This is a genomic window from Sphaerimonospora thailandensis (assembly GCF_016863115.1).
GTDB classification, from domain to species: domain Bacteria; phylum Actinomycetota; class Actinomycetes; order Streptosporangiales; family Streptosporangiaceae; genus Sphaerimonospora; species Sphaerimonospora cavernae.
Genome location: NZ_BOOG01000021.1, coordinates 1 through 54,065, shown reverse-complemented (window position 1 = coordinate 54,065; position 54,065 = coordinate 1). Strand labels below are relative to the sequence as shown.

The 54,065-nt window shown below is 69.8% G+C and carries 60 protein-coding genes (1 of these 60 running past the window's edge); 29 read left to right on the top strand and 31 right to left on the bottom strand.

Features of this window, described 5'->3' with window-relative positions:
- The 5 genes from Mth01_RS12615 to Mth01_RS12595 form a co-directional block, all read right to left on the bottom strand.
- Window positions 1-256 carry the 5' portion of a hypothetical protein gene (locus tag Mth01_RS12615; protein ID WP_204016001.1) on the bottom strand. The gene continues 197 nt to the left of window position 1, outside the view, so only the first 256 of its 453 coding nucleotides appear in the window; it begins with the start codon at window positions 254-256; its stop codon lies beyond the left edge, outside the window.
- A complete protein-coding gene (locus Mth01_RS12610) occupies window positions 247-891 on the bottom strand; it encodes a hypothetical protein (protein ID WP_204016000.1) in 645 nt (214 codons plus the stop codon). The genes Mth01_RS12615 and Mth01_RS12610 overlap by 10 nt, the downstream gene beginning before the upstream one ends.
- Window positions 884-1,333, bottom strand: coding sequence for a hypothetical protein (locus Mth01_RS12605; protein WP_204015999.1), 450 nt, complete (start codon window positions 1,331-1,333; stop codon window positions 884-886). The genes Mth01_RS12610 and Mth01_RS12605 overlap by 8 nt, the downstream gene beginning before the upstream one ends.
- Window positions 1,334-1,516: 183 nt before the next feature.
- A complete protein-coding gene (locus tag Mth01_RS12600) occupies window positions 1,517-1,678 on the bottom strand; it encodes a hypothetical protein (RefSeq protein WP_204015998.1) in 162 nt (53 codons plus the stop codon).
- Entirely contained in the window at window positions 1,678-1,926 is a 249-nt protein-coding gene (locus Mth01_RS12595; RefSeq protein WP_204015997.1) for a helix-turn-helix domain-containing protein, read from the bottom strand. Before Mth01_RS12595 ends, Mth01_RS12600 begins: the two co-directional genes overlap by 1 nt.
- 271 nt (window positions 1,927-2,197) lie before the next feature.
- Between Mth01_RS12595 and Mth01_RS12590 the strand changes: the two genes are divergently transcribed.
- From Mth01_RS12590 to Mth01_RS12560, 7 genes are all read left to right on the top strand, one after another.
- Window positions 2,198-2,668 carry a hypothetical protein gene (locus Mth01_RS12590; protein ID WP_204015996.1) on the top strand — a complete coding sequence of 157 codons (471 nt, stop codon included), beginning with the start codon at window positions 2,198-2,200 and terminating at the stop codon, window positions 2,666-2,668.
- Window positions 2,669-2,866: 198 nt separating this feature from the next.
- Entirely contained in the window at window positions 2,867-3,028 is a 162-nt protein-coding gene (locus Mth01_RS12585; RefSeq protein ID WP_204015995.1) for a hypothetical protein, read from the top strand.
- An 82-nt stretch (window positions 3,029-3,110) separates the two neighbouring features.
- Window positions 3,111-3,269 (top strand): hypothetical protein, encoded by a 159-nt coding sequence (locus Mth01_RS12580; RefSeq protein WP_204015994.1) that lies wholly within the window; start codon window positions 3,111-3,113, stop codon window positions 3,267-3,269.
- A complete protein-coding gene (locus Mth01_RS12575) occupies window positions 3,269-3,421 on the top strand; it encodes a hypothetical protein (protein ID WP_204015993.1) in 153 nt (50 codons plus the stop codon). Before Mth01_RS12580 ends, Mth01_RS12575 begins: the two co-directional genes overlap by 1 nt.
- Window positions 3,418-3,885, top strand: a complete 468-nt coding sequence (locus tag Mth01_RS12570; protein WP_204015992.1) for a RidA family protein — start codon at window positions 3,418-3,420, stop codon at window positions 3,883-3,885. Before Mth01_RS12575 ends, Mth01_RS12570 begins: the two co-directional genes overlap by 4 nt.
- Before the next feature lie 119 nt (window positions 3,886-4,004).
- Window positions 4,005-4,868: an NUDIX hydrolase gene (locus Mth01_RS12565; RefSeq protein WP_204015991.1), complete on the top strand. Its 864-nt coding sequence runs from the start codon at window positions 4,005-4,007 to the stop codon at window positions 4,866-4,868.
- Window positions 4,865-5,656 (top strand): MBL fold metallo-hydrolase, encoded by a 792-nt coding sequence (locus tag Mth01_RS12560; RefSeq protein ID WP_204015990.1) that lies wholly within the window; start codon window positions 4,865-4,867, stop codon window positions 5,654-5,656. The genes Mth01_RS12565 and Mth01_RS12560 overlap by 4 nt, the downstream gene beginning before the upstream one ends.
- An 8-nt stretch (window positions 5,657-5,664) precedes the next feature.
- On the opposite strand, the gene Mth01_RS12555 is transcribed toward Mth01_RS12560, so the two are convergent.
- Window positions 5,665-6,366, bottom strand: a complete 702-nt coding sequence (locus tag Mth01_RS12555) for a Crp/Fnr family transcriptional regulator (protein ID WP_204015989.1) — start codon at window positions 6,364-6,366, stop codon at window positions 5,665-5,667.
- A gap of 33 nt (window positions 6,367-6,399) precedes the next feature.
- Here Mth01_RS12555 and nth point away from each other — a divergent pair, with 33 nt between their 5' ends.
- Both nth and Mth01_RS12545 read left to right on the top strand, forming a co-directional pair.
- Window positions 6,400-7,119 carry an endonuclease III gene (gene nth, locus Mth01_RS12550; protein WP_204015988.1) on the top strand — a complete coding sequence of 240 codons (720 nt, stop codon included), beginning with the start codon at window positions 6,400-6,402 and terminating at the stop codon, window positions 7,117-7,119.
- 70 nt (window positions 7,120-7,189) lie between these two features.
- Window positions 7,190-7,849 carry an NUDIX hydrolase gene (locus Mth01_RS12545; protein WP_407695938.1) on the top strand — a complete coding sequence of 220 codons (660 nt, stop codon included), beginning with the start codon at window positions 7,190-7,192 and terminating at the stop codon, window positions 7,847-7,849.
- Here the strand turns inward: Mth01_RS12545 and Mth01_RS12540 are convergent.
- Window positions 7,784-8,422, bottom strand: coding sequence for a HEAT repeat domain-containing protein (locus tag Mth01_RS12540; protein WP_204015986.1), 639 nt, complete (start codon window positions 8,420-8,422; stop codon window positions 7,784-7,786). The two genes, Mth01_RS12545 and Mth01_RS12540, sit on opposite strands and share 66 nt — an antisense overlap.
- 70 nt (window positions 8,423-8,492) lie before the next feature.
- Between Mth01_RS12540 and Mth01_RS12535 the strand changes: the two genes are divergently transcribed.
- Window positions 8,493-9,677: a MarP family serine protease gene (locus tag Mth01_RS12535; protein ID WP_204015985.1), complete on the top strand. Its 1,185-nt coding sequence runs from the start codon at window positions 8,493-8,495 to the stop codon at window positions 9,675-9,677.
- A 286-nt stretch (window positions 9,678-9,963) separates the two neighbouring features.
- On the opposite strand, the gene Mth01_RS12530 is transcribed toward Mth01_RS12535, so the two are convergent.
- The 4 genes from Mth01_RS12530 to acs form a co-directional block, all read right to left on the bottom strand.
- The gene (locus Mth01_RS12530) at window positions 9,964-10,470 is read right to left on the bottom strand and encodes a DUF309 domain-containing protein (protein WP_204015984.1); all 507 of its coding nucleotides are present in this window, start codon (window positions 10,468-10,470) and stop codon (window positions 9,964-9,966) included.
- 224 nt (window positions 10,471-10,694) lie between these two features.
- Window positions 10,695-11,615 carry an alpha/beta fold hydrolase gene (locus Mth01_RS12525; RefSeq protein WP_204015983.1) on the bottom strand — a complete coding sequence of 307 codons (921 nt, stop codon included), beginning with the start codon at window positions 11,613-11,615 and terminating at the stop codon, window positions 10,695-10,697.
- Complete coding sequence (locus tag Mth01_RS12520) at window positions 11,605-12,180, bottom strand: phage holin family protein (RefSeq protein ID WP_204015982.1); 576 nt, start codon at window positions 12,178-12,180, stop codon at window positions 11,605-11,607. Before Mth01_RS12520 ends, Mth01_RS12525 begins: the two co-directional genes overlap by 11 nt.
- Before the next feature lie 171 nt (window positions 12,181-12,351).
- The gene (gene acs / locus Mth01_RS12515; RefSeq protein WP_204015981.1) at window positions 12,352-14,352 is read right to left on the bottom strand and encodes an acetate--CoA ligase; all 2,001 of its coding nucleotides are present in this window, start codon (window positions 14,350-14,352) and stop codon (window positions 12,352-12,354) included.
- Between the two features lie 239 nt (window positions 14,353-14,591).
- On the opposite strand from acs, the gene Mth01_RS12510 reads away from it, so the two are divergent.
- The 9 genes from Mth01_RS12510 to Mth01_RS12470 all read left to right on the top strand — a co-directional run bounded on the left by Mth01_RS12510 (window position 14,592) and on the right by Mth01_RS12470 (window position 23,091).
- Window positions 14,592-15,368 carry a Fic family protein gene (locus Mth01_RS12510; protein ID WP_204015980.1) on the top strand — a complete coding sequence of 259 codons (777 nt, stop codon included), beginning with the start codon at window positions 14,592-14,594 and terminating at the stop codon, window positions 15,366-15,368.
- Between the two features lie 987 nt (window positions 15,369-16,355).
- A complete protein-coding gene (gene ssd / locus Mth01_RS12505) occupies window positions 16,356-17,399 on the top strand; it encodes a septum site-determining protein Ssd (RefSeq protein WP_204015979.1) in 1,044 nt (347 codons plus the stop codon).
- A 98-nt stretch (window positions 17,400-17,497) separates the two neighbouring features.
- Entirely contained in the window at window positions 17,498-18,634 is a 1,137-nt protein-coding gene (locus Mth01_RS12500; RefSeq protein WP_239089617.1) for a TadA family conjugal transfer-associated ATPase, read from the top strand.
- Window positions 18,625-19,380 carry a type II secretion system F family protein gene (locus tag Mth01_RS12495; RefSeq protein WP_204015978.1) on the top strand — a complete coding sequence of 252 codons (756 nt, stop codon included), beginning with the start codon at window positions 18,625-18,627 and terminating at the stop codon, window positions 19,378-19,380. Before Mth01_RS12500 ends, Mth01_RS12495 begins: the two co-directional genes overlap by 10 nt.
- A gap of 52 nt (window positions 19,381-19,432) precedes the next feature.
- Window positions 19,433-20,179 carry a type II secretion system F family protein gene (locus tag Mth01_RS12490; RefSeq protein WP_239089614.1) on the top strand — a complete coding sequence of 249 codons (747 nt, stop codon included), beginning with the start codon at window positions 19,433-19,435 and terminating at the stop codon, window positions 20,177-20,179.
- Between the two features lie 207 nt (window positions 20,180-20,386).
- Complete coding sequence (locus Mth01_RS12485) at window positions 20,387-20,680, top strand: DUF4244 domain-containing protein (RefSeq protein WP_204015977.1); 294 nt, start codon at window positions 20,387-20,389, stop codon at window positions 20,678-20,680.
- 53 nt (window positions 20,681-20,733) lie between these two features.
- Entirely contained in the window at window positions 20,734-21,066 is a 333-nt protein-coding gene (locus Mth01_RS12480) for a TadE family type IV pilus minor pilin (protein WP_239089613.1), read from the top strand.
- Entirely contained in the window at window positions 21,063-21,437 is a 375-nt protein-coding gene (locus Mth01_RS12475) for an Rv3654c family TadE-like protein (RefSeq protein ID WP_204015976.1), read from the top strand. Before Mth01_RS12480 ends, Mth01_RS12475 begins: the two co-directional genes overlap by 4 nt.
- 127 nt (window positions 21,438-21,564) lie before the next feature.
- The gene (locus Mth01_RS12470; protein WP_204015975.1) at window positions 21,565-23,091 is read left to right on the top strand and encodes a hypothetical protein; all 1,527 of its coding nucleotides are present in this window, start codon (window positions 21,565-21,567) and stop codon (window positions 23,089-23,091) included.
- 19 nt (window positions 23,092-23,110) lie between these two features.
- Here Mth01_RS12470 and Mth01_RS12465 read toward each other — a convergent pair whose 3' ends face one another.
- A complete protein-coding gene (locus Mth01_RS12465) occupies window positions 23,111-25,456 on the bottom strand; it encodes a DEAD/DEAH box helicase (protein ID WP_204015974.1) in 2,346 nt (781 codons plus the stop codon).
- A gap of 148 nt (window positions 25,457-25,604) precedes the next feature.
- Here Mth01_RS12465 and Mth01_RS12460 point away from each other — a divergent pair, with 148 nt between their 5' ends.
- The 4 genes from Mth01_RS12460 to Mth01_RS12445 all read left to right on the top strand — a co-directional run bounded on the left by Mth01_RS12460 (window position 25,605) and on the right by Mth01_RS12445 (window position 29,782).
- Window positions 25,605-25,955, top strand: coding sequence for an STAS domain-containing protein (locus Mth01_RS12460; RefSeq protein WP_055479003.1), 351 nt, complete (start codon window positions 25,605-25,607; stop codon window positions 25,953-25,955).
- A 19-nt stretch (window positions 25,956-25,974) separates the two neighbouring features.
- Entirely contained in the window at window positions 25,975-26,406 is a 432-nt protein-coding gene (locus tag Mth01_RS12455; protein ID WP_204015973.1) for an ATP-binding protein, read from the top strand.
- Window positions 26,407-26,779: 373 nt separating this feature from the next.
- The gene (locus tag Mth01_RS12450) at window positions 26,780-29,113 is read left to right on the top strand and encodes a sodium-translocating pyrophosphatase (RefSeq protein ID WP_204015972.1); all 2,334 of its coding nucleotides are present in this window, start codon (window positions 26,780-26,782) and stop codon (window positions 29,111-29,113) included.
- 189 nt (window positions 29,114-29,302) lie between these two features.
- Entirely contained in the window at window positions 29,303-29,782 is a 480-nt protein-coding gene (locus tag Mth01_RS12445) for a SixA phosphatase family protein (protein WP_239089612.1), read from the top strand.
- Window positions 29,783-29,788: 6 nt separating this feature from the next.
- On the opposite strand, the gene serB is transcribed toward Mth01_RS12445, so the two are convergent.
- From serB to Mth01_RS12420, 5 genes are all read right to left on the bottom strand, one after another.
- Window positions 29,789-31,012 carry a phosphoserine phosphatase SerB gene (gene serB, locus Mth01_RS12440; RefSeq protein WP_239089611.1) on the bottom strand — a complete coding sequence of 408 codons (1,224 nt, stop codon included), beginning with the start codon at window positions 31,010-31,012 and terminating at the stop codon, window positions 29,789-29,791.
- Window positions 31,013-31,110: 98 nt separating this feature from the next.
- A complete protein-coding gene (locus Mth01_RS12435; protein WP_204015970.1) occupies window positions 31,111-32,178 on the bottom strand; it encodes an S-adenosylmethionine:tRNA ribosyltransferase-isomerase in 1,068 nt (355 codons plus the stop codon).
- Window positions 32,175-32,867, bottom strand: coding sequence for an SDR family NAD(P)-dependent oxidoreductase (locus Mth01_RS12430; protein WP_239089610.1), 693 nt, complete (start codon window positions 32,865-32,867; stop codon window positions 32,175-32,177). The genes Mth01_RS12435 and Mth01_RS12430 overlap by 4 nt, the downstream gene beginning before the upstream one ends.
- A gap of 108 nt (window positions 32,868-32,975) precedes the next feature.
- Window positions 32,976-33,722, bottom strand: a complete 747-nt coding sequence (locus tag Mth01_RS12425) for a sulfite exporter TauE/SafE family protein (protein WP_204015968.1) — start codon at window positions 33,720-33,722, stop codon at window positions 32,976-32,978.
- A gap of 56 nt (window positions 33,723-33,778) precedes the next feature.
- Complete coding sequence (locus Mth01_RS12420) at window positions 33,779-34,567, bottom strand: ABC transporter ATP-binding protein (protein ID WP_204015967.1); 789 nt, start codon at window positions 34,565-34,567, stop codon at window positions 33,779-33,781.
- 66 nt (window positions 34,568-34,633) lie between these two features.
- Here Mth01_RS12420 and Mth01_RS12415 point away from each other — a divergent pair, with 66 nt between their 5' ends.
- Complete coding sequence (locus Mth01_RS12415; protein WP_239089609.1) at window positions 34,634-35,368, top strand: hypothetical protein; 735 nt, start codon at window positions 34,634-34,636, stop codon at window positions 35,366-35,368.
- On the opposite strand, the gene Mth01_RS12410 is transcribed toward Mth01_RS12415, so the two are convergent.
- From Mth01_RS12410 to Mth01_RS12395, 4 genes are all read right to left on the bottom strand, one after another.
- Window positions 35,365-36,024, bottom strand: a complete 660-nt coding sequence (locus Mth01_RS12410; protein WP_204015965.1) for a response regulator — start codon at window positions 36,022-36,024, stop codon at window positions 35,365-35,367. The two genes, Mth01_RS12415 and Mth01_RS12410, sit on opposite strands and share 4 nt — an antisense overlap.
- Entirely contained in the window at window positions 36,021-37,172 is a 1,152-nt protein-coding gene (locus tag Mth01_RS12405; protein ID WP_239089608.1) for a GAF domain-containing sensor histidine kinase, read from the bottom strand. The genes Mth01_RS12410 and Mth01_RS12405 overlap by 4 nt, the downstream gene beginning before the upstream one ends.
- A 109-nt stretch (window positions 37,173-37,281) precedes the next feature.
- On the bottom strand, window positions 37,282-38,190 hold the full coding sequence (locus Mth01_RS12400) for a Rieske 2Fe-2S domain-containing protein (protein WP_204015963.1): 909 nt from the start codon (window positions 38,188-38,190) through the stop codon (window positions 37,282-37,284).
- Between the two features lie 58 nt (window positions 38,191-38,248).
- A complete protein-coding gene (locus Mth01_RS12395; protein ID WP_204015962.1) occupies window positions 38,249-38,455 on the bottom strand; it encodes a hypothetical protein in 207 nt (68 codons plus the stop codon).
- 420 nt (window positions 38,456-38,875) lie between these two features.
- Between Mth01_RS12395 and Mth01_RS12390 the strand changes: the two genes are divergently transcribed.
- Window positions 38,876-39,730, top strand: a complete 855-nt coding sequence (locus Mth01_RS12390; protein WP_204015961.1) for a helix-turn-helix domain-containing protein — start codon at window positions 38,876-38,878, stop codon at window positions 39,728-39,730.
- Between the two features lie 30 nt (window positions 39,731-39,760).
- Window positions 39,761-39,961: a DUF397 domain-containing protein gene (locus tag Mth01_RS12385; RefSeq protein ID WP_204015960.1), complete on the top strand. Its 201-nt coding sequence runs from the start codon at window positions 39,761-39,763 to the stop codon at window positions 39,959-39,961.
- 32 nt (window positions 39,962-39,993) lie between these two features.
- Here Mth01_RS12385 and Mth01_RS12380 read toward each other — a convergent pair whose 3' ends face one another.
- The 3 genes from Mth01_RS12380 to Mth01_RS12370 all read right to left on the bottom strand — a co-directional run bounded on the left by Mth01_RS12380 (window position 39,994) and on the right by Mth01_RS12370 (window position 42,510).
- The gene (locus tag Mth01_RS12380) at window positions 39,994-40,380 is read right to left on the bottom strand and encodes an ankyrin repeat domain-containing protein (RefSeq protein ID WP_204015959.1); all 387 of its coding nucleotides are present in this window, start codon (window positions 40,378-40,380) and stop codon (window positions 39,994-39,996) included.
- A gap of 104 nt (window positions 40,381-40,484) precedes the next feature.
- Entirely contained in the window at window positions 40,485-41,948 is a 1,464-nt protein-coding gene (locus tag Mth01_RS12375; protein ID WP_204015958.1) for a catalase, read from the bottom strand.
- Between the two features lie 82 nt (window positions 41,949-42,030).
- Window positions 42,031-42,510 carry a Fur family transcriptional regulator gene (locus tag Mth01_RS12370; RefSeq protein ID WP_204015957.1) on the bottom strand — a complete coding sequence of 160 codons (480 nt, stop codon included), beginning with the start codon at window positions 42,508-42,510 and terminating at the stop codon, window positions 42,031-42,033.
- Between the two features lie 111 nt (window positions 42,511-42,621).
- Here Mth01_RS12370 and Mth01_RS12365 point away from each other — a divergent pair, with 111 nt between their 5' ends.
- Both Mth01_RS12365 and Mth01_RS12360 read left to right on the top strand, forming a co-directional pair.
- Window positions 42,622-43,716, top strand: coding sequence for a CapA family protein (locus tag Mth01_RS12365; RefSeq protein WP_239089607.1), 1,095 nt, complete (start codon window positions 42,622-42,624; stop codon window positions 43,714-43,716).
- A gap of 39 nt (window positions 43,717-43,755) precedes the next feature.
- A complete protein-coding gene (locus Mth01_RS12360) occupies window positions 43,756-44,421 on the top strand; it encodes a TetR family transcriptional regulator (protein WP_239089606.1) in 666 nt (221 codons plus the stop codon).
- Here the strand turns inward: Mth01_RS12360 and Mth01_RS12355 are convergent.
- Entirely contained in the window at window positions 44,373-44,846 is a 474-nt protein-coding gene (locus Mth01_RS12355; protein WP_204015954.1) for a hypothetical protein, read from the bottom strand. The two genes, Mth01_RS12360 and Mth01_RS12355, sit on opposite strands and share 49 nt — an antisense overlap.
- Before the next feature lie 164 nt (window positions 44,847-45,010).
- On the opposite strand from Mth01_RS12355, the gene Mth01_RS12350 reads away from it, so the two are divergent.
- Window positions 45,011-45,538, top strand: coding sequence for a hypothetical protein (locus tag Mth01_RS12350; RefSeq protein WP_204015953.1), 528 nt, complete (start codon window positions 45,011-45,013; stop codon window positions 45,536-45,538).
- 79 nt (window positions 45,539-45,617) lie between these two features.
- Here Mth01_RS12350 and Mth01_RS12345 read toward each other — a convergent pair whose 3' ends face one another.
- From Mth01_RS12345 to dnaK, 6 genes are all read right to left on the bottom strand, one after another.
- On the bottom strand, window positions 45,618-46,964 hold the full coding sequence (locus Mth01_RS12345) for a hypothetical protein (protein WP_204015952.1): 1,347 nt from the start codon (window positions 46,962-46,964) through the stop codon (window positions 45,618-45,620).
- A 97-nt stretch (window positions 46,965-47,061) separates the two neighbouring features.
- Window positions 47,062-49,662 (bottom strand): ATP-dependent chaperone ClpB, encoded by a 2,601-nt coding sequence (gene clpB / locus Mth01_RS12340; RefSeq protein ID WP_204015951.1) that lies wholly within the window; start codon window positions 49,660-49,662, stop codon window positions 47,062-47,064.
- A 26-nt stretch (window positions 49,663-49,688) separates the two neighbouring features.
- A complete protein-coding gene (locus Mth01_RS12335) occupies window positions 49,689-50,036 on the bottom strand; it encodes a heat shock protein transcriptional repressor HspR (protein ID WP_204015950.1) in 348 nt (115 codons plus the stop codon).
- A 4-nt stretch (window positions 50,037-50,040) separates the two neighbouring features.
- Window positions 50,041-51,213, bottom strand: a complete 1,173-nt coding sequence (gene dnaJ / locus Mth01_RS12330; RefSeq protein WP_204015949.1) for a molecular chaperone DnaJ — start codon at window positions 51,211-51,213, stop codon at window positions 50,041-50,043.
- Window positions 51,214-51,285: 72 nt separating this feature from the next.
- Window positions 51,286-51,990 (bottom strand): nucleotide exchange factor GrpE, encoded by a 705-nt coding sequence (gene grpE, locus Mth01_RS12325; protein ID WP_204015948.1) that lies wholly within the window; start codon window positions 51,988-51,990, stop codon window positions 51,286-51,288.
- On the bottom strand, window positions 51,987-53,858 hold the full coding sequence (gene dnaK, locus Mth01_RS12320; protein WP_204015947.1) for a molecular chaperone DnaK: 1,872 nt from the start codon (window positions 53,856-53,858) through the stop codon (window positions 51,987-51,989). Before dnaK ends, grpE begins: the two co-directional genes overlap by 4 nt.
- Window positions 53,859-54,065: the final 207 nt, after the last annotated feature.

Sequence of the window (54,065 nt, the reverse complement as noted above, 5' to 3'; positions counted from 1 at the left end):
GGATGTGGTCGGCGCGGCGCAGCCCGCCGAACGCGAGGTGCTCGACGCAGCGGCCGATCGTCCGGCAGCCGTCCTCCCGGCACATGCCGGCCTGGTCCTTCAGGTCGAGCACCACCTGGTGGAGCTGCTGCACTCTCGCGCAGAGGGTGGCCGAGCGGGTCGACCCGTACGTCAGGAGCGCCCGGGCGCGCAGCCAGTCCTCTTCGGCCGCGTCGATCTGCGCGGTCATCTCAGCAAGCGATGCGGTCACTGGCATGACTCACACCCCTGCGGCGTGAGAGGGCCCGGGATGCTGCCGATCGGCACGTCCTGCTGCGTGTAGTCGTCGCGGGACATCAGCGGCTGCATGGTGCCGTCCGGGGTCTCCCTCGAGTAGCCGCCGGCCCAGTGCCAGCGCTGCCCTCGGCCGTCGACGTAGTGGAGATTCAGGTCCCACACCGTGCCGGACGGGTCGACGGCTCGGGCCGAGTCGTCCTCGGTCCACGTCCAGTCGCCCTCCGGCAGGCCCTCACCGCCCACCTGGGGGACGTCACGGACCAGAACGATCGGCCCTTCCACGCCGCGGTGCAGCGTCTCCCAGCTCGTCCACTTGTTGGTGCCGGATCGGAGGCTCACGGTCATGCCGTCGCTGGTGGCGAACCACTCCTTGCCGAACCGGTCGGCCCAGATCTGGCCCGGGCGCGGCTCTCCGTCGGCAGGTCGCACGCGCGTGACCGTGCAGTCGCGGGCGTCGAGGTAGAACGTGCCGTACAGCTTTGACCCGTCGGCCGTCGTGACCTCGCCGATCAACTCGCGACCATCGTGGTCGGGGTCCTCGATGACCTCGACGACACGCACTTCGCTGGCGATGCGCAGGATCTCGTCCCGCTGATAGGTCGGGGTGTCAGCCACGGGACACCTCGCCCTCGGCCGGGCCGACCAGGTCCAGGAGCGCGGCGGGAATCTGCCACTCGATCATCTCGTGCAGCACCCGGTCGTCCGGGCTGGTGATCCTCTTGGTGACGGCCTGCTCGCAGACGTCCTCAGCCTTCATGTAGAGCCGCACCCGGAGGCCGCGCACGGCGCCGTGGACGTTGACCGCGTCGTAGGATCCCGCGGTGTCGACCTCGGCGCGCGTCCCCGTCATGTGCGGGATGAGCGTCCGCGCGTGGACCAGGGGGTCGTCGAACAGGTACAGCGTGACCGCGGTGGACACGTGCTTGCCGACGACCGGCAGGGGCACCTCGGGGTGCTCACGCAGCAGCCGGGCGAGGGCCTCCAGGCCCTGGATGTATTCCTCGCGGGGATCCGGCGCCGTGGCCGTGTCGCCCGGGACCGGTACCGTGGTGGTCACTGATCCACCACTCCTTCCTTCACGGGATCTGTTGGTGGGTCCTCGAGGTCCTCTCCGCGCACTCGGTGAGGACCTCGGTCTGTCAGGAGGCGGGGGCCTCGTTGCGGTCGAGCTCGGCGAGTTCCTCGCACCGGGCGAAGAACCCGCAGATCGCGTAGACCGAACCGGGCTGGGTGAAGGTGTTCACGCGGCGACTCCCTTGCACGTGTCGGGACTGAGCAGCGGTGTGCCGCCGGGCCGGAGGATCAGCACGAGCCGGGCGATCTCCTGCTCGGTGAGGGGCGGCCAGTCGGCGGCCGCCGCCCATCCGGCGTGGAATGCCTCAGAGTCGGGGTTGATCGCCATCAGGCTGCGGTCTCCTGCTCGGGAACGAAGTCGCCCTGCAAGGCCGGGCGCTGTCCGGTGGCCACGGGGACGCGGCTGATAGCTGCGAGGGGGATCTCCAGCGCGATGGCGATCCTGTTGAGCAGGTCCAATGACACGCGCTTGGTCTCGTTCTCGGCGTTGCTGAGGGACTGCGGTGTGATTTTCACAGCCTCGGCCAGCTCCTTCATGGACTTCTTGCGGAGCTGGCGGATGGTGCGTATGGCCACCCCGTTGTGTGAAAGGGGTGGACGGGGCGGGTGTGGCATGGCGCCACATTAGGGTCTGACTCCACTTTAGGCAAGGTCGCACACAGGTGCGAATCAAAAATGATCTACGTTTCCGAGTCGGCGCATGCCATGAGCTGGGGGCATACTGATTCCAAATCAAGCGTTGACGCCTAAATGTGATTCGTTATGCTCAAGCTGTCTCCACTGGCGTAGACAGCTCAACCCGCACATGCAGGTACAGCAGCAGCACCCCATGCAGAGGAGCGGACTGATGGCAGGGCCCGAATGGACCCAACTCGCTGACCTACTCATCGCGCGGCGCAAGGAGCTGTCGCGCGCGCTGGACGCCGACTGGAGGTTCCGCCGGCGCTTTGCCGACGCTCACAACCTGGACTATCGGACCGTGTCGGACCTCGAGGTCGGGCGGCGAGACAACTACGAAGCGCTCACCTATCGGCGGATCGAGAGCGCCTACCGGTGGGAGACCGGGTCGGTCGAGGCCGTCCTCGGCGGGGGGGCGCCGATGCCGGAGCCGATCGTGCCGACGGACGAGATCGGTGATGTCGGTCCGGGTGGTCAGCGGGTGCTGGTCGAGCATGTGCGCGTTGGCGAGTTTGAGGCGCACCTGACGGCTGCAGCCGAGGTGGCGGAGGCGATGAGCGACGAGGAGCGTGATGAGGCGCGCCGCCGGACGATCGCCAAGCTACGCGAGTTGCTCGTAGATCTAGATCTTCAGGTGTGAGCGCTACTCACAGTGCGCGTGTTCGACTGGAATGCTATTGAGTCTTGACGAACCCCACTACACCCGGTCTAGCCTGGCCGGACCACAAATTGGACCGTTTTAGGCGGTGTGATGCCCAGCAGCTTCGTGCAGGTAGTCGAAGCCTCGTTTCCGCCCCCGTATCATGGCCCTCATTTCGTCACGACTCGACGAGGAGTGGTGATCACGGTACCGCCGGGCTACCCCCGGGACATCCTCGCGGTGCTCGCCAACCAGCTGTACCCCGAGTCCCAGCAGCCGGCGATCCGGAAATCTCTCGGTCTGCCTCCACCGGTTACCGCCGTGCAGGCCGCCCGGGCGGCGCTGAGCAGTCTGCCTTGACTGACCGCAAGGCGACGGCACTTACCCTTCCCTGCGGGTAGGTGCCGTTTTTGCGTTCGAGGCCTGGCGTAGAGTGCCGACCATGAAGCGCTACGAATACGCCACGGTGCCTCTGCTGGTCCATGCGACGAAGCAGATCCTCGACAACTGGGGCGAGGACGGCTGGGATCTCGTCACCGTGATCCCAGGTCCGAACCCGGAGCAGCTGGTCGCCTACATGAAGCGGGAGAAGGGGGAATAATGCGCGGGATTCGTACTACCGGCCCGCTGCTCGTGCACGCCACGAAGCAGATATTGGATAACTGGGGTGAGGACGGCTGGGAGTTGGTCTCGGTCATCCCCGGTCCCAACCCCGAGCAGCTGGTCGCCTACATGAAGCGGGCCAAGTCATGAGCGCGGCGACCCCGGAAGAGCGCCTCGCCGAGCTCGGGCTGACCCTGCCCGAGGTCGCGACCCCGCTGGCCGCGTACGTGCCCGCGCTGAGGACGGGCGACTACGTGTACACCTCCGGCCAGCTTCCCGTGGTCGACGGCAAGCTCGCCGTCACCGGCAAGGTCGGGGCCGAGGTCTCGGCCGAGGACGCCAAGGAACTGGCCCGCATCTGCGCGCTCAACGCGCTGGCGGCCGTGAAGTCCGTGGTCGGCGACCTGTCCAAGGTCGTACGGATCGTGAAGGTCGTCGGCTTCGTGGCGAGCGCGCCCGACTTCACCGGTCAGCCGGTGGTCGTGAACGGTGCGAGCGAGCTGCTCGGAGAAGTCCTCGGCGACGCGGGCCGGCACGCGAGAAGCGCGGTGGGCGTGGCCGTCCTCCCGCTCGACGCCCCGGTCGAACTGGATCTCGTCGCCGAGGTCCGCTGACCCGAACGGGCTGGAGTCAAGCTGAGGCGCGGGCGGGACTGGCATTGCGTCAGTCGGGACATATGCGGAAATATCGGGACGGTTAACCGAATCTCGTTCTGCTGGGAGATGGGGACCGTATGAGGATCCCGCTGCCGGGCGAGCTCGGGGAGCGGGCTCGCGATGTCCTCGCCGGCCGTGTCGCCCCCGTCCGCGCCCGTGACGCCGCCACCGTCGTCCTGCTCCGCGACGCCCCCCTGGAGGCGTACCTGCTGCGCCGCACGGCGACGATGGCCTTCGCCGCGGGGGCGTACGTGTTCCCGGGGGGCTCGGTGGACCCCCGCGACTCCGATCACGCCGTGGCGTGGGCGGGGCCCGCACCGGCCGAGTGGGGAGAGATCCTCCGCGCCGACGAGGCCGTGTCCCGCGGCCTGGTGTGCGCCGCCGTACGGGAGACCTTCGAGGAGTCCGGAGTCCTGCTCGCCGGGCCCGACGCCGCGACGGTCGTGGCCGACACGACCGGGGACGACTGGGAGGCCGACCGCCTGGCGTTGATCGGGCGGACGCTCTCGTTCGCCGAGTTCCTCGACCGCCGCGGGCTCGTGCTCAGGTCCGACCTGCTCAAGGCGTGGGCGCACTGGATCACCCCGGAGATCGAGCCCAGGCGGTACGACACCCGGTTCTTCGTGGCGGCGCTCCCGCCCGGCCAGCGGACCCGTGACGTGGGGGGCGAGGCGGACAAGGTCGCCTGGCTGAGCCCGCGGTCCGCCCTGGCCGGCGCCGCGGCGGGCGAGGTGTTCCTCCTGCCGCCGACCCATCGCACGCTGCAGGAGATATCGGCATTCGACGCGATCGACGGGGTGTTCGCGGCCGAGCGGAACATCAGCACCGTACAGCCCGCCGCCGTGGAGGTGGACGGACAGGTCGTTCTGGACGTCTCTGAGGTCTCTGCCGGCATTGACGGGCCAGAGGGCTCAGCGGACGAGAAGGAGACGAGGCCATGAGCGGCCTGCGCATACCCGTGGACGGGCCGGACGGCTCGGGTACGGCCCGGGCGACCAACCTCCTGGCGCCCAACGCGTCGCCGATGACGCTCGACGGCACGAACACCTGGGTCCTCGGCAGAGGAGAGAGCGTGCTCCTCGTGGACCCGGGGCCGGACGACGACGCCCACCTCAGGCGGGTGGCCGACCACCTCGGCGAGCGACAGGTGGCAGCGGTCCTGCTCACGCACGGCCACCCCGACCACAGCGGCGGCGCCGCGAGGTTCGCGGAGATGGTCGGCGCCCCGGTCCGGGCCCTCGATCCCCGGCATCGGCTGGGAGACGAGGGCCTGGACGACGGCGACGTCCTCACCGTCGACGGCCTGGAGGTCCGGGTGGTCGGCACCCCCGGCCACTCGTTCGACTCGCTCTGCTTCTGGCTGGCGCAGGATCGGGCGATGCTCACCGGGGACACCATCCTCGGCCGGGGCACCACGGTGATCGCTCCCGACGGGAACCTCGCCGACTACCTGCGCAGCCTCGACAAGCTGAGATGGAGCGCCGAGATGCTGGAGGCCGAGGCGCTGCTGCCCGGGCACGGGCCGATGCTGCCCGACCCGATCGGGAAGATCGACGAGTACATCGCCCACCGGCGGCAGCGCCTGGACCAGATCCGCCAGGCCATCCGGCATGGGGCGAGGGATGCCAGGGAGATCGTCGAGATCGTCTACGCGGACGTCGGCGAATCGCTGCGGGCCGCCGCCGAGGCGTCCGTCGCGGCCCAGCTCGACTACCTCAAGAACCTGTAGAGCGGCGCCTACCGGGAGCGGTTGTAGAGCCGCTCCCAGTCCATGATGACCACGGCCTTGGCCTCGATGCGCAGCCAACCGCGCTGGGCGAAGTCGGCCAGCGCCTTGTTGACGGTCTCCCGGGAGGCTCCGACCAGCTGGGCGAGCTCCTCCTGGGTCAGATCGTGATGGACGCGGATGCCGTCGTCGGTCTTCTGCCCGAAGCGGTCGGCCAGGTCGAGCAGCTGCTTGGCGACCCGGCCGGGCACGTCGGTGAAGACCAGGTCGGCCAGCACGTCGTTGGTACGGCGCAGCCGCTGCGCCAGGGCCCGCAGCAGGTGAAGGGCGACCTCGGGGCGGCCGGTCAGCCAGGGCCTGAGGTCGTCGTGGCCGAGCCCGGCCAGGCGGACGTCGGTCAGCGCGATCGCGGAAGCCGTACGAGGGCGGGGGTCGAACAGCGACAACTCCCCGAACATCTCTCCGGGGCCGAGCACGCTCAGCAGGTTCTCACGGCCGTCGGGCGCGGCCCGCGAGAGCTTGATCTTTCCTTCGAGCACCACATAGAGCCGGTCGCCCGTCTCGTTCTCGCTGAACAGCGTGCGCCCCTTGGGCAGTTCGACGATGGTGACGCTCGTTCGCAGCGCAGCGGCGCCTTCTCGGTCGAGCGCGGAGAACAGGGGCGCCTTGCTCAAGACTTCTTCGGTGCTCACGGTGCCTCCCTTGCTTGCCATTGTGGACCCCTGCCCACCGCGTAGGCTTACGGGGTGCCCCGTAAAGTCCCTTCGGAGGGTGAGTCCCGGCTCGCGCTCGTACGCCGCGCTCGGCGGATCAACAGAATTCTGGCCGAAACTTACCCTGACGCCCATTGCGAGCTCGACTTCGGCTCCCCTCTCGAGCTGCTGGTCGCCACGATCCTCTCGGCGCAGTGTACGGACAAACGGGTAAATGTGGTTACTCCGGTACTTTTCGCCAAGTATCGGACGGCGGGTGACTACGCCGCCGCCGACCGCGAGGAGCTGGAAGAGATCATCAAGACGACCGGCTTCTACCGGGCGAAGGCGAACAGCATCATCGGCATGGCCCAGACCCTGTGCGAGCGGCACGGCGGCGAGGTCCCCGGCAGGCTCGCCGACCTGGTCGACCTCCCCGGCGTCGGCCGCAAGACCGCCAACGTGGTGCTCGGCAACGCCTTCGGCGTCCCCGGCATCACCGTGGACACCCACTTCCAGCGCCTGGCGCGCAGATTCGGCTGGACCGCCGAGACCGATCCCGTGAAGATCGAACACGAGATCGGCGGCCTCGTCCCCAAGTCCGAGTGGACGATGCTCTCCCACCGGCTCATCTGGCACGGCCGGCGGATCTGCCATGCCCGCAGGCCGGCCTGCGGCGCGTGCCCGGTCGCGACGCTGTGCCCCTCGTACGGCACGGGCCCCACCGATCCCGCCGAGGCGGCCAAGCTCGTCAAGCCGGGACCGTTCTCCTGACACCACCGGTCGGCACGCGTTCGGAGTGTGACTGGCGTAACCTGCGTGGGACGTTGCATCGGAGGTGGTCGTGGCTCCCGGATGGTTGACGGACCTCGCGGCGGAGGCCGGGTACGCGCCGGTGCCGAAGGCGATGCGGCCGCCGGCGAACGGCGAGGGCCGGCGCGCCGCGGTGCTCCTGCTGTTCGGGGAGGGGCCGCAGGGCCCTGACATCCTGCTCATCCAGCGCAGCTCCAGGGGGCGCGTACACGCCGGCCAGCCGGCGTTTCCCGGCGGAGGCGTGGACCCCGAGGACGGCGGGCCGATCGCGGCGGCGCTCCGGGAGGCCCGGGAGGAGACCGGGGTCGAGCCCGACGGCGTTCAGGTGATCGGCACCATGCCCGAGCTCTATCTGTGGCGCAGCGACAACCGGGTGACGCCGGTGCTCGGGTGGTGGCACACGCCCAGCGCGGTGCATGCCGCCTCGCCGGACGAGGTCGAGTCCGTGGAGCGCGTCCCCATCGCCGAGCTGGTCGACCCGGCCAACCGGCTGCGGCTGCGCCACCCCGCAGGGATCATGCCCTCCGTGGCCTTCCGGGTGCGCGGCATGCTCGTGTGGGGCTTCACCGCCGGGGTGCTCGACGGCGTGCTGGCCGCCACCGGGTTCGAACAGCCCTGGGACCGGTCACGGGTCGAGGATCTGCCCCCCGATGTCGTCGCACTCGCCTCCCGGGACCGTACCCGAGGCTGAACCGCCTCCGCCCAGAGCCAGGCCCAGCGACGCCCAGTCGGCCACGTCCTCGTCCGGGTCGCCGGTGAGCCGGTGCAGCGCCGCCATGCCCGCCGGGTCGGGAGGATCGCCCATCACATGGGGCAGGGCGTAGGCCGCGCCGTACCGGACGGTGGGATGGACGTTCTCGGACAGCCTGATCACCGAGGGCAGCGCGCGCCGGTCGCGCAGGTGCCCGAAAGCGAGCAGCACCGAATAGAGCACGCGGGGGTCGGTCTCGCTCGCCGCGAGGTGGCGTAGGACGGGCAGCGTGCGGTCGGTGAACGGCCGGTCCCGGCCGAGCTCTCCGAGGATGTCGGCCCCGAGCACCCGTTCGGCGGTCGCCTCGCTCGCACACAACCGCCTGGCCAGGGTGAACGTCTCCAGATCACCGCGTTTCTGCAGCGCCGTGATCGCCTGCCATCTGACCGGCCCGTCCGGGTCCGTGTCCGAAAGCGCGATCCGGACCAGTTCGTCGACCCGCCCGTCGATATCGGCGGCGGGATCGCTCGGCCTTCCCTCGACTCCGTGTTGTCGCCCCTCCGATTCCCCCATGACGTCACGATATCGATGAGACCTTGCCGACGCCCGCACGATACGCAGCGTGGCTGGCTACCGTTGAGGTGTGCACGGCGATCTCCTGGACCTCATTCTGATCGGCCTGGTGCTGGCCTTCGCTGTATCCGGATACCGGCAGGGCTTCATCATCGGGGCCTTCAGCTTCGTGGGCTTTCTCGGCGGCGCGCTTCTGGGGATGTTCCTCGCGCCGCCCGTCGTCGGGGCGATCGTCAGCGGTGTGCTCGAACGGGCGCTGCTGGCCATCGTGATCGTTTTCCTGGCGGCGACGGTCGGGCACTTCGCGTTCTCCACGATCGGCGTGGTGGTGCGCAGCCACGTGACGTGGGAGCCCGCCAAGATGGTCGACGCGTTCGGTGGCTCGGTGGCCGGCGGACTTTCGGTCCTGGCCGTTGCCTGGCTGCTCGGGTCGCTGCTCGTGTCGCTGAGCATCGAGGTGGTGAAGGACCAGGTCAGCCGCTCGGTGGTGTGGCAGACGGTGGACGACGCCATCCCGGACAACGTGCGATCCTGGCAGAAACCGTTCCGGGACTTCGTCAAGGCCTCCGATTGGCCCCAGGTCATCACGGCCATCGACGGGCGCAACGTCGCGCCGCCCGACCAGGGCGTGCTCCGAGGCAGCCCGGGGCTGACCAGGGCCAGGCACGCGATCGTCAAGATCCAGGGCACGGCTCCGAGTTGCGGCAAGCGCATCGAGGGCACCGGCTTCGTCTACGCCCGGCATCGGGTCATGACCAATGCCCATGTCGTCGCGGGAGTCACCGACGGGCTCAGGGTCACCGACTCCACCGGCTCGCAGCATGAGGCGAAGGTCGTGCTCTACAACCCGGACCGGGACATCGCCGTCCTGCTCGTCTCCGACCTGCAGGCCGGGCCGCTGCGGTTCGACTATTCGGCGGAACGGGGCGACAACTCGATCATCGCCGGTTATCCGAAGGGGCATGGCTTCACCCCGGCGGCCGCGCGGATCCGGGTCAAGCAGCGGGCGGAGTCGTTCAACATCTACAACGACCGCAAGGTGAACCGGGAGGTCTACGCGATCCGCGGCGACGTCCAGCCGGGCAACTCCGGCGGCCCGCTGCTCAGCCCGGACGGCAAGGTGTACGGAGTGATCTTCGCGGCCGCGATCGACAAGAAGGAGACGGGCTTCGCCCTGACCGCCGAGGAGGTCCTGCCCGACGCCGAGGACGGCACCGCCGCCGTCGGCAGGGTGAGCACCCAGGAATGCGACTAAAACTTCCATCGCCCCCCTTCCCCAGCCCCGTGTCCCCCCTCCATCCCCATGATCTTGCGAATTCTCGCACAATCCCCGGCTGACCTGCGCGAATCACTTTCGTGATCTTGCAGTTGGGGGTGTAGTGCAAGATCACGAATGCTGTTTTCGCGGGTCAGTAGATAGGCCTGCGAGAAACTGCAAGATCATGGAACGGGAAATGCCTGTTCAAGGGGCTCATCTGCGGGTATTCGCAAGATCATGCCCGAGGTGGGGAGTGGTTGCGGAGTGGTCCTGGTTCAGGTGGTCAGTCTGGCTGGCCGGGGCGGGCGCCCTCGGTGTCCTGGAGATGGCCGAGAATCACGTTGATCGCCGTCGACGCGGCGATGCCGCCCGAATCGAGCGCCGTGATGACCCTGTCGGCCGCCAACTCCAGCGCGCGCAGGTCCAGCCCGTACGGCCTGCGGGAGCCGTACCCGCCCAGCCGGGCGGATCCGCGGAGCAGGAGCGCCGCGGCCCCGGACAGGTTGCCGCGCTGCACGTGCGTGAGCCCGACACAGATCTGGGCCAGGCCCTGCCACAGCTCCCGCTCCTCCGCCGGACCGGTCTTCCAGCGTGCCTCCAGAACCTCGTGCGCGTGGAACGGCCGTTCGACGGCGAGCAACCGCCGGGCCTCCTCGATCGCCTGCCGGGCGCCGGGGGAGTAATCGTCGGGGACGCGCGGCACTCCTTCCACGCCCCGGGGAAGCGGCCTGCCGTACTCGTCCCTAGAACGGGAGTTCCGGGGCCGGCCCGCTTCATCACGGTCACGCATATGGTTTCTCCGCACTGCAGGGTCACGCCACGATCACGCTGTGATCACACCATGGGGTCGCGGCACTTCAGGGCACATTTCTACAAGATTCCACAAGATCACGCCGGAGGTTCGTTCCGGCGAGCCAGGTGGGAGACCATGCCCGATCGCTTACACGATATGGATGAAGCCAAAACTTGAAACCGGACGACGACGATCCAATGGGGCGCGCCGGTTACTTGGAGTCACTGGTCGGGTTTCGGGTCGGCGAGCCAGGCGATCAGGTCGGCGTCGAACCGGTCGGGTCGCTCCTCGTGCGGGAAGTGGCCGGCTCCCTCGATCAGCCGCCATTGGTACGGCGCGGCCACATAACGGCTGGAGCCCTGGGCCGTACGCGGCAGGAGACACCGGTCGAGCGCGCCGTGCAGTTGCAGCGTGGGCGCCTCGATCTCGGTGCGCATCCGCCGCGCGTAGCGGAGGCCGTCCGGCCGGAACTGGGAACGCGCGAACCAGCGGTAGTACTCCAGGGCACAGTGCGCCACCCCCGGGATTCGCAGCGCCTCCTGATAGGTGCGCGTGGCCTCGTCCGACGGCCACTCCGGCCCCGCCCACCGGCGGATGAGACGGCCGACGCGGGCGCCTCCCCTGGCCGTGAGCCGCCGCTCAGGCAGCAGGGGGAGCTGGAATCCCAAGGCGTACCGGCTGGCTTTGAGCTGGCCGAAGGGTTCGCCGAACAGCGCCGCGCGCAGGCGCAGCGGATGCGGCGCGGACACCGGTACGAGCCGCCGCACCACCTTCGGATCATGCACGCCCATCGTCCAGGCCAGCAGCCCGCCCCAGTCGTGGCCGACCACGATGGCGCCCGTCTCGCCGAGGGCGCGGACGAGACCGGCCGCGTCCACGGCCAGGGTCGGCAGGTCGTACCCGCGCGGCGGCTTGTCGCTGGCGCCGTACCCGCGCAGGTCCACGGCGACGGCCCGGTAGCCCGCCGCGGGCAGCGAGACCAGTTGGTGGCGCCAGGTCCACCAGAACTGGGGAAAACCGTGCAGCAGCAGCACCAGCGGTCCCTCGCCCGCCTCCACGACGTGGAAGCGCGTGCCCCCGGCGTGCACCTCCCGATGGGTCCAGGGTCCGTCGACCCGGACCAGGGACTCGTCAGGAGGCATCGGACGACGGCTCCCCACCGGGCGTGCCCGCGGGGTCTCGGGGCCCACCGGCGGGCACCCGCTGCGCGTCCACGGGTTCCCGGTGCGCGCCCACCTGCCCCGCGGTCGGTCCCGTGTACGGCTCGCGCGCCGGCTTGGCGGGCGTGCCCGTGCCGGCCGACGGCTCGGCTTCGACCTCCGTCGCCGGAGCCTCGGCCTCGGCACCGCCCGCGAGGTTGCGCAGGCTTCGGGCCGTGCGGCGCATGCCGGACAGGCCCTTCAGCCGCCGGTACGCGACGAAGACCAGCAGCGCCGCCACGAGGAGGTAGAACACGGTGACGATGGCGAACGCCAGCCACCGTGCCAGTCCGAACGCGACGAGGCCGTACGCGATCGCGAACGAGGCCAGGATCAGGCACAGATGCCCGATGAAGGCGGCGGCGCCGAACAGCCCGGCGGCGGTGCCGACCCGCTTCGCGTCGAACTTGAGCTCGGCCTTGGCCAACTCGATCTCGGAGCGTACGAGGGTCGAGATCTGATGGCTCGCCTGGGCGACCAGCGCGCCGAGCGATTCGTCCTCGGGCATCGGTGACCTCCTATCAGCGCCTATCAAACATCATGTCGTGCCTACCCGGAGAACGCGCATCCGGGCGGCGCGCATCTGGACGGCGCGCATCTGGACGGCGCGCATCTGGACTCTGTGGACGGAAAGCGGGGCCCCCGGCGTCCGCCGGAGGCCCCGCGTCCCGGTGGTGCCTCAGTCCTCGCTCTTGGCGGCCGGCATCTTCTCGGAGATCAGCCTCATCACCGAGTCGTCGGTCAGCGTGGTGACGTCGCCCAGCGAGCGGTTCTCCGCCACGTCACGCAGCAGCCGGCGCATGATCTTGCCCGAGCGGGTCTTGGGCAGCTCGGGTACGACCATGATCTGGCGCGGCTTGGCGATCGGGCCGAGCGTCTTGGCGACATGGTTGCGCAGATCGGTGGCGATGTCGTCGCTCTCCTCCACGCTCCCGCGCAGGATCACGAACGCCACGATGGCCTGCCCGGTGACCGGGTCGGTCGCGCCCACGACCGCGGCCTCGGCCACCTTGGGGTGGCTGACGAGCGCGCTTTCGACCTCGGTGGTCGAGATGTTGTGGCCGGAGACCAGCATCACGTCATCGACCCGGCCCAGCAGCCACAGGTCGCCGTCCTCGTCGCGCTTGGCGCCGTCGCCCGGGAAGTACATCCCGTCGAACCTGGACCAGTAGGTGTCGATGTAGCGCTGGTCGTCGCCCCAGATCGTGCGGAGCATGGCCGGCCAGGGCTCGCGGACCACGAGGAAGCCGCCGCCGCCGTCGGGGACCGAGTTGCCCTGGTCGTCGACGACGTCGGCGCTGATGCCGGGGAGCGGCCGCATCGCGGCGCCCGGCTTGGCCGCGGTGACCCCGGGCATCGGGCTGATCATGATGGCGCCCGTCTCGGTCTGCCACCAGGTGTCGACCACCGGGCAGCGGCTGCCGCCGATGTTCTCGCGGTACCAGACGTACGCCTCGGGGTTGATGGGCTCGCCGACCGAGCCGAGCACCCGGAGGGACGACATGTCGAACTTCGCGGGGATGTCGTCGCCCCACTTCATGAACGTCCGGATCGCCGTCGGGGCGGTGTAGAGGATCGTGACCTTGTACTTCTGCACGATCTCCCAGAACCGGCCCTTGTGCGGGGTGTCGGGAGTGCCCTCGTAGATCACGCTTGTCGCGCCGTTGGCGAGCGGGCCGTACACGATGTAGGAGTGCCCGGTCACCCAGCCGATGTCGGCCGTGCACCAGTAGATGTCGGTCTCCGGCTTGAGGTCGAAGACCGCGTGGTGCGTCCAGGCGGTCTGGGCGAGGTAGCCGCCGGTGGTGTGCAGGATGCCCTTGGGCCGTCCGGTCGTGCCGCTCGTGTAGAGGATGTAGAGCGGGTCCTCGGCGCCGTGCGGCACCGGCTCGTGCTCGGCGGACTGGCGGTCGACGATGTCGTGCCACCAGATGTCCCGGTCGTTCACCGCGATGTCCTGACCGGTCCTGCGGACGACGACGACGTGCTCGACGCCCGGGCACTCCTCCAGCGCCTCGTCCACGGTCGGCTTGAGCGCGCTGGGCTTGCCGCGCCGGTAGCCCCCGTCGGCCGTGATGACGACCTTGGCGTCGGCGTCGTGGATGCGGCTCTTCAGCGCGGCCGAGGAGAACCCGCCGAACACCACGGAGTGGATCGCGCCGATGCGCGCGCAGGCGAGCAGCGTGATCGGCAGCTCGGGGATCATCGGGAGGTAGACGGCGACCCGGTCGCCCTTGCGCACGCCCAGTTCCTCGAGAGCGTTCGCCGCCCTGGAGACCTCCTTCTGCAGGTCGGCGTACGTGATCGTACGGCTGTCGCCCTCGGGCTCGCCCTCCCAGTAGTAGGCGACCCGGTCGCCCAGCCCGGCCTCGACGTGACGGTCGACGCAGTTGTACGCGACGTTCAGCTCGCCGCCCACGAACCACTTGGCGAAGGGGGCGTTCCACTCGAGCGTGGTGTCCCAGCGCCGGGCCCAGGTCAACCGGTCCGCGGTGCTCTCCCAGAAGGCGAGGCTGTCCCGGCCGGCCTCCTCGAAGGTCTCCGCCGTGACGTTCGCGGACGCCGCCAGGTCTGCCGGGGGTGCGAACCGCCGAGTCTCGCTCATCAGGTTCGACAAGGTCTGCTGGGATTCCTGGCCGGGGGTCTCGGTGGCCACTCCGTGCTCCTTACCGCTTCTCATGGGTTGTCATCCGTTCGGCCGCCTCGGCCAAGCTGGGGTATGTAGTTTCCCACTTCACCAGGCCAGGGGCGTCAAGTACAAGTAAGCGGGCGCCTCCCCTCGCGATCGGCGCAACTGGTGCTATGTGGTGGAACATAGTGACATTTGGTGATGAAGAGCAGGCCAGGCCCCCTCTTGTGCGCTCAACGGCCGGACCTCCTCGCCGAACGACTTTCTACCGGTCGGTATGGTCGTTGCCTGTGAGCGACCCGCTGGCTGCCATAGCCGAACTGCCTGGAGTGCCCGAGGCCGTACAGCAGGCCCGTGAGGCGGCCGACCGCCTCTACCGGCACCGTGCGCTGCGGAGGCGAAGCCCCGAGGTGTCGGCGGAGTCGGCCCTGCGGGGGGCCAGGGCCTCCGCGGCGCTCGAAGGCGTCGATGTGCCGCTGGAGGCGCTGCGGCTCGGCGAGGCGGCCGACCCGGTGTCCCAGGGCGCGCTGCGGGTGTCCGCCGAGCTGGGGCGGCTCGGCGCGACGTGGCGGTCGGCGCCCCGTCAGATCCTGGCCAGGTTGCACACCCTCGCCGCGGCGGGCCTGATGGCCGACCCCGGCCGGCCGAGGAACGAGCCGACCTCCGCCGACCCGCTCGGGCTCGGCCCCGCCCCCGCTCCGGAGGAGACCGCGGTACGGATGTCCGCGCTGGCCGGGCTGCTGTCGGGCACGACGAAGGCCCCGGCTCTCGTCCTGGCCGCGGTCGTCCACGCCGAGCTCGTCGTGCTGCGGCCGTTCGGGGTCGCGGACGGGCTCGTCGCCCGGGGGGCCGGTCGCCTGACGTTGGTGGAGCACGGGCTCGACCCCAAGTCGCTCATCGCGGTGGAGGTGGGCCATCTCGAGCTCGGTGACGCGTACGCGGAGGGACTGCGGGCCTATCTCAAGGGAACGGCCGACGGCGTGGGCGTTTGGGTCAGGCACTGCGCCGAGGCGGTGGTCGCCGGCGCCCGGGAGACGACCGCCATCTGCGAGGCCCTGTCGCGGTGAGGCAGGCTCACAAAAAGTGGACGGCGTCCCGGAGTGGAACGCCGTCCTCTGCACGTCCTCCCGGGTTACCAAGCGTGCACCTTTGATTTGCCGGATCGGGTCAAGCCCGTCTCGGCACGCCTCCCGCGGCTGGTCGCGCGTGGGTACCCGGTGGGTCGTACGCGGACTCGTGAGTCCGTAATCCCTTTCTACGTCCGTTTCCTCGAGTTGGAAAGCCCTCGGACCAAGACCATTAACGAAGTGATCGGACTTCCCGAATTGTCGGTTTTGTTCCCTTAATGACCTGGTTAAGGGGAGTTGATGACGGCAAATAGGACATGACCGATATGGTGGATCTCCATCACTCGGGGTCCCAGCTCCCCCTCCCGTTCACCGTGACTCTCCGTCGACAGATGGTCTGACTCAGGGCAAAAATCTTGCTCAGATTTTGCTGGATACTCGACTAACTCCACGTGTGTCAGGCAACATACGGTGTGTCCCTGCTTCCGGGAGATTGTGCATGGGTCGCAGATGATCGGGCTCTTATCACACTTGACCTGCTCTTGAAGCTTCTTCCGGTAAGGGCCGGCTCTACCCCCCCAGAGCCGGGCCAGTCGGCGACCCCCGCCCTCCCCCCCGGCGGGGGTCGCCCCTTTTCCGGCGTGTTCCCGGTGTTCCCGGCGTTCCGGGCCCCCTTCCCGGCGTTCTCGGCCCCGGAAATGAAGCCTCCTCATCCCCGTGGCCTCCGCCCTGTCCGTAATTCCCCGCGCCCACGCCCCTCCCTTGGACGTGATCTTGCAAATTCTCGCAGGGTGCCGTGCCGACCAGCCGCGACACCTTTCGTGATCTTGCAGAAACTCGCACGCTGTGCGGCTGACCTGCGCACTCGGCGTCCGTGATCTTGCAGTACGGCGGCCGGGTGACTTTATCCACAGAACCTGATTCGGCCGGCCTCGCAGAGGACGCGGTCTCGCAAGGTGGTCTTCCACGACAAGACAGGGAGGCACGATGCAGCCGCGGCCCTTGGCCATCACCGGTGACCGGGAACTCCTCGACGACCTGCTGCGCATCGGAGCGGCCGCGGGTGTGGAGTTCGACGTGGCCCAGGCCCCGACGCGGGCCAGGCCGTACTGGAATCGCGCTCCGCTTGTGGTTGTGGGCGGTGACGTCGCCGAGGACCTGGCCGCCACCGGCCCCCCTCCCCGGCAGAACGTCGTCCTCGTCACGAGAGCAGCGGCCGACCCCGACATGTGGCGCCGGTGTGTCGCCGTGGGGGCGCAGACCGTGCTCGAGTTGCCACAGGCGGAACGGTTGCTGGTCGAGGAACTGGGCGAGGTGGCCGAACCCGCGATCAAAGCGGGCCTGGTCGTCTGCGTCGCCGGCGGGAGGGGCGGCGCCGGCGCCACGGTGCTGGCGGCCTCGCTCGCGCTGACCGCCTCGCGCGGCGGTCTACGCACACTGCTGGTCGACGCCGATCCGCTGGGCGGCGGCATCGACGTCATTCTCGGCCAAGAGGAGGCACTGGGCGCCAGATGGCCGGACATCGCCGGCCGGGAGGGGAGGGTCAGCTTCGCCGCTCTCCAGGACGCGCTGCCCACGTTCGGCGAGCTGACCGTGCTGTCGTGGCATCGCGGCGAGCCGGAGCGGGTGCCCCGCGAGGCGATGCGGGCCGTCCTCGACGCCGCGCGGCGCGGATGCGACCTCGTGATCGTCGATCTGCCCCGCCACGTGGACGATGGTGCGGCCGAGGCCCTGGCCAGGGCCGCCGTGACGCTGGTCGTGGTGCATGCCGATCTCAGGGGGGTGCTCTCGGCCGCGCAGACCGCCGCCCTGCTCCGGCGTCACACGGGCGAGCTGCGCGCCGTTGTGCGTCCGGGCGGCATCGACCCCGAGGTGATCTCCACGTCCCTCGACGCTCCCTGCGTGGGGGTCCTTCCCGAGATCCGCGGCCTGGTGGCGACCCTCGATCGTGGTGATCCGCCTCCGCTCGGCCGCGCTCCGCTCGGCCGGTTCTGCTCCGATCTGCTGGCCGGGTTGGTGGATGCGGCGTGACCCGGCCTTCCGACACCCCGGCCAGCCCCGCCACACGTTCCGGACGCCCCGTTCAGCCGGTTCAGCCGGTTCAGCCGGTTCAGCCGGTTCCGGCGGAACTGGTTGAGGCCGTGCGGGTACGGCTCTCGCTCGCCGGGGCCCCGCCCACGGCGGCGCAGGTGGCCGCGGCACTGCGCGCCGAGCGGGCGGTCCTCGGCGACGCTGAAGTTCTGGCCATCGCGCGGACCCTACGTGCCGACCTGATCGGCGCCGGCCCGCTCGAAGGACTCCTGGCCGAGCCGGGCGTGACCGACGTGCTGGTGAACGGGCCCGCCGAGGTGTGGATCGATGACGGCCACGGCCTGCGCAGGACCGCGGTGACCTTCTCCGGTGACGATGAGGTGCGGCGGCTCGCCCAACGTCTGGCGGCCGCGGCCGGACGGCGCCTGGACGACGCGTGTCCCTACGTGGACGCGCGACTGGCGGGTGGCGTGCGGCTGCATGCCGTGCTCCCGCCGATCGCCCCGGAGGGCACCTGCCTGTCACTGCGTCTGCCGCCCCGGCGCACGTTCGAGATCGAGGAGCTCGTGCCGGGCGTCGGAGCGGCCGTGCTCACCGCCATCATGACGGCGCGGCTCGCCTTCCTCGTCACGGGCGGAACGGGCACGGGGAAGACGACGCTCCTGTCCGCGATGCTCTCGCGGGCCGGTCACGGCGAGCGGCTGCTGCTGGTCGAGGACTCCGCCGAGCTCAACCCCGGACATCCCCACGTCGTGCGCCTGGAAGCCCGGCCGCCCAACCTGGAGGGCGCGGGCGGCGTCGACCTTCGTGATCTCGTACGGCAGGCCCTGCGCATGCGTCCCGACCGTCTCGTCGTGGGGGAGGTGCGCGGGTGTGAAGTGATCGAATTGTTGAGCGCGCTGAACACGGGCCACGAGGGCGGATGCGGCACGCTGCACGCCAACAACGCGGCCGACGTGCCGGCCAGGCTCGAGGCCCTCGCATGTGCGGCCGGACTGACCCGAGAGGCGGTGCACAGTCAGATCGCGGCGGCCCTCGACGCGGTCGTGCACCTCGTCCGGCTCCCGGGCGGCCCGCGTCGCGTGGCGGAGATCTGCCTTCTGGAGCGGGAGCCGTCGGGTCTGGTGGCGGCGGTGCCCGCACTCACCTTCGCCGCCGACGGCGGCACCGTGCCCGGAGCCGCCTTCGCCGCACTCAGGGCCCGGTGTCCTCAGATGGAGGGGATATGCACCTGATAGCCGTGCTGGCCGCGGGAATCGCCGCCTGGGTGTGGGCCGGTCCCGACACCGGCCGGACCAGGGCCGCCCGTCTGCTCATGCTGTCGAGCGACGGATCGCCTGGGCGGCCGTGGACGACGTGGATGCGGTGGAGACGGCGACCGGCCGGAGCGGCGCGTGCCGTCGCGTGGCGGGCGACATCCATCGAGTTGTGTCAGGGCGTCGTGGCCGAGCTCGCGGCCGGCCGCACTCCCGGAGACGCGCTCGCCCGGGCCGTCGCCGCGGTCAGCCCACCCGATCCGGCGGTTCTGGCGCCGGTCGCCGTGGTGGCTCGGGACGGCGGCGACGTCGCCGCCGCCCTGCTGCGTGTCGCGCCGGCCCGTGGCGGGGAGGGGCTGGTACGGCTCGCAGCCTGCTGGCGGGTGAGTGTGATGGTGGGGGGTGGCCTGGCGACGCTCATCGAGCGGGTGGCCGTGTCGCTCCGTGACGCCGAAGCGCACCGGCTGGACCTGGCGGCCCAGCTCGCGGGACCTCGTGCGACCGCCCGGCTGCTGGCGGCGCTGCCCGTGCTCGGCCTGCTCATGGGCGCCGCCCTCGGGATGAGCCCGTTGTCCTTCCTGCTGGGCGGCCCGGCCGGGTTCGCCTGCCTGCTCGTCGGGCTGGTGCTCGACGCGGCCGGCGTCTGGTGGACGCATCGCCTGGTGGCCCGGGCGGAAGGGACCGGATCCCCCGGAGGGGGCCGGACATCAGGGGGAACGGGATGAGCGCGGGCGTGCCGGACAGACTGGCCGATCGAAGGCCGCGAATGGGGCGAAGATGGCCATGATGACCGTCTCGGCGGCCGTTCTCATCGGACTCGCCGTCTGGGCCTGGCCGTCGCCACGCTCTCCTGCCGATCGGCTTCACGTGATGACGTCCGCCGCGGGTGCCGGTGCGGCGGCCACAACGCTGACGGCGGCGGGCACCCGTAAGGCGAGGCTGATGCTCGCCATGCCTGTGGGGCTCGTCGGCTTCCTCATCGTGGGTGGGATCGCCGGCGCGGTCGTGGGCGGAGTGCTCGCCTGCGTGGTGCTCGCCGTCATGCACTGGCGGGAGCCGGTCGAGTCGCGCCGCCGCCACGAGCGCATGGCCGAAGACCTTCCCTTCGCGGCTGACCTGATGGTCGCCTGTCTGCGGGCAGGCCAGCCGTTGAGCGGTGCCATCGAGACCGCTGCCGAGGCCGTCGGCGGCCCGCTGGGAGAACGTCTGGCGTGGACGGGAGCACAGGTGCGGCTCGGGGCTGATTCCGAAACGGCCTGGGCCGTTCTGGCGTCCGAGCCACCGCTCGCCTCCCTCGCGCGGACGATGATCCGATCGACGCAGGGCGGCGCACCCGTCGCGGACGTGCTGCTCCGACTCGCGGACGAGGCGCGTCAGGCGGCGCGGGCGGCATCCTGTGCGACGGCCAGAAGGGTGGGCGTTCAGGCCGTGGCGCCTCTCGGACTGTGCTTCCTGCCGGCCTTCGTGTTCCTGGGGATCGTTCCCGTGGTCGCGGGCCTGGCCGCCCAGGTCTTGCTACCGTGATCAATATTTCAGTGGTTGTGGACAACTTCATCCACAGCTGTGGAAATCCTGCGTCTGTCGTGCGCACAGCCAGTCTTGCCGAGGAAGTTATCCACACAGTGCCAGTTATCCACAGAGTGGGGTTCGCCTGCTCCAGTGGAAGCCGCGGTCCCGCAACCTGGGGTTCGGCGGGGTGGATGAGCCGCCCCGGAGCCTTCGGGAGGATCGATGGTCAAGTGGACAGCCGAGCCGACGGCGCCGCCGCCCGTGTCTCGGACCGGAGCCGAGTCGTGGCTTCGGCGGCGGGGCCGCTCGGTGTGGGGTCGCGTCCGGGCGGCCGCGCTACGGGCGGCGCTGATCGCCCGGACGAGGGCCGAGGCCGGCATGTCGACCGCGGAGTACGCGGTGGGGACGATCGCCGCATGCGGCTTCGCCGCCCTCCTGTGGAAGGTCCTCAGCAGCGGAGAGGTCAGGTCGATGTTGTCCGCGCTCGTCCAGAAGGCGCTCAAGCTGGCCGGATGATGCCGCGGAAGGTGAGGGACGTGCTCAGGGCGGGGCCACGGGAACGTGGGTCGGTGACGGCGGAGACGGCGGTCGCGCTGCCGGCGCTCGTGCTGGTGCTCGCCGCCGTGCTCTGGGCGGTCACGGTGGTGGACGCCCGCCTGCGGTGCGTGGACGCGGCCCGGGCGGGTGCCCGGGCCGCTGCCCGTGGCGAGGCCTTGAACGCCGTGCGGGAGACGGTGCTTCGGTCGGCTCCGGCGGGATCCCGGGTCGTGGTCGTGCCGGGACCGGAGGTGACCCGAGTCGACGTCTCGGTCTCCGTCCGGCCACTGTGGAAGTCGGCGGCTCCCTCCATAGAGGTGACGGCCTCGGCCGTGTCGGCCACCGAGATCGGGGTTTTCCCATGAGGGAATGCGCGAGGAGGCCTCGCGCCGAGCGGGGGTCGGCGACGGTCTGGGCCGTCGGGATCATGGCGATCATCTGGGTGGCGGCGCTGGTCGTCGTCCAGATAGGGACGGCCCGCGTCGCCCGGCATCGGGCGCAGAGCACGGCCGATCTCAGCGCGCTCGCCGCTGCGTCCTGGGCGCTCGCCGCACCGGGCCAAGCCTGTGAACGGGCACGGACGATCGCGATGGCCAACGGTGCCCGGCTGAGGTCCTGTTCGTTGTCCGGCGCGACGGCTGACGTCGCGGTCGTCGTGGAGTTCGCCCTCCCGCTCACCGGGAGCCGTACGGCGATCGGGATCGCGAGAGCGGGCCCGGTCAGCGTGGAAGCGTGATGTATCGCAATAAAATCACGACTCCTTGGACATCGCGTCAAGAGTGGACCGCTGGACTAGGGTTCGCCCGTGGCCGTACGCACTCCTTCGGGCGGAGGGCCGGCGGCTCTGCAGGAAGGGGTGCGCCGTGACCACGGTTCGCAGGCTGGCCGCCGCGACAGTGTTCGTGCCGCTCGTGGTGGCGTCCGCTCTCATCGTCGGCGCCGCACCGGCGAGCGCCAAAGACGGCGAGATCCTGTCTCCGGCCGACGGTGAGGTCATCGGCTCGGCCGGGCCCGTGACCGTTTCGGCGAAGACCGACTGGTACCAGGTCAGGATGGCCCTCTACGTCGAGGGGCCATCGGTCCCTCGCCAGAAGATCGGCTCAGCGGGCGGCAACAAGACGATCACCGGTTCCTTCGATCCCGGGAACGCTCCGAACGGAGTGTTCACGGTGACGCTGGCCGGAGAGATCACAAAGAGGACCTACAAAACCTCGACGTTCACGCTCAGCCGTCCACCTGAGGACCCGTCGGGAGTCGAGGCCCGGCTTGAGGGCCGAACCACGATCATGGTGACGTGGACCAAGGGGAACGAGCCTGACCTGACGACCTACGAGGTGACCTCGAAGGAGGCGGGTAGGGCGGGCTCGGTCGGCGCGGAGGCCGCGTGCGCGGGCTCCACCTGCCAAGCCACCCTGCCGCTGACCGCCAAGGCGGCCGGCCGGAACGTCGATGTGTCCGTCCGGGCACTCCGTTCCGACGGCAGGGGCGGCACCATCGAGTCATCACGCTCGGCGACGGCTTTCGTGAGCGTGCCCGCGGCCCAGCCGTCTCCGCCTTCGTCTCCGTTGTCGAGGCTCGGCGACAAGGCGAGTGCCCAAGCGCAGGGGCGGCAAGCGCAGGGGCAGCAAGCGCAGGGGCAGCAAGCGCAGGGGCGGCAAGGGCAGGGGGAGACCCGAGCACCGCGTGGGAACACGAGCGTGCATCGTTCCTCGGCCCCGCGCCTTCCCGCGTCTGTGCCTTCGCAGGCTGTGCCTTCACGGTCGGTGCCTTCACGGTCGGTGCTAAAACCGCCCGAAAGACCCACGACTGACCTCAAACTCCCCGAAGCGCGCAAGAGCGGCGGCAACCGGAGCGAACCCGAAGTGGCGCCGAGGGAGGAGCCGGCCCCGCGAGAGACGGACCTGTCCGCCGCGAGCGCTCAGTCCCCCGCCTCACCGCTCGGCGGGGTCGGCTACTGGGTCTACATCGCATTGGCGGTCGCCCTGCTTCTCATCGGCGGGCACATGGGTGCGTGGTTTCACCGCAGGCGCGCCGCCGCCGTCTCCGGCGCCCCGGCGGGCGCCGGAGGTCCGGGAACCGCGCAGGCGTCGAGTGAGGGCGCGGCGACGGCCGCTCCTCCCGGCGGGGCCGGTCAGCAGGGTCCCGGGAGGCAGCAGGGGCCAGCCGGGCAGCGCCGTCCCGCCGTCATTCTCGCCGTCTCCAAGGACAGCCCTCCGGACAGGGTCGTGCTGTCGAACAGCGCCCCCCAGGCCGATCAACTGCTGCCCCGGCCCTACGTCCTGCGCGGCGATGTCCTGGAGCAAAGGCCCAGACAGCCGGAGCCCGACTACTGGACGACGGACGAGGAGGGCGGTGATCCCGCGGACCCGGGCCGTCGCCGCGCCCCCTGACGGGGCTTCCGATCCTGTTTCAGCTCGCCTGGCCGGAGGCGTCCCCGAGTAACACGTCGAGAAGGCGGACGGCCCCGGTCTTGTCGAGCGGTTCGTTGCCGTTTCCGCACTTCGGAGATTGGATGCAGGACGGGCAGCCGTGATCGCACTCGCAGGAGGCGATCGCGTCCCTGGTAGCGGTGAGCCACTCGGAAGCCCGCGTGTAACCACGTTCGGCGAAGCCGGCTCCGCCGTCATGACCGTCGTAGACGAATACCGTGAGCAGTCCGGTGTCGGGATGCATCTCGGTGGAGACCCCGCCGATGTCCCACCGGTCGCAGGTCGCGAACAGCGGCAGCAGACCGATGGCGGCGTGCTCGGCCGCGTGGGCGCTGCCCCCGAGGTCGATCGGTTTCCCGCCTGAGCCGACGACGGCGAGCGCGGAGTTCGGCAGCGTCCACCAGACGGCCCGCGTGCGGAGCGTGCGCGGCGGCAGGTCGAGGGGCTCCTCGCCGAGGACCTCCCCGCTCTGCGTGCGCCGTTTCAGGTACGAGACCACCTGCCGGGTGACCTCCACCGAGCCGAAGTGCAGCTCGCCGGGCCCGAAGGGCCGGGACCTCATCGACTCGATCACCCGGATTTCGGTCACGTCCCGGGCGAAGGTCGAGTAGTCCGGCTCGGCGGCCGAGACCAGCGCCACTCCGGCGTCGAGATCGAGCATGTCGACCACGAAGGTCTCGCTCTGGTGCAGGTACACCGCGCCCGCGTGCACCATCGTGTGGGCCGAGGGTTCGTCCACGCTGCCCAGCAGCCGCCCCGTGGCGGTCTCCACGACCTGGACCGGGGAGCCACCCGATCCCCGGATGTCGGCGAGGTCGGTGGCGCGCTCCCGGCTGGTCCAGAACCAGCCGTTGGCCCGTCTGCGCAGCAGCCCCCGGTCGACCAACTCGTCGAGCACCTCTGCGGTCGACGGCCCGAAGATGTCCAGGTCGGCGGTCGTCAGCGGGATCTCGGCGGCGGCTGCGCACAGGTGCGGCGCCAGCACGTACGGGTTGTCCGGGTCGAGGACGATCGCCTCGACGGGCCGGCCGAACAGCGCCTCGGGGTGGTGGACGATGTAGGTGTCCAGCGGGTCGTCGCGGGCGATCAGCACGGCCAGCGCGTCCTGCCCGGCCCGCCCCGCGCGTCCGGCCTGCTGCCAGAGCGAGGCTCGGGTGCCGGGCCATCCGGCGATGAGGACGGCGTCGAGCCCCGACACGTCCACCCCGAGTTCCAACGCGTTGGTGGTCGCCAGCCCGGTCAGCGCGCCGGAGCGCAGCGCCTTCTCGAGCGCGCGGCGGTCCTCTGCCAGGTAGCCCGCCCGATAGGCCGCCACCCGGTCGCCGGTCATGCTCGGGTCGACCTCCTCCAGGTTCCGCCGGGTGGTGAGCGCGACGTTCTCGGCGGCGCGCCGCGACCGTACGAAGACGAGCGTGCGGACGTCGTCGATCACCAGGTCCGTCAGGAGGTCGGCGGCCTCGGCGGTGGCCGTACGGCGCACGGGTGCGCCCCCTTCACCCTGCAGGTCGGTCAGGGGCGGCTCCCAGAGGGCGAACGTGGTCGAACCGCGCGGGGAGGCGTCCGTCGTCACCTCGGCCATTTCAAGGCCGGTGAGGCGTGTTCCCGCCACCGCCGGGTCGCTCGCGGTGGCCGACGCCAGCAGGAACACCGGGCTCGAGCCGTACTTGGCGCAGACCCGCCGGAGCCGGCGCAGGATCTGGGCGACATGTGAGCCGAAGACGCCTCGGTACCCGTGGCACTCGTCCACGACGACGAGTCGCAGCCGCCGCCAGAACGAGGACCAGGACTGGTGCCGCGGCAGCATAGAACGATGCAGCATGTCCGGATTGGTCAGGACATAATTGGCGTTCTGACGGACCCATCGCCGCTCCTCCGCCGGGGTGTCCCCGTCGAAGGTCGCGGCCCTCACCTCGGACATCCGCAGCCCCCGGACGGTCCTGAGTTGGTCGGCGGCGAGCGCCTTGGTGGGGGTCAGATAGAGCACGGTGCCGCCGCCGCAGATCTCCGTGACCGCGGGGACCAGATAGGCCAGGGTCTTTCCGGAGGCCGTACCCGTCGCGAGGATCACGTTTCGGCCACAGTGGACGTGCTCGGCGGTGGCCGACTGGTGCTCCCACAACCCCGGGACGCCCTGGTCCCGCAGGCGCGTCACCAGGGGTTCCGGCACCCAGTCCGGCCATCGGACTTGACCTGCCTGACGTGGGGGGACATGCTCCACATGAGTGACCCGTTGCCGGCGCGCGGAAACCGCGAGCAAGCGGGTGAGAAGTGAGCCTGTTCGCTGGGTATAGGAAGAAGTCGGAGTCACTGGTTTCCAGTTTGGCATCTCTGGGGAGAGTCGCCCGGGAGTCGTGATTTCGTATAGACACGGAGTCGGGGCGTGGTTGAATGCCGCGCATCGGTGTCGTGAGTCCTGGAACCACCAGGATGCACGACCACATCGAGACGAACGCACGTAAGGCGCTGGAGGATCTGTGGATCTGAAGTTGGACCACCATTCCGAGGACAATCTCACCATCGTCGACGTCGAGGGTGAGATAGACGTCTACACCGCGCCGAGACTGCGTGAGCTGCTGATCGACCTGGTCAACAAGGGCAACTTCCACCTGCTCGTCAACATGGAGAAGGTGGACTTCCTCGACTCGACCGGCCTCGGGGTGCTGGTCGGCGGGCTCAAGCGGGTGAGGGCGCACGACGGTTCGCTGGAGCTCGTCTGCACGCAGGAGCGCATCCTGAAGATCTTCCGGATCACCGGACTGACCAAGGTCTTCGGGATCTACTCCTCGGTGGATGAGGCCAAGGAAATGCACGGCCGGGACAAGTGACGGCGCGGGAGCCTGCGACATGGCCACCGTCGAGCTGACGTTCAGCGCCCTGCCCGCCCACGTGCGTACGGCACGGCTGGTCGCCACGGCGATCGCCAGACGCACCGGGGTGGCGGAGGAGATCCTGGACGAGGTGCGGCTCGCCGTCGGAGAGGCGTGCTCGAGGGCAGTGGAGGCGCATCGTCTCCACTGCCCGGACGAGCCCGTGCGCATCGAGTTACGCGATGACGAGGGGCGTTTCGAGGTGACCGTCACCGACGTCGCCCCGAGCGACGACGTGACACCCCGTGTCCTCGCGGCGAACGGCAATCCCATGCCTGAGATGGCCGGTCTCGGGCTCGCGGTCATCGCGGGACTCGCCGACGACGTCGAGGTGCTTCCCGGGCCCAAGGGCATGTGCATTCGGATGAGCTGGCCGGCGTCCTCCAACGGAGCCGCCGCCACCGCCTGACCGGGAGTCCGGGTGCCGCCTCCGTGCGGCACCCGGTTGCGGCATGCCCGGGTAAATTCAGGACGACCGAAAACGCCATTTCCGGTTGTCCATGCCATACGGCCCGATGAAGCCTGCCGCCCTGACGAACTTGGTCAAGAAGACGGCAAAACCCGTCAAATGTTGTCTCATTACTGGCCGAGGTGGCGATTACCGTGCTCGGAGGCCTTCATATCCGCGGCGCTGCTGCGTAGACTCCCCGCACCGGCCAAGGTATTGCGGATGCAACCGGAAGCGGCACTGCCAACCACCCGGATGCGCGCCGCGAAGGCCAGACAAGATCGTCAGGGCGCCTCCGGGCAGGAACCGAACCCCGTCTGGCCGAGGAGGACGGATGTCTGCCTACCAAGCCGCTCGCGAAGGCGCAGCGGTGGCTCTTAACGGATCTCATCTCACACTGGTCGTCGTGGTCGCCGCGGTGGCCCTGCTCGCGCTGGCCGTCGCCGGTGGCCTTGTCCGGGAGGTGCTCGCCGCCGGACAGGGCACCGAACGCATGCAGAACATCGCGCGAGCCGTACAGGAGGGAGCGGCGGCCTATCTCACGCGCCAGTTCCGCACGCTCGGCCTGTTCGTCGTCGTCATCCCGCTGCTGCTGTTGCTGCTGCCCGCAGAGTCGACCGGCGAGCGGATCGGCCGCTCGGTCTTCTTCGTCGTCGGCGCGGTGTTCTCCGCGCTGACCGGCTTCATCGGCATGTGGCTCGCGGTCCGGGGCAACGTCCGGGTCGCATCCGCGGCCCGGGAGTCCGGCGAGAAGGTCGCGATGCGGATCGCGTTCCGCACCGGCGGCGTCGCGGGCATGTTCACGGTCGGCCTGGGCCTGCTGGGCGCGGCCATCGTCGTGCTCGTGTACAAGGGTGACGCGCCGAGGGTGCTGGAAGGATTCGGCTTCGGCGCCGCGCTGCTCGCGATGTTCATGCGGGTCGGCGGCGGCATCTTCACCAAGGCCGCCGACGTGGGCGCCGACCTGGTCGGCAAGGTCGAGCAGGGCATCCCCGAGGACGACCCGCGCAACGCGGCCACCATCGCCGACAACGTGGGCGACAACGTGGGTGACTGCGCCGGCATGGCGGCCGACCTGTTCGAGTCGTACGCCGTCATGCTCGTCGCGAGCCTGATCCTCGGCAAGGCGGCCTTCGGCACCGAGGGCCTGGTCTTCCCGCTGATCGTCCCGATGATCGGTGTCATCACCGCGATCATCGGGATCTTCACCACCGCACCGCGCAGCCGCGACCGCTCCGGCATGTCCGCGATCAACCGCGGCTTCTTCATCTCGGCGGCGATCTCGGCCGTGCTGGTGGCGGTGGCCGCGTTCACCTACCTGCCGGCGAGCTTCGCCGAACTGAGCGGTGTCAGCAGCGAGATCGCGGCGGTCACCTCCGACCCGCGCCTGATCGCGATCGGCGCGGTGCTCATCGGCCTGGTTCTGGCCAGCGCGATCCAGATCCTCACCGGCTACTTCACCGAGACGAACCGCCGTCCGGTGAAGGAGATCGGCGAGAGCTCCCTCACCGGTCCCGCGACCGTCATCCTGTCCGGCATCTCGGTCGGCCTCGAGTCCGCGGTCTACTCGGCGCTGCTGATCGGCGGCGCGGTCTACGGCGCGTTCCTGCTGGGCTTCGGCAACGTCACCCTGGCCCTGTTCGCGGTCGCGCTCGCCGGCACCGGCCTGCTGACCACGGTCGGCGTCATCGTGTCGATGGACACCTTCGGCCCGGTCGCGGACAACGCCCAGGGCATCGCCGAGATGTCCGGCGACGTCGAGGGCGAGGGCGCCCGCGTGCTCAACTCGCTGGACGCGGTGGGCAACACCACCAAGGCCATCACCAAGGGCATCGCGATCGCCACGGCCGTGCTGGCCGCCACCGCCCTGTTCGGTGCGTTCCGCACCGCGGTCGAGGGTGAGCTCGGGCGGGCGACGCAGGGCGTCAAGGACGTGCTCGGCTCGTTCGCGGACTTCAGTCTGTCGGTGGACGCGCCGAACGTGCTGGTCGGCCTCGTCATCGGCGCGGCGGTGGTGTTCCTGTTCTCGGGCCTGGCGATCAGCGCGGTCGGCCGCGCCGCCGGCCGGGTGGTCTACGAGGTGCGCGAGCAGTTCCGGACCAAGCCCGGGATCATGGACGGCAGCGAGCTGCCCGACTACGGCCGGGTGGTCGACATCTGCACGCGTGACTCGCTGCGCGAGCTGGCCACGCCCGGTCTCCTCGCGGTGCTGACGCCCATCGCGGTCGGCTTCGCGCTCGGGTACGCCCCGCTGGGCGCCTTCCTCGCCGGCGCCATCGCGGCCGGCACGCTGATGGCGGTCTTCCTGGCCAACTCCGGTGGCGCCTGGGACAACGCCAAGAAGCTCGTCGAGGACGGTCACCACGGCGGCAAGGGCTCGGAGGCCCACGCCGCCACGGTGATCGGCGACACCGTCGGCGACCCGTTCAAGGACACCGCGGGCCCGGCGATCAACCCGCTGATCAAGGTCATGAACCTGGTCGCGCTGCTGATCGCCCCGGCCGTCGTCGCCTACGCCGACAATGTCGCGCTCCGCGTGGGCGCGACCGTCGTCGCGGTGGCGATCGTGGTGGGCGCGGTCGTCGTCTCCAAGCGGCGCTCCGGCGGCATCGCCCCCTCCGGTGAGGGCGACAGCGAGAAGCGCGCCTCGGCGGCCGTCGCGAGCTGACGCGAGCTCATGATGTGAAGGTCCCCCGCTCCGGGAGCGGGGGACCTTCTTCATACACTGGATCGCTATGGACAAGCCGAGTGGCGCGCGGACCCTGGCGCTGATCCTGCTGAGCATGGCGGTGATGTTCGCGTTGATAGTCGGCCTCGCGATTTGGGCGGCCGGATGAGCCGGGCCGGTGGCGGGACGATGAGGACGCTCGTCGTGGTACGGCACGCCGAAGCGGGTCACGTGCCCGGGCTGCCGGACCGGGAGCGCCCGCTCACCGAGGGGGGCGAGCACGACGCCCGCGAGGCGGGGGAGCTCATCGGGCGCCTGAATCCGGAGCTGGTGGTCTGCTCGCCGGCGGTGCGCACGCGGCGGACCGCCGAACTGCTCGATCTCGACGCGCCCGTCGAGATCGAACGGGAGATCTACGAGGCGTACCCGGAGGAACTGCTGGAACTGCTGTGCCGTACCGACCCGGACGTGCACACGCTCGTCCTGGTCGGGCACAACCCGGGTGTGCACCAGCTCGTGCTGGGCCTCACCGGCACGGCGGGCGACGGCTTTCCGCCCGGGGCCGTCGCCGTGGTCCGGCTCCCCGGGTCGTGGGCCGAGGCCGGGTTCGGTACGGGAAGCCTGGTCGAGATGTGCCAACCTCGGCGTTTTCTGGGGAAATCGACCTGACGGATTTCAGGCCGGCATGGGCGGCAGGCCGTCCTCGGCGTCGGCTGCCTCTACCTCCTCGCGGGAGATGCCGAGCAGGTAGAGGATCGAGTCGAGGTACGGGACGTTGAGCGCGGTGTCCGCGGCCTGCCGTACGACCGGTTTGGCGTTGAACGCGATGCCGAGGCCGGCGGCGGCCAGCATGTCGAGGTCGTTGGCCCCGTCGCCGACCGCGACGGTCTGGCTGAGCGGGATGTTCGACTCGGCGGCGAAGCGCTCCAGCGCACGCGCCTTGCCGGGCCGGTCGACGATCTCGCCGGTGACCCGGCCGGTGAGCCTGCCGTCGACGACCTCCAGCGTGTTGGCGGCCGAGTAGTCGATGCCGAGGTCCCGCACCAGGGTGTCGGTGATCTGGGTGAAGCCGCCGCTGACGATCGCGAACCGGTAGTCGAGCCGCTTGAGGGTCCGCACCAGCGTGCGCGCCCCCGGCGTCAGCACCAGCTCCTTGGCGACCTTCTCGAAGACTTCTTCGGAGAGCCCTTCCAGCAGGGCGACCCGCCTGATCAGCGACTGGGCGAAGTCCAACTCGCCCCGCATGGCCTCCTCGGTCACCCGAGCCACCTCGTCGAGGCAGCCCGCGTGCTTGGCCAGCAGTTCGATGACCTCGTTCTGGATGAGCGTCGAGTCGACGTCCATGACGATGAGCCGCTTGGCGCGGCGGTGCAGGCCGCTGCGCTGCACGGCGACGTCGACCTGCTGCGCGGCGGCCTCGGCTGCCAGCGCCACCCGCATGGCCTGCGGGTTCGCCCCGGAGACCGCCATCTCGATGCAGGTCACGGGATAGCTCGACAGTCGCTCGATCCGGTCGATGTTGGCGCCGCACGCGGCTATCCGCCCGGTGATCCCGGCCATCGCGGCGGGCAGCAGCGGTGCGCCCAGCACTGTGACGTGGAGGCGGCCGCGACGGCGTTTCTCTTTGGAGACCGTGCCGGTCGCGATCTCGAGGTCCATGTCCAGATCGGCGGCCACCTGCTCGACGGCCGTCCACAGGCCGCCGATGGTGCCACCGGTGCCGGTGGGCGGCCCACCGGCGTAGGCGACCAGCACACCGAGCGTGAGGCGGCCGCGGATCACGACCTGCTCCACGTCGGCGACGGTCACGGGAAACGCGGTGAGTACCTCGAACAGCCGGGAGGTGACGCCTGGGCGGTCGGGACCCGTCAACGTGATCAGGAGCGTACGCTGGTTCACGTTGTTTGAGGTTACTGTGCGGGCTTTCATGACCGTACATCAGGTTCCCGAACCGGCAGGCCTCCGGGCCTTGTCCTGAGGGTCGACCGCGTGCGTGGTCAAAGGATCAGGTGGGTGTCCCCGAACTCGTGCCACAGGTATTCCTCCCGCAGCGCCGTCTCGTATGAACGGGCGAGCAGTTCGGTCCCCGCGATCGCGGACAGCATCAGCAGGTGGCTCGATCTCGGCTCGTGCAGGCCGGTGAGCAGGCCGTCCACCACCCGGACACCTCCCTGCGGGGTCACGATGTGCGACGTCCATCCGGAGGCGGCCCGAACGGGCCCCGCGGGCCCCCGCGCCGCGGCGTCCGGTGACTGCGCCGCCGCGGACTCCAACGCCCGGACGACCGTCGTGCCGACCGCGATGACCCGCCCACCGCTCGCTCTGGTGAGGTTCACCAGCCGCGCCGTCTGAGGCGAGACCGAGAACCGTTCCGCGTAGGGCGGCTCGTCCTTCTCGGGCGAGGCCACCCCGGTGTGCAGGGTAACCGGGGCGATCGCGATCCCCCGGGACACCAGCGCCGTCACCAGTTCGGCTGTGAAGGGCCGGCCGGCGCTCGGCATCTCGGCGCTGCCGGCCTCGACGCCGAACACGGTCTGGTAGTCCCCGATCGGCCAGTCTCGCGGCACGTAGCCGTACCGGATCGGCCGGCCGTGCTCGGCCAGGTACGACGGCACGTCGCGGTCGAGCGTCGCCCGCCACAGTCGCGGAGTCTCCTTGGCGATCAGATGGAGCATCGCCCCGTCGGGCAGGGGCAGCCACTCCCGCGGCTCGGCCCCGGAGTAGGGCTCGGTCGCCGTGGCCGTACGGCGCCGCAGCTCCACCAGCCACTCCCCGGACGGGAGCTCGGTGGAGAAGTGCACGACGAGCCGGTCCAGCCGTACCGCCGCCGGCAGCGTCGCCGAGTTGTTGACGACGAGCAGGTCGCCGGCCGACAGGACGGAGGGCAGATCGGTGAAGGCGTGATGGGTGATCTGCCCGGTGTCGCGGCGGGAGACGAGCAGACGGATCCCGTCTCGCCGCAGGCCGCGTGCCTCGGGCGGTTCATGCGCCTCGAGCGGCGGCGTCAGCGCGAAATCGATAATTCCGGGCCCGCTACTCAAACCGCTGCTCAAACCGGCGCTCATGCCGGTGCTCCCAGCCCCGTCGTCTCCCGCTCCAGGCTCTCCCTGGTGAACCGGCCGCTCGCCGGGCGGGCGGCGACGAGGCGAAGCAGAGCCGGGGCGACGATCTCCGGCGGCGGGGCCGACGCGGCCTCGGCGGCCCCGACCGCAGCGGCGAGCATCCGGGTGTGCATCTCTCCGGGATCCACCGACCACACCGCGACTTCGGGCTCCTCGGCGGCCAGCACATGGGATATCTGGTCGAGCGCCGCCTTGGTCGAGCCGTAGCCGCCCCAGCCCTCGTACGCCTCGACGGCCGCGTCCGACGAGATGTTCAGGATCGCGCCGCGCCGCTCGCGCAGCGCGGGCAGCGTCGCCTGGATCAGCGCGAGCGGGGCGATCACGTTGGTCTCCAGCAGATCGCGCAGGGCGTCGAGCGGGTAACCGGCGAGCGGCGGCATCGGGACCGGGCCGAGTCCGCTCGCGTTGTTCACGAGCAGATCCAGCTCGGGTACGGCCTTCGCCAGCCTGGCCACGTGCGCGGGATCGGCGATGTCCCCCGCGATGGCCCGGGCATCGAGATCGAAGGCCGCCGAGTAGAGATCCTCCTCGCCCCGTGCGGTGAGCAGGAGCGACCAGCCGTCCTGGGCGAGCGCCTTGGCGAGCGCGAGTCCGAGCCCTCGCGAAGCTCCGGTGATCAATGCGTGTTTCATGGCTCTCACGCTAGAAACCGGTCGCCCGCCGGGCATCGGCCCGTGGACCTGATCAACCCTCGGTCCATCGCCCTAAGCCGATGGTCCGAAGCCCGCGCGATTTCCGCTTCAGGAGACGAGCTTCACGATCGCGGCGACTCCGACGGCGACGATGAAGCCGCGCAGGACCACCGGGGGAAGCCGGCGGCCCAGCCGCGCGCCGAGGAACCCGCCCACGGCCGTACCGAGCGCCACCATCAGCACGGCCGACCAGTCCACCTGTGCGATCAGCGTGAACAGGACCGCGGCGGTCGCGTTGACCAGCAGCGAGAGCAGGTTCTTCGCCGCGTTGATCCGCTGGAGATCCTCGTCGAGGAAGAGACCGAGCAGCCCGATGAGGACGACTCCCTGCGCTGCGCCGAAATAGCCGCCGTAGGCCCCCGCCCCGAGCACGCCCAGCCACAGCCAGGGGCCGCCGTGGGGATGCACGCGGAGTTTGACGAGCCACCGGCTGAGCCTCGGCTGCGCCACGACCAGGACGCAGGCGAATCCGATGAGCACCGGCACGATGACCTGGAACGCCTTCTCCGGAAGACACAGCAGCAGCACACCACCGATCAGCGAGCCGAGCACCGAGGCCGTCCCCAGCCGGATGAGCCGGTCGCGCTGGCCCCTGAGCTCGGGACGGTAGCCCATCACCCCGGTGATGCCGCCCGGCACCATCCCTATGTTGTTCGAGACGTTGGCCACGATCGGCGGGTAACCCAGGGCCAGCAGCGTCGGAAACGTGATCAGCGACCCCGATCCCACCACGGCGTTGATGCCCCCGGCCCCTACCCCGGCCGCGAACACCGCGACCGCCTCCAACGGCGTCACTCGCTTACTCCCTCATACGGTGTCCCCCGACTCTAGGGAAACGTCCGTACGAGAAATCACTGGGGGCGGGCGTACCAGCGGCCTTCCCGGCCGCGGTCGAGGAAGAGGGGCACGCCGAAGGTCCTGGACAGGTTGTCCACGGTCATGACCGACTCGAGCGGGCCCTGGTCGACCACCGAGCCGTGCCGGAGCAGCAGCGCATGGGTGAACCCGGCCGGGATCTCCTCGACGTGGTGGGTGACCAGCACCATCGTCGGGGACTTGGGATCCTTGGCCAGCGCGCCCAGGCGACGCACCAGATCCTCCCGGCCGCCCACGTCGAGCCCGGCGGCCGGCTCGTCGAGCAGCATCAGCTCCGGATCCGGCATCATGGCCCGGGCGATCTGCACGCGCTTGCGCTCGCCCTCCGACAGGGTGGCGAACCTGCGGCGGATCAGATGGGCGCAGCCGAACTGGTCGATGAGCTCCACGGCCCGGGTCACGTCGTGCGAGTCGTACTCCTCGGTCCACCGGCCGAGGATCGCGTACGACGCGGTCAGCACGAGATCGATGACCTTCTCATCCGGCGGGATCCGCTCGGCGAGCGCGGCGCTGGCCAGGCCGATCCTGGGCCGCAGCTCGAACACGTCGGTCTGGCCCAGCCGCTCCCCGAGGACCTCTACCGAGCCCTCCGACGGGTAGAGCAGCGCCCCGGCCACCTGCAGCAGGGTCGTCTTCCCCGCCCCGTTGGCGCCGATGACGACCCAGCGCTCATCCTCCCGGACGCTCCAGTCGATGCCCCGCAGCAGGACGGCTCCGTCCCTGCGGACGGCCACGTCCTGAAACCGAAGCACCTGACCGCCCATCGTGGCCCCCCTCCCAAGGTTCGTTGCCCTAAAACTATGGCAGGTGAAGCGCATATCGTGGATCGGGTGCGCATCGATTCATCGGTCTCGGCCACGCTCGTCTCCTGGGGCAACGCCTGGCTGGCCGGGCATACCGGACTGGACGTCGTGGTGGACCGGCTGGAAGGCGCCGCCGGGCCCCAAGTGGTGGCGGCCCACACGGCGGGCGGCGTGGACGAGGGCACGCTCCGCGCGTTCCTGATGGACCGGCGGATCGAAGGGCTGAGCTCGTTACGGCTGGCCCTGCCGGCGCCCGGCGACCCGCTGGGGCTCACCGGTCCGCCCGCGTTCAACGGCGTCGCCATCGACGCCGGCCAGGCCGCGATCGCCGTGCTGCCCGGCCGGTGCTTCGGCCTCGTGCCGGGCGAGGACCGGCGCGGTTCGTCATACTCCGGGATCCGCTGGACCGTCCACGAGGCGTCCACCACACCCCCCGACCTGCCGTCGCTCGCCGAGGCGGAGCGGGCCCTCACGGCCGCCATGCGGTCGGCCACCGAAGCGCTGCTCGCCGTCACCGGCCCGGCCCAGGGTTTCCCGACGGCCTTCCACGGCGGGGACGACGCCGAAGGCACGCTCGCGCCCGGCTATCCCGGGCAGGCCCACCGCGTCGGCGCCCTCGCCGCGCGGCTCGCCCTCGCGCTGCGCCTCGCCGACGAACGCGGGTTGACCGCCGGGCAGATCTCCGCCCGCGGCGAGGCCCTGCGCGATCTCGACCGGGTCGTACGGCGCGCCCGCGTCGCCGCCCATCATGCGCTGGTCTAACCCAGGCCGTGCCGGACGGCGTAGAGGGCGGCCTGGGTCCGGTCCTGCACGCCGAGTTTCATGAGCACGTTGGAGACGTGGGTCTTCACGGTCTTCTCCGCCACGACGAGCTCGCGGGCGATCTCCCGGTTCGAGTGGCCCCCGGCGATCAGTTTGAGCACCTCCCGCTCCCGCTCGGTGAGCGCGGCTCCCCGATCATCGGAAGCGGACCCATCGGGCACCGGGCCGTGCCGTGCCACGCCTGTCGTTCCGGGCGGGGTGAGCACGGCCGCCGCCGCCTCCGGGGCGAGCAGCACCTGGCCGCCGTGCACGGCGCGGATCGCCTGCACGAGGGCGGCGGGGTCGACGTCCTTGTAGAGGAAGCCGGCGGCGCCCGCGCGCATGGCCAGGGCAACGTCGCCGCGGTCGTCGGCCGAGGTCAGGACGATCACTCGCAGCTCCCGCGTGTCCAGGCGGGTGAGCGTGTCGAGGCCGTCGAGCACCGGCATCTTCAGGTCGAGCAGCAGCACGTCGGGCGCGAGCGACTCCACCAGCGCGACGGCCTCCGCGCCGTCGGCCGCCTCCCCGACCACGGTGAGGTCCCCCTGAACCTCCAGGAAGGTGCGCAGCCCCTGCCGGACGATCGGGTGATCGTCGGCGATCAGCACGCGGATCACGCGGACACCTCCAGCCGTACGGCGGTGCCGCGCCCGATGGCGGAGTCCACCGTGAACGACCCGCCGACCGCCTCGGCCCGGTCGCGCATGGACGACAGCCCGAGTCCGCGTACCCCGTCGGCCCCGGTCTCCTCGTCGAAGCCCCGCCCGTCGTCGTGCACCTCGAGGACGAGCCCGGCCTCGGTGCGCGAGAGCCGTACGGCAATGGACGTCGCGTAGGCGTGGCGGACCGCGTTGTGCAGTGCCTCCTGGGCGATCCGCAGCACGACGACATCGACCTCGGGTGTCAGGCAGCCGGTCGGCGACTCGCCCTCGAAGGTGAACGTGATTGACGGGGGATGCAGACGGTCGAGCAGTCGGACCTGATCGCGCAGGGTCTCGACGAGGCCCTGACGGTCGAGCTCGGCCGGGCGCAGCTCCACGATCACCGCACGCAGCTCGGCGAGCGCCTCACCGGCCATCCGCTCCACCCGGTCGATCTCTCTGGCCGCACGATCGGGGTCCGAACGGGCCAGCGCCGCCGCGGCCCGCGCGGTCAGGCGCAGGGAGAACAGCTTCTGGCTCACCGCGTCGTGCAGTTCGCGGGCCATCCGGGTGCGCTCCTCGACCACGCTCAGCTCGCGACTGCGCTCGTACAGCCGGGCGTTGGTGATGGCGATGGCGGCGTGCGCGGCGAACATGGCGAGGAGTTCCTCGTCGTCGCAGGTGAATCCGCCGGGCGTCCTCTTGTTGGACAAGAAGATGATGCCGAGCACCTGGTCGCCGTCCTTGATGGGCACGCCCAGGAAGTCCTTGAGGACGGGATGCGCCTTCGGCCATCCTTCGAACCTGGAATCCGTGCGGATGTCCGTCAGCCGGACCGGCCTGCCCTCGCGCAGCAGCGCGCCCAGCATGCCGTGCTGCCTGGGAGTGGGGCCGATCATCTTCCACTGTGCGTCGGAGATCCCGTCGGCGACGAACTCGCCGAACGCTCCGTCGTCGTCGGGCACGCCGAGCGCCGCGTAGCAGGCGTCGAGGAGCCGCCGCGCCGAAGAAACGATCACCTGGAGCACCTCGCGCACCGACAGGTGGCGGGTCACCGCCAGCACGGCCGAACTGACCGCGTGCAGCACCGCGTCGCACTCGGCGGAGGTGGTTCGCTCGGACACGCCCCACAGATTAGGACAGCCTGCCGACATCCGCCCGCGAGGGAGCCGCCGGCGTCAGGGACGGAGAGTTCGACTGCGTCGCGATGTCGTGGGCGGGCCGCGAAGCCGGTCATTCGGCGGGACGGATCTGGACGATGCCACCCTGACGCAGGCGGGTCTTGAAGGCCGGTTGCCGTGCGGTGGCCGGGCCGTGCACCACCGAGCCATCCGAGATGCGGAAGACGCTGCCGTGCCACGGGCACACCACGCACGGTTCGCCTCCGTCGGGCGTCACATGGCCCTGGTGCAGGGGGCCGGCGAGATGGGAGCAGTCGTCCGCCAGCACGCTCACCCCGTCGCCCAGACGCAGCACGAACAGGTCGATGTAGCCCAGCCGTCGCCGGACCGGCCGTCCGTTCGGCAGGTCCTTGAGCGTGCACAGGTCGTGCCAGCCGAGCGGCATGAGGTGACTGACCGGCTGGGCGTGGTTGGAGCCCGCCCCCTGCCGGTAGGAGAGATGGCCGCCGAGGTAGCCGCCCGCGCTCGCCGCGCCGAGCCCGGCGTACCCCAGGACCCGTCCGGCCCGCTCCCGCCCGGCCGTTCTCAGGAGCAGCGAGCCCGTGTACAACGCGGCCGCCGTGATGTTGGTCAGCGCGTGTACCAGGCCGACGCGCTGCTGCTCCCGGTGGAGGGCCGACCAGTCCGTGAGCCCGGCCGCGGCGGTGGGCAGCGCCGTACCGAGCCCGGTGGCGATCAGCATGCGCGATGCCCGTGGGTCGGCCCTGGAGAAGTCCAGCAGGGCGGCGGCCATCCAGCAGCCGAAGGTCGTCATGGCCCCCGCCGGGTGCAGTGGGTGTCCGATGGGGACTCCGTGCAGGGTGTCGCGTAACCTGCCCGTGCCCAGCCTGCGACATATGGCCTTGGAGATCTTGTAGATCGGCCGGTCGAGGGTGGTGGTTCGTTCGAGCCCGTCGAGGAGATCGGCGGACCGGATCAGCCGGGGTCGGCCCGCGCGCCGCGACCTGGTCGTCTCTTCCATCTTTCGGCCCCCCTAACACCGGTCCCGTACCCCCGATCGGGGAGCCTTCACGGGTGGGTCACGCCGAGAAGCGGCGGCCGACCTCCTCGACCTCTCGGACCAGGTCAAAGCGCGGGTCGCGGTAGAGGCGCGCGCCGAAGCCGGTGCGGTTGACGGTCCATCGCAGCTCCTGCGCCCATCTATCCTGATCCGCGCATAATGCCCGATCTGCCAGATTTACGTGGGTCTTGATTAGTAACAGCCAGTTGCTACCGTTGGGAGGCATAGGAGACTCCTTTCGGATGGCTTCGCGGTGGAGTTCTCATGTGCTTTCGCCGGGTCGAGGGTCGGCAGCCTTCGGCCCGGCCGTGTCGATCCCCGTTGGGAAGTGCCGATTCCCCCTGGGATCGCGTCGATTCCCGTGAGGCGGTGTCCCCGTTGAGACCGCTGGACCCGAGGGGTGAGCGGACTTGACGGTTGAGCGGACTCAGCGGTTGAGCGGACTCGGCGGTTGAGCGGACTCGAGGTTGGAAGACACCGTCCCTGTACCGATCGTGACTCAGGACGGATATCGCTGCAATACTTGACGAAAGGAAACTTGCAAGGATCTTCTCGGCATGCACTGCTGATTGCGGTGCAAGTTGCATCAGAGTGAACGGGTAGCCTTTCGGGGGTAGGCGCGGCGCGGCGAAGGAGGTCGGTCGGGATGCCGGACCGTGGCAGTCCCACCGTCCGCAGACGACGGCTCGGCCAGGAGCTCCGCCGGTTGAGGGAGCGCGCCGAGCTGACCGGGGACCAGGTCGCGGAACGGCTGGGCTGGTCGGCGGCGAAGGTGAGCCGGATCGAGACCGCCCGGACCTCGCCACGCGAGAGCGACATAGAGGCGCTTCTGGTGATCTACGTGGTAGATTCTGATCAGCGCCAAGAGCTGCTCACCCTGCATCGCGACGCCAACCGAAAAGGCTGGTGGGAGGAGTATCGGGACTCCCTGCCCAAGGAATACACGACCTTCCTGGGGCTGGAGGCCGAGGCCGTCATGGCACGCAGCTGGGAACCCCAGGTCGTGCCGGGTCTGTTCCAGACCGAGTCGTACGTCCGGGCCATGATGGAGAGCGGACAGCGGAGCACTCTGGAGGCGCCCGGTGGTCTCCGGAGCCGGATCGAGGTCCGGATGGCCCGGCAGGAAGCCGTCCTCCATGCGGAGAACCCGCCCGGGCTCTCAGTCGTCATGGAGGAGTCGGTCCTGCTGCGCCCGTTCGGCGGCGGCGAGGTCATGCGGGAACAGCTCCGGCGTCTGGCCGAAGTCTCCGAACTCCCACATGTCGCGCTGCGGATCCTCCCGCTGGACGCGGAGCACCCGATTAACACCGGGGCGTTCTCTCACCTCAAACTGCCGGAGTTTCACGACGTCGTGTACCTGGAGGCACTCCTGGGCGGGCGTCTGATCGAGGATGAGGCGATCGTCTATCGTTACGAGGTCGCGTTCGACTACCTCGAGACGAAGGCGCTCGATGTGCGAGCCTCCCGGAAACACATAGAGAAGACCATCAGCCGCTGGTGACGAGCCCGCGGCGGGGAGACCGATATTTAAATGAAGTCAACTGATCTGCCCGGCTGGCGTAAGAGCAGCCGGAGCGCGAACAACTGCGCCTGCGTCGAGGTCGCCACCCTGCCTGAGGGCCATGTCGGGGTGCGCGACAGCAAGGACCGAGGCGGCCCCGTGCTGGTTTTCACCCCTGCCGAATGGGACGCGTTCATCGGGGGCGTCAAGGACGGCGAATTCGACCTCTGACCTGGCACGCGGGGTGGAAACGGCTTCGCTGTTCAAACGGCCAGCAGGTGCTCCCGGCCGAACATGGCGGCTGCGGCCCGCGCGCTCGGCGTACCCGCGTCGAGGTCGGCGCCCACCTCGCGAAGCACGGCCACGACGTCGTCCGCGCCCTTGAACAGGGCGCCGGCGATGGGCGACTGATCACGCGCGTTGCGCAGGTCCGGATCGGCGCCGCGATCGAGCAGAGCGCGCACCGTCCCGGCATGCCCGTGGTAGGCCGCGATCATGAGCAGGGTGTTCGCGGCAGGATCGGCCGCGTCGACCGGCAGCCCGTGATCGACGAATTCCATCAGTTGCTCGGTGTCGCCTTCCCGGGCCAGGTCCATCGCGATCGCCACGACGCGCTCGATCTGCTCCGAGGTCAGTCCACCGTCGCTCATGAGGCCTTCTCCTGAACACGTCTGCGAAATCCGGCGCGCCCCGGCGTGGTGCGGATGACCGCGCACCACGCCGGGGAGCCTGGGAACCCACGGGTCTCGGGGCCTCAGATCTGGCCGGCGGCCAGCGCCTCGATCGCCTTGCGGACGCCCTCACCATAGGCGGGGTCGGCCTGGGTGCAGTTGGCGATGTGCCGTTCGACGGTCGCCTGCGAGGCGCCGTTGATCGCCCGGGCGGTGTTCTCGAAGAGCGCCTGCTGCTGCTCGGGGCTCATGTTCCGGAACAGGTTCCCGGGCTGCTCGTAGTAGTTGTCGTCGTCCTCGCGGTAGTTGAACCGGTCGGCGACCGCGCCGACTGCCTGGCTCGGCTCCCGGTAGGCGGGCTGCTCCTGCCAGCGGCCGTACGAGTTCGGCTCGATGCCCGGGGTCGCGCCCTGGTTGCCGTCGACGCGCATCGCGCCGTCGCGGTGGTAGGAGTTGACCGGGCACCTCGGCGCGTTGACCGGGATCTGGTGGTGGTTGACACCCAGGCGGTACCGCTGGGCGTCACCGTAGGAGAACAGCCGGCCCTGCAGCATCTTGTCCGGCGAGAAGCCGATGCCCGGAACCACGTTGGCCGGGGTGAAGGCGGCCTGCTCCACGTCGGCGAAGTAGTTGTCGGGGTTGCGGTTCAGCTCCCATTCGCCGACCTCGATCAGCGGGTAGTCCTCCTTCGACCACACCTTCGTGAGGTCGAAGGGGTGGTACCGGTACGTCTCGGCGTCGGCCTCCGGCATGATCTGGACGTAGAGCTTCCACTTCGGGAAGTCGCCCCTCTCGATCGCCTCGAAGAGGTCGCGCTGGTGGGACTCGCGGTCCCTGCCGATCAGCGCCCCGGACTCGGCGTCGGTGAGGTTCTGGATGCCCTGTTGGGTCCGGTGATGGAACTTCACCCAGAACCGCTCGCCCTCGGCGTTGTAGAAGCTGTAGGTGTGCGAGCCGAAGCCGTGCATGTGACGGTACGACGCGGGGATGCCGCGGTCCGACATCACGATCGTGACCTGGTGCAGCGCCTCGGGCAGGTTGGTCCAGAAGTCCCAGTTGTTCTCGGCGTTGCGCAGGTTGGTGCGCGGGTCCCGCTTCACGGCGTGGTTGAGATCCGGGAACTTCAGCGGGTCGCGGAAGAAGAAGACCGGGGTGTTGTTGCCGACGATGTCCCAGTTGCCGTCTTCGGTGTAGAACTTCACCGCGAAGCCGCGGATGTCCCGTTCGGCGTCGGCCGCACCCCGCTCGCCGGCGACGGTCGAGAAGCGGGCGAACATCTCGGTCTGCTTGCCGACCTCGGAGAAGATCTTGGCGCAGGTGTACTGCGTGATGTCGTTGGTCACCGTGAAGGTGCCGAACGCGCCCGAGCCCTTCGCGTGCATCCGGCGCTCGGGGATGACCTCGCGGTCGAAGTGGGCGAGCTTCTCCAGGAACCAGACGTCCTGCAGGAGCATCGGGCCGCGGGGGCCGGCGGTCAGGGAGTTCTGGTTGTCGGGAACCGGTGCGCCGGCGACGGTGGTCAGCGGTTTCTGGTTGTTCGCAGCCAAAGTTCGCTCCTCTTGCGATCGTTCGTGCTCATTCGTCGCCAGCAAGGCGATCAGGACGGGCCCGGCAGGCCGTGCCTGTCCGTCATAGAGCCGTCCTTCGGGTCTCGTGCGGTGACAGGGATTCGGCGGATGCCGAATCGGCTGGAAGGGGGCTGGTGAGCTGACAGTCGGGGCAAAGGCCCCAATAGATAACGTCTGCCTCGTCGATCAGGTATCCGGCGTCGTGTGCCGGTTCGAGGCAGGGCGCATGTCCGACCGCACAGTCGACGTCCGTGACCCTCGCGCACTGACGGCAGACGAGATGGTGATGGTTGTCGCCCACCCGTGTCTCGTACCGCGTCGGGCTTCCCGCCGGCTCGATCCGGCGAAGCAGTCCACCGCGTTGCAGTGCGTTCAGTGAGTCATAGACAGCCTGCAGGGACACCTGCCCGACGCGTCGACACACGCCGCGGTGGATGGCGTCCACATCGAGATGGTCGCCCTCACGTACGGTCTGCAAGATCGCCAGCCGGGCGGCGGTCACCCGAAGCCCGGCCTGTCTGAGTCGGTCGGTGTCCTGCATACGTCCACGTTAGCAGCAAACCTGAACAGTTCAAGTAAAGGAAATAACCAAGTTTTCTGCGCCCCGCCGGTGAGAGCAGGTCGTGACCCGGAGATGGCATGCTCGGGTGCCGTGAGACGTGAGCCCCTTGCCGTGACCCTTCTCGCCCTCCTCCTCTCCGCCGGATGCACCGCCGCCGAAGGGGAGCCGACGCCCACCCCCGTGGAGCAGCGAGCGACCAGCGCCCCGCCGTCCCCCAAGCCGCGGCCTCAGCCGTACACGATCTCCTTCGCCGGCGACGTGCACTTCGAGGGCGTCCTGCGCGCCCGGCTCGACCGCGACCCGCGTACGGCCCTCGGCCCGATCGCCGCGGTCCTGCGCAAGTCGGATCTCACGGCCCTCAACCTCGAGACGGCCATCACCACCGCCGGGACCCCGGCCCCCGGGAAGCAGTACACGTTCCGGGCGCCCGCATCGGCCTTCACCGCGTTGAAGGCCGCCGGGGTCGACGTCGTGACCATGGCCAACAACCACGGCATGGACTACATGGAGAGCGGCCTCGCCGACACACTCGCCGCGATCAAGAAGTCCCGGTTCCCGGTGGTCGGCGTCGGTAAGAACGACACCGAGGCCTACCGCCCGTTCCGGGCGACGGTGAAGGGCAACCGAGTGTCGATCATCGGCGCCACCCAGGTGCTCGACTCGGAGTTCATCCAGTCCTGGACGGCGGGGCCGGGCAAGGCGGGCCTCGCCTCCGCCAAGGACGAGACCCGCCTCATCCGCGCGGTACGGCAGGCACGCAAGAACTCCGACACGGTCATCGTCTTCCTGCATTGGGGGGCGGAGCTGGTCAAATGCCCCACCCCTGTCCAGCGCGGTCTGGCGGACAAGCTCATCCGGGCGGGCGCCGACGTGATCGTGGGCGGCCATGCGCACGTCCTGCTCGGCGGCGGCTATTCCGGCCAGGCCTACGTCCACTACGGCCTGGGCAACTTCGCCTTCTACAACTGGGGGCCGGAGACCGGTGCGACCGGCGTGCTGACCCTGCGGATCAACGGCCGCAAGGTGCTGAGCGACCAGTGGACGCCGGCTCGCATCAACGGGGGCGTTCCGATCCCGCTGACGGGGGACGCCAAGCGGCAGGCGCTGGGCAACTATCGCGCGCTGCGGGGCTGCACCGGGTTGTCGGCGACGCGATCGGCGGCGAATTCCGCCGCTGATGGATAAGCGCTGACCGAGGCGGGGCCAAGGGGGCAAGATAGATGGGTGTCCAGCCAGCCTGTTAAGGAAAGTCAGCGAACGGTAGATCCCTTGCGCCGCCGGCCCTCCCAGCGCCGCAGTGCGCGGAGGGTGGAGCGGATGCTCGACGCATGTGCGGAACTGCTCGACGAGGTCGGTTACGAGGCGCTGACCACCACCCGGGTCGCCGAGCGGGCCGGAGTCGCGGTCGGCTCGGTCTATCAGTTCTTTCCGGACAAGCGGGCCCTCAGTGACGCCCTGACAAGGCGCAACGTCGAGATGTTCGTCGCGAGGGTGGGGCGCCGCTTCATCAACGAGGACTACGCCGGATGGTGGGACGCGGTGGACGCGATCATCGACGAGTACGTCGAGATGCACCGGGATGTTCCCGGCTTTCGCTCGCTCCACTTCGGTGATGTCTTCGATCTCAACCTCCTCGACTCGGTGGCCGACAACAACACGGTGATCGCCGGGCGCCTCCGTGCGCTACTGCTCGCCGAGTTCGGACTCGTGGACAGCGAAGAGCTGGACCGTGCCATTCTCGTCGCCGTCGAGGCCGGGGACGCCGTGCTGAAGCTCGCCTTCCGTCATGACTCCGACGGCGCACCGGACATCGTCGCCGAGGCGAAGCAGCTGGTGCGGGGCTATCTCTCGCGGCAGTTGCGGGATGCGGAAGCGCCGAATCCAAGCTGAGCGAGGTACGCCCCGGTCATCGAGCAGCCGGGCCCGCCGCCAGGCTGGGGACGCGGCCGCTCCGGTACGGACCTTGCCATGAGGGTGGGGCCGACGAGCGAGCTCCACGTGGAGGGCGCTCCGACCGTCCGCTCATATGCCGCGTCCTGCCAGGGTCGACTGTCCGTCCGCGGGGGCGTCGGGACCTGCATGCTGTTCTCTTCCTGGCGGTGGCGGCGGCCGGCGGACTCGCCGTCCCGGCACCGCTGCGCGGCCGCCGGCTCGATCGTCAGCTCCATCATGCGCAGTTGGGTCCGGAGACGGGCGAGCTCCTCCCGTGCCCGATCGAGGGCCTGGAACTGGGCCGTCACATAACCGGCCACGCCGGGGAGCACTGCGGACAGCACCGCTGCGGAAGCGAGGGCCAGGATCACTCGCTTGGACATCGCATATCGCTCCTCGCCGGGCTCGTACGGTGGGACAGGCGTGGGCAATATGCCCGGTTAGCTGTGATGGAACACGATGCGCTGCCGAACGTGTACTAACCGTTGCTTCGTGAATGCCTGCCGTTGTCCTGCGAAGATGGACCCACCTGGGTAGCCTCGGCTGTGTGGCACACGTGACGTGGGAGCAGGTGGACCGACTGCTCGACCAGGCCTTGCTGCTCGATGACCATGGTGCCCTCGCAAGTCGGCTCGACGCGCTGGCGCAGGGATATGAGTCCGGTGAGATGTCGAGGGCGGCGATCCTCGTCCTCGCCGCCGAGGAGTGGCGTCAGGCGGGCCGGCCCGAGATCGCCCTCGACCGGTTCCGCGGCGCGATCGAAGATGGGGGAGAGGTCTCGGTCGATCCCCGTGCCGGGGTCGCGGACACCCTGTTCGAGTTGGGTCATGCCGAGGAAGCTCGGACAGTGATCGCCGAGGTCAGGGCCGACGGCTGGAATCCGGCCACCGCGCTCACCGTCGCCGAGACGTTGGCGGCCTACGACGACCTGGACGCCGCCCTTGAGTGGGCGACCGAGGGGGTGCTGGCCTGCCCCTCCGGAGTCACGATCAGGGAGGCCCTGCTGCGCACCCGTTACCGTATCCGGGTCGATCTCGGCCTGCCCGAGGACGACCTCGACGCCCTGCTCTGCTGACCGTTGCGAGGGAGCAGACAGATAGGGGCATGCGAAAGGGGCCGTGTGAAACGGCCCCTTTCATTCTGCTTGAGTTCGGTTAGGGGAGGAGTTTCCGGCCGGCTGCGCCGGCGAGGTCGGCCAAGGAGCCCGTCGCGGTGGCCGACGCCAGGGCGGGAGTGGTGATGTCGCCGGGGGCCGATGACGCGGTGCCCAGTTGCTCCGTCACCGCCTTCGGGTACACCCGGCCCTCATGCATCCTGCTCTCCTGCACCCTGCCCTCGCGCTTGACCCTGCCCTCGCGCTTGACCCTGCCCTCGCGCTTGACCCGGCGCGGTGCCGGCGCCGAGCCGGAGGAGGCCGAGGTGGAGGAGGCCGAGGTGGAGGCAGCTGCCGTCTGCCCCGCCTGCCCGTTCGGCTGGTGGCGGCGCTGTCGCTTGTTGTGAGCGGCGCCCGGCTGGGCCGCGCCCGCCTGCGCGGGGGCCTGGGGCGTACCCGGCCGGATCGTGCCTGGCTGGGCCGTACCAGGCTGGGCGGGGCGTGCCTGCCGCGGGGCGGGCCGGGTTGCGTTCCGCTGCCCGCCGTTGGCCTGGGCCTGGTTCACGTCCCCCTGCTGGTGCGGGCGCATCGTCTCAGGCTGCGAATGCCCGCCCCGGTTCCTGCGGCGCGGGCGGTCCTGCGCCTGCCCGGGAATTGCCCCCGCTGTACGCGCGTCCGCCCTGTGGCGGCGTCCCTCTGTGCGTCCGTGCGGCCGGTTGACGGCCCCGGCCGGAGTCCGGGCGTCGGTCGTGCTCGTGGGGCCGGCCGCGTTGGCGCCCGTCTGCGTCTGTGACCTGTCCGGCGCCTGCGGCCGGTCCGGATTCGGGCGCCGGTGCCGCTCCGGGCTCGTCTCGGTCATGGGGTGCACGCGATTGTGCGGGCGCGGGTGACGCTCGATCGCGGACATGGGGGTGGTCGGCAGGCAGACTGCGTTGGAAACCGCCGGCCGGCTGGGCGCCGCGGCGAGGATCGGCATGACTGCGGCCCTCGCCGCCGGGAGGACGGCGGAGTCACCGGCGGGGGTCAGGCCTTTGAGCGTCGGGGCAGCCGGTGTGATCCCGGCGGGGAGTGCGGCGGCGGGCCGATCGGGGAGCGAACGCATGCCCTGGCCCGCCGCCGCGCCGGCGGCGTCGGTGATGCTCAGCACTCCGGTGGCCGGGGCGAGGGTGGTGAGGTCGCTCGGGGTGAGCTCGTGCAGGGTGAGCCCGTCCGGGGTGAGGCTGGTCGGGGCGCTCGCCGCCTGCTTGCTGCCTGACGCCGACCCGCAGACGAGGGCAGCGGCCGCACCGTCGCCTGCCGCCGACGCCGGTCCCGCCATCGCAGGACCGGTTGTGAGCCAGCTCACCCCCGCGGTCACCGCCGCCAGCGCGATGCACCGCCCTCGTCTACTTCGTGTCGTCCTGGACATCCACGTCCCCCTGATTGCTTTGGGTAGTCCAACGAACGCCGAAAGTAGCAGTGGGGGGATCGGGCGGGGTCGGCTTGCCGTAATGGTGGCGAAGACCTTACCGAACGGCCCGGATGCTGAGCGTGTCACCTGCCGGATCGGAGTCGACTATTACCTCGTCGCCGTCGCGGATCGCTCCCGACAACAACTCCTTGGCGAGCTTGTCCCCGATCGCGGACTGGATCAGTCGCCGCAGCGGGCGGGCGCCGTACAGCGGGTCGTAGCCCGTCAGCGCCAGCCAGTCACAGGCTGCGGGCGTCACGGTCAGCGTCAGCCGCCGGTCGGCCAGCCTCGCGGCGAGCCGGGAGACCTGCAGGTCCACGATCTGGGACAGTTCCTCGGTGCCGAGCGCGTCGAACAGGATGACGTCGTCGAGCCGGTTGAGGAACTCCGGTTTGAACGCCCCGCGCACCGCGGCCATCACGGCCTCGCGCTTGGCTTCGGTCTCCAGCTTCGGATCGACGAGGAACTGCGAGCCGATGTTGGAGGTGAGGATCAGGATCGTGTTGCGGAAGTCAACCGTACGGCCCTGGCCGTCGGTTAGCCGGCCGTCGTCGAGCACCTGCAGGAGGATGTCGAAGACCTCCGGGTGCGCCTTCTCGATCTCATCGAGGAGCACCACGGTGTACGGCCTGCGGCGGACGGCCTCGGTGAGCTGGCCACCCTCCTCATAACCGACATATCCGGGTGGCGCCCCGACGAGCCGTGCGACGCTGTGCTTCTCGCCGTACTCGCTCATGTCGATCCGGGTCATCGCCCGCTCATCGTCGAACAGGAACTCCGCGAGCGCCTTGGCCAGCTCGGTCTTGCCTACGCCGGTCGGGCCGAGGAAGAGGAACGAGCCGGTCGGGCGGTCGGGGTCGGCGATGCCGGCCCGGGCCCGACGCACCGCGTCGGAGACGGCCTGAACGGCCTGCTGCTGGCCGATCAGGCGCCTGCCCAGCTCGTCCTCCATCCGGAGCAGCTTGGCGGTCTCGCCCTCCAGCAGGCGGCCGGCGGGGATCCCGGTCCACGATGAGATCACTTCCGCGATGTCGTCGGGGCCGACCTCCTCCTTGACCATGGGTTCGGGCTCGGCCTCCGCCGCCCCCCTGTTCTCCGCGAGTTCGGTGGCCTCCGCGAGTTCCTTCTCCAGCCGTGGCACCTCGCCGTACATCAGTCGGGAGGCGGCCTCGAAGTCGCCGTCGCGCTGCGCCCGCTCGGCCGCGCCGCGTGCCTCGTCGAGCTGCTTCTTCAACTCGCCGACCTTGTTGAGCCCGGCCTTCTCCCGCTCCCAGCGGTGCACCAGGCCGTTCAGCTCCTCCTGCTGGTTGGCCAGCTCCTCGCGGAGCTTCTCCAGGCGCTGACGGCTCGCCTCGTCGGTCTCCTTGGTGAGCGCGAGCTCCTCCATCTTGAGGCGGTCGACACTTCGCTGGAGCTGGTCGATCTCCACGGGTCGCGAGTCGATCTCCATGCGTAGTCGTGACATCGACTCGTCGATCAGGTCGATCGCCTTGTCCGGGAGGAACCGTGCGGTGATGTACCGGTCGGACAGCGTGGCGGCGGCCACCAGCGCGCTGTCGGAGATCTGCACCTGGTGGTGCGCCTCGTAGCGCCCCTTGAGACCGCGCAGGATCGCGATCGTGTCCTCGACCGTCGGCTCGCCGACGTAGACCTGCTGGAACCGCCGCTCCAGCGCCGGGTCCTTCTCGATGCGCTCGCGGTACTCGTCGAGCGTGGTCGCGCCGATCATGCGCAGCTCACCGCGGGCCAGCATGGGCTTCAGCATGTTGCCCGCGTCCATCGCGCCCTCGGCCGCGCCGGCACCCACCACCGTGTGCAACTCGTCGATGAACGTGACGATCTGGCCGTCGCTCTTCTTGATCTCGTTGAGCACCGCCTTGAGGCGCTCTTCGAACTCGCCGCGGTACTTCGCGCCGGCGACCATCGCGCCGAGGTCGAGAGCGACCAGTCGCTTGTTCCTGAGGCTCTCCGGCACGTCGCCGGCCACGATCCGCTGGGCCAGACCCTCGACCACGGCGGTCTTGCCGACGCCCGGCTCGCCGATCAGCACGGGGTTGTTCTTGGTGCGGCGCGACAGCACCTGGACGACGCGGCGGATCTCGCTGTCCCGGCCGATCACCGGGTCGAGCTTGCCCGACCTCGCCCGTTCCGTGAGGTCGACGCCGTACTTCTCCAGGGCCTGGTAGGTGTCCTCCGGAGTCTCACTGGTCACCCTGGCGTGGCCGCGTACCTTCTCGAACGCCTCGAGCAGTGCGTCCGGGCCGGCCCCCTCAGCCCTGAGCAACTCCGCTACCTGGCCGCCGTCGGTCGCGAGCCCGACCAGCAGGTGCTCGGTCGAGACGTACTCGTCCTCGAGCTGCTTGGCACGCTGGGCGGCGGTGTTCAATGCCGTGAGGAGCTGGCGCGAGCTCGACGGGGCGCTCACCGTGGCGCCCTGGGCCTTGGGCAACCTGCCGAGCATTTCCTCCACCCGCGTCCGCAGCCGCTTCCAGTCGGCGCCGACCGCGTCCAGCAGCGGTACGGCGACACCGCCGGTCTGGGTCAGCAGGGTCGCGAGCAGATGAGCGGGCGCCACCTCCGGGTGGCCGTCCGCCGCGGCGCGCCGGACGGCCCCGGACAGGGCCTCCTGGCTCTTCTGCGTCAGCTTGTAATCCATGTTGCGATCCCCTCGATTCGCGGACGTCAGGCCGGTGGTAGTTCGTATCGCACGATCGCGCGCATCATGGTGACCTCGCCCCTGAGTCGGGTGACCTCCTCACGCAGCCGCATGTTCTCAGTCTCGAGTTCGAGGATGCGCTTGATGCCGGCGAGGTTTATGCCGTGCTCCTGGGACAGCCTCTGGACCTCGCGGAGCAGCAGGATGTCCCGGGTGGAGTAGAGCCGGCCGCGGCCCGCCGTACGGTCGGGGCTGACGAGGCCGAGCCGGTCGTACTGGCGGAGGGTCTGCGGATGCAGCCCGGAGAGCTGGGCGGCTACCGAGATGACATAGACGGGGGTGTCGTCGGACAGATCGAAGAACTTCGCATCCATCGGCTCACTCGCTTCTGGCCTGCTTGATCAACTCTTCGCGGAGATCGGGGCCCTCGGTCGCGTCCCGGAACTCCTCCAGCGCCGAACGGGCCTTGTCGTCGAGGTGCTGCGGCACGGCGACCTGGACGGTGACCAGCAGGTCGCCCTTGGTCCCGTCCTTGCGAGCGGTGCCTCGGCCCCGCACCCGGAAGGTCCGTCCGTTGGGAGTGCCCTCGGGGATGCGCAGGGTGACCGGCATGCCCTTGAGCGTCGGCACCTTGATCTCGGCGCCCAGCGCGGCCTCCGGAAACGTGACCGGGACGTTCACCGTCAGGTTCTCGCCGCTGCGGCCGAACACCCGGTGCGGTTTCACGTGGACCAGCACGTACAGGTCGCCGGCCGGCCCGCCGCTCTCCCCAGGTGCACCCTTGCCCTTGATCCGGATGCGCTGGCCGTCGCCCACGCCCGCCGGAATGCGGGCCTGAATGGTGCGGGTGCTCTTGCCGCGACCGCTGCCTTCGCACACAGGACAGGGATCGTCGACCAGGAGGCCCCGGCCGCGGCAGTCGCGGCAGGGTTCGGAGAAGGCGAAGTTGCCGAGGTTGCGGCTGGCGGCCCCGGTGCCCTCGCACGTCGGGCAGACCCTGGGCGTGGTGCCGGCCTTGGCCCCGGTTCCGGAGCACGCGGGGCAGGCCGCCGCAGTGGTCAATCGGAGGGACACCGTGGTTCCGTCGACGGCCTCGCCGAACGCGAGCGTGACCTCCGACTCGATGTCCTGGCCGCGTCTGGGCCTGCTTGTGGTGGTCGTACGCGCACCGCCGCCCCGGTTGAAAAGCCCACCGAACAGGTCGCCGATCCGGTCGCCACTACCGCCGGTCCCGCCCGAGAACAGGTCCCCGAGATCGAAGTTGAAGCCCCCGCCCCGGTGACCTCCCGTTCCGGCGAAGCCACCGGCGGCGGAACCGAACAGCGTGCGGGCCTCGTCGTACTCCTTGCGTCGCTTGGCGTCCGAGAGCACGTCGTAGGCCTCGGAGACCCCCTTGAACTTCTCCTCGGCCTCCTTGTTCCCGGGGTTGGCGTCGGGATGGTACTGCCTGGCGAGCTTCCGGTACGCCTTCTTGATGTCCTCAGGCGTCGCGTTCTTGGGCACACCAAGGACGGCGTAGTAGTCCTTCTCCAAGTAGTCCTTGGTGCTCATCTATCGCATCCTTCGCACGGGTTTCTCGACTGTCTCCCCCGATCTTCGCCGATCGGGGGAGAGTCATCGTGTTCAGTTCTCGTCCGGAGCGCCGGACGCGCCGGGTTCCGCTGATTCGGTCGATCCGGCCGCCTCCGCTGCGCCGCCGGGAGCTTCGCCCTCCGGGGGTTCCGCGACGGCCACACGGGCCGGGCGCAGGATGCGGTCACCGGCCCGGTAGCCGAGCTGGAGGACCTCGACGCACGTCGGCTCGGCCACCTCCGCCGAGTAGCTGTGCATCAGCGCCTCGTGCACCTCCGGGTCGAACGGGTCGCCCTTCGTGCCGTACGGGCTCAGCCCCAGCTTGCCGAGTATCGCCTCCAGCGACTCGCTCACCTTGGCGAAACCTCCGGTGAGCTCGCCGTGGTCGCGGGCCCGGCCGATGTCGTCGAGCACCGGCAGGAGTTCGGCGAGCACGCTCGCGGTGGCCTGCTCCCTGACGGCGACCCGATCCCGTTCGACCCGCTTGCGGTAGTTGCTGTACTCCGCCTGCAGGCGCTGCAGATCGGCCGTGCGCTCGGCGAGGAGACCCGACATCTGGGCGTCAGCCTGGGCCGTGGCCCGCGTTTCCTCACCGGGCTCCTGCTCGGCGGCCCTCTTCTCTGTGGCCCTGTTCTCAGTGGGCGTGTTCTCAGCGGGCGTGTCGGCGGACTCGCGGACCTTTCCCGTCTCCGGGTCGATCTTGCGATTGTCGCGGATCACCGGCCCCTCCTCGGAACCGTTCTCACGCGGGGTCACTTGCTGCCGCCCTCCTGCTTCGGCTCGTCATCGACGATCTCCGCCTCGACCACGTCCTCATCGGCCTTGCCCTGCTGCTGAGCGTCGGCCGCCGACGTCCCGTCGCCGCCGCTCGCGGCCTGGGACTGGGCGTAGATGGCCGAGCCCATCTTCTGGCTGACGGTCGCGAGCTTCTCGGCCGAGGCGCGGATGGCGGCCGTGTCGGTGCCCTCCAGCGCCTTCTTGAGCTCGGCGAGCGAGTCGTTGACCTCGGTCTTCACGTCGGACGGGATCTTGTCGTCGTTCTCCCGGAGGAACTTCTCCGTCTGGTAGGCCAGCGCGTCGGCGTTGTTGCGGACCTCGGCCTCCTCGCGGCGCTGCTTGTCCTCCTCGGCGTAGGACTCCGCCTCGCGCATCATGCGGTCGATGTCATCCTTCGGCAGCGCCGAGCCGCCGGTGATGGTCATCGACTGCTCCTTGCCGGTGCCGAGGTCCTTCGCGGAGACGTTGACGATGCCGTTCGCGTCGATGTCGAAGGTGACCTCGATCTGCGGGATGCCACGGGGTGCCGGCGCGATGCCGGTCAGCTCGAAGGTGGCCAGCTTCTTGTTGTACGAGGCGATCTCACGCTCGCCCTGATACACCTGGATCTGCACCGACGGCTGGTTGTCCTCCGCCGTGGTGAAGACCTCCGACCGCTTGGTCGGGATCGTGGTGTTACGCTCGATGATCTTGGTGAAGATGCCGCCCTTGGTCTCGATGCCGAGGCTGAGCGGGGTGACGTCGAGCAGCAGGACGTCCTTGACCTCGCCCTTGAGCACGCCGGCCTGGAGCGCGGCGCCGATGGCGACGACCTCGTCCGGGTTGACGCCCTTGTTGGGCTCCTTGCCGCCGGTCAGATCCTTCACCAACTCGGTCACGGCCGGCATGCGGGTCGAGCCGCCGACCAGCACCACGTGGGCGATGTCGGAGACCTTGACCCCGGCGTCCTTGATCACCTGGTTGAACGGGCCCTTGCAGCGCTCGATCAGGTCGGCGGTGATCCGCTGGAACTCGGCTCGGGTCAGCTTCTCCTCGAGGTGCAGCGGACCCTCGGCGGAGGCGGTGATGTAGGGCAGGTTGATCGTGGTCTCGGTCTGCGCGGACAGCTCGATCTTGGCCTTCTCCGCCGCCTCGCGAAGGCGCTGGAGGGCCATCTTGTCCTTGGACAGGTCCACGCCGTGCGCGTTCTTGAAGCGGGTCACCAGTTCGTCGACGACGCGCTGGTCCCAGTCGTCGCCGCCCAGGTGGTTGTCGCCGCTGGTGGCCTTCACCTCGACGAAGCCGTGGCCGTCCTCCTGACCGACGTCGAGCAGCGACACGTCGAAGGTGCCGCCGCCGAGGTCGAAGACGAGGATCGTCTGGTCCTTCTCCTTGTCGAGGCCGTACGCCAGCGCTGCGGAGGTGGGCTCGTTGATGATCCGGAGCACGTTCAGGCCCGCGATCTGGCCGGCTTCCTTGGTGGCCTGCCGCTGGGCGTCATTGAAGTACGCCGGGACGGTGATCACCGCGTCGGCGATCTTCTCGCCCAGGTAGGCCTCCGCGTCCTGCTTGAGCTTCTGCAGGACGAACGCGCTGATCTGCTGAGGCGTGAATTTCTTGCCGTCGATCTCGACGGACCAGTTGGTCCCCATCTCGCGCTTGACCGAGCGGATCGTCCGGTCCACGTTGGTCACCGCCTGCCGCTTGGCGACCTCGCCGACCAGGACCTCACCGTTCTTTGCGAACGCGACCACGGACGGTGTGGTCCGCGAGCCCTGCGCGTTCGCGATGACCGTGGGCTCGCCGCCCTCGAGGATCGAGACGACGGAGTTGGTCGTCCCCAGGTCGATACCTACCGCACGTGCCATGAGTACGTCCTTGTAATCAAAGTTGAGTCGGTCGGGCTCAATCTTGTGCCGCCAACGAGTCTTTGTCAAACGACTTGAGCCTACTGGACTCAACCTCGAGCCGCGCTACCTCATTCCCGCCCCCGGCCCGATGTCGCCGTGAAAAAGACATTCGCGACCTCGCAGGTGCAAGATCGCGAATGGTGAAACCCCTGGTCCAGGGGGTTC

What these genes read in the sequence shown, in the direction of transcription:
- Mth01_RS12370 (WP_204015957.1), bottom strand. Translation starts at nt 42,510, where the DNA reads ATGCAGGACACCGACCGACTCAGACAGGCCGGGCTTCGGGTGACCGCC.
- Mth01_RS12580 (WP_204015994.1), top strand. Translation starts at nt 3,111, where the DNA reads ATGAAGCGCTACGAATACGCCACGGTGCCTCTGCTGGTCCATGCGACG.
- Mth01_RS12430 (WP_239089610.1), bottom strand. Translation starts at nt 32,867, where the DNA reads ATGAAACACGCATTGATCACCGGAGCTTCGCGAGGGCTCGGACTCGCG.
- Mth01_RS12555 (WP_204015989.1), bottom strand. Translation starts at nt 6,366, where the DNA reads ATGGCAAGCAAGGGAGGCACCGTGAGCACCGAAGAAGTCTTGAGCAAG.
- Mth01_RS12445 (WP_239089612.1), top strand. Translation starts at nt 29,303, where the DNA reads ATGAGGACGCTCGTCGTGGTACGGCACGCCGAAGCGGGTCACGTGCCC.
- Mth01_RS12525 (WP_204015983.1), bottom strand. Translation starts at nt 11,615, where the DNA reads ATGCCTCCTGACGAGTCCCTGGTCCGGGTCGACGGACCCTGGACCCAT.
- Mth01_RS12495 (WP_204015978.1), top strand. Translation starts at nt 18,625, where the DNA reads ATGCACCTGATAGCCGTGCTGGCCGCGGGAATCGCCGCCTGGGTGTGG.
- Mth01_RS12490 (WP_239089614.1), top strand. Translation starts at nt 19,433, where the DNA reads ATGGCCATGATGACCGTCTCGGCGGCCGTTCTCATCGGACTCGCCGTC.
- Mth01_RS12435 (WP_204015970.1), bottom strand. Translation starts at nt 32,178, where the DNA reads ATGAGCGCCGGTTTGAGCAGCGGTTTGAGTAGCGGGCCCGGAATTATC.
- Mth01_RS12385 (WP_204015960.1), top strand. Translation starts at nt 39,761, where the DNA reads ATGAAGTCAACTGATCTGCCCGGCTGGCGTAAGAGCAGCCGGAGCGCG.
- Mth01_RS12565 (WP_204015991.1), top strand. Translation starts at nt 4,005, where the DNA reads ATGAGGATCCCGCTGCCGGGCGAGCTCGGGGAGCGGGCTCGCGATGTC.
- Mth01_RS12475 (WP_204015976.1), top strand. Translation starts at nt 21,063, where the DNA reads ATGAGGGAATGCGCGAGGAGGCCTCGCGCCGAGCGGGGGTCGGCGACG.
- Mth01_RS12420 (WP_204015967.1), bottom strand. Translation starts at nt 34,567, where the DNA reads ATGGGCGGTCAGGTGCTTCGGTTTCAGGACGTGGCCGTCCGCAGGGAC.
- Mth01_RS12600 (WP_204015998.1), bottom strand. Translation starts at nt 1,678, where the DNA reads ATGGCGATCAACCCCGACTCTGAGGCATTCCACGCCGGATGGGCGGCG.
- Mth01_RS12335 (WP_204015950.1), bottom strand. Translation starts at nt 50,036, where the DNA reads ATGGATGCGAAGTTCTTCGATCTGTCCGACGACACCCCCGTCTATGTC.
- Mth01_RS12345 (WP_204015952.1), bottom strand. Translation starts at nt 46,964, where the DNA reads ATGTCCAGGACGACACGAAGTAGACGAGGGCGGTGCATCGCGCTGGCG.
- Mth01_RS12540 (WP_204015986.1), bottom strand. Translation starts at nt 8,422, where the DNA reads ATGGGGGAATCGGAGGGGCGACAACACGGAGTCGAGGGAAGGCCGAGC.
- Mth01_RS12485 (WP_204015977.1), top strand. Translation starts at nt 20,387, where the DNA reads ATGGTCAAGTGGACAGCCGAGCCGACGGCGCCGCCGCCCGTGTCTCGG.
- Mth01_RS12450 (WP_204015972.1), top strand. Translation starts at nt 26,780, where the DNA reads ATGTCTGCCTACCAAGCCGCTCGCGAAGGCGCAGCGGTGGCTCTTAAC.
- dnaJ (WP_204015949.1), bottom strand. Translation starts at nt 51,213, where the DNA reads ATGAGCACCAAGGACTACTTGGAGAAGGACTACTACGCCGTCCTTGGT.
- Mth01_RS12355 (WP_204015954.1), bottom strand. Translation starts at nt 44,846, where the DNA reads ATGTCCAAGCGAGTGATCCTGGCCCTCGCTTCCGCAGCGGTGCTGTCC.
- Mth01_RS12390 (WP_204015961.1), top strand. Translation starts at nt 38,876, where the DNA reads ATGCCGGACCGTGGCAGTCCCACCGTCCGCAGACGACGGCTCGGCCAG.
- Mth01_RS12530 (WP_204015984.1), bottom strand. Translation starts at nt 10,470, where the DNA reads ATGCGTGACCGTGATGAAGCGGGCCGGCCCCGGAACTCCCGTTCTAGG.
- Mth01_RS12520 (WP_204015982.1), bottom strand. Translation starts at nt 12,180, where the DNA reads ATGCCCGAGGACGAATCGCTCGGCGCGCTGGTCGCCCAGGCGAGCCAT.
- Mth01_RS12455 (WP_204015973.1), top strand. Translation starts at nt 25,975, where the DNA reads ATGGCCACCGTCGAGCTGACGTTCAGCGCCCTGCCCGCCCACGTGCGT.
- Mth01_RS12590 (WP_204015996.1), top strand. Translation starts at nt 2,198, where the DNA reads ATGGCAGGGCCCGAATGGACCCAACTCGCTGACCTACTCATCGCGCGG.
- Mth01_RS12570 (WP_204015992.1), top strand. Translation starts at nt 3,418, where the DNA reads ATGAGCGCGGCGACCCCGGAAGAGCGCCTCGCCGAGCTCGGGCTGACC.
- Mth01_RS12465 (WP_204015974.1), bottom strand. Translation starts at nt 25,456, where the DNA reads ATGCCAAACTGGAAACCAGTGACTCCGACTTCTTCCTATACCCAGCGA.
- ssd (WP_204015979.1), top strand. Translation starts at nt 16,356, where the DNA reads ATGCAGCCGCGGCCCTTGGCCATCACCGGTGACCGGGAACTCCTCGAC.
- dnaK (WP_204015947.1), bottom strand. Translation starts at nt 53,858, where the DNA reads ATGGCACGTGCGGTAGGTATCGACCTGGGGACGACCAACTCCGTCGTC.
- Mth01_RS12400 (WP_204015963.1), bottom strand. Translation starts at nt 38,190, where the DNA reads ATGGAAGAGACGACCAGGTCGCGGCGCGCGGGCCGACCCCGGCTGATC.
- acs (WP_204015981.1), bottom strand. Translation starts at nt 14,352, where the DNA reads ATGAGAAGCGGTAAGGAGCACGGAGTGGCCACCGAGACCCCCGGCCAG.
- Mth01_RS12560 (WP_204015990.1), top strand. Translation starts at nt 4,865, where the DNA reads ATGAGCGGCCTGCGCATACCCGTGGACGGGCCGGACGGCTCGGGTACG.
- Mth01_RS12380 (WP_204015959.1), bottom strand. Translation starts at nt 40,380, where the DNA reads ATGAGCGACGGTGGACTGACCTCGGAGCAGATCGAGCGCGTCGTGGCG.
- clpB (WP_204015951.1), bottom strand. Translation starts at nt 49,662, where the DNA reads ATGGATTACAAGCTGACGCAGAAGAGCCAGGAGGCCCTGTCCGGGGCC.
- Mth01_RS12575 (WP_204015993.1), top strand. Translation starts at nt 3,269, where the DNA reads ATGCGCGGGATTCGTACTACCGGCCCGCTGCTCGTGCACGCCACGAAG.
- Mth01_RS12395 (WP_204015962.1), bottom strand. Translation starts at nt 38,455, where the DNA reads ATGCCTCCCAACGGTAGCAACTGGCTGTTACTAATCAAGACCCACGTA.